Here is a 57,671-nt window from a genome sequence, read left to right on the forward strand (position 1 = left end):
GATAGAGGGTATCACTGAGACTGTAATTGGTAATCTCTTGCTCGATTGGAGGAAGCTCTTGCGTGACATCAATACGATTAAAAAAGCATGACATACGTCCGGTATGGCAGGCGACACCATTTTGTTTTACTTTTAACAACAGTGTATCACTATCGCAATCAAGATAGATCTCTTTGACTTCTTGCGTGTTGCCGCTTTGCTCACCCTTTTTCCAGAGTTTTTTTCGACTTCTAGAGTAATAGTGTGCGATTTTTGTCTGAAGAGTTAGTTCTAGGGCTTCTTTGTTTGTGTAGGCCAACATGAGCACCGTACCGTCTTGGTAATCTTGTGCGATGACTGGGATCAGCGCAAAGCGATCCCAGTCGATACTATTAATAAGCTCATAATTCACTATTATTTACCCATACTCGATACTTTTTGTTGATCTTTGGTATCAACCCAGATATTTGGTACCGCTCCTCCTGGAGTTAAGAAGATTTTTGCATCTTTGTTCACTTGAAGTGCTTCATTAAACTTACCTTGAACTTCTATTTGACGGAGTTTCAAGAGATTTGATGTAATACTTTTGGCAATCTCGATATTAGCATAAGCATTAGCGTCTGCTTCGATTTTGACAGCATCTGCTTGACCTTGTGCTCGTATCTTTCTTGCATTGGCTTTACCCATCGCTAAAGCCGCTTCTTTTTGTGCTTCTTGGTTGGCGGTTTCAACTTCATATTTTGTTTTTTCGACACGTTGTCTTGCGATTTGAACGATTTCGATTTGATCTTTAATCTTTTGTGGCAAGATGATACTTCTTAACTGGACGGTCAAGAGTTGTACTGGATGTCCCGGTTGTGCTTCAATCGCCTTTCGTATCTCTTGGTCAATTTTTGCTGCGATTTCATTTCGTTGTACTGGTAATTCCTCTGCTGGATATTGACCGACAACATTTCTAGCAACATCTCGAACAACAGGATTGATGATTTTATCTTCCCATGCCATACCCCATGTTGCGATGGTTTGCGGTGCTGTACTTGGCTCAAGTTTGTACTGAACAGTAAGATCAATAGAGACTGGCAAACCTCGTGCATCAAGAACGGAAATAGCATTTTTGTTTTTAATGCCCGATCCTCTTTGAATACTCTCTTGCTCTGAAAGGGAGGTATAATTAATCACACGTACCTTTGTATCAACGATAAAAATTTGTTGGATAAAAGGGATAAACAGGTGAAATCCCGGATTTAAAGGGGTAGTTTCAAATTTACCGGCTGTTGCTTTGATCCCCATTTCACCGGAATTGATAACAACAAACGGTTTGGATATGACTAACAACGCAATGACTGCGATGAGCACATACAAAAAGCCCGCCTTTTTACCAAAATTTTTAAATATTTCAGGCGGTTCAAAACCTTGACTTGGGCGACGATTATTATTGTCACCGCCATCATTGTTGTTTCCTCCGCTTCCATTCTTCTTTTTAAAGTAATCATTTAGATCTACTGGCATTCTATTCCTTTTTTAATTCAATTCTTTAGATAGTCTCTATTATAGCGTGACTTATTAAATATAAGTCAGCAAATGCTCATATTTTTTATTTTTGCCATAAACTACGTCAAAATAAGCGCCTTGAAGCTGCTTTGTCATGGCGCCTCGTTTTCCTTCACCTATGATGTACCCATCGATATCTTTGATAGGGGTCACTTCAGCAGCCGTTCCGGTAAAAAATGCTTCATCTGCGATATAAACTTCATCTCGAGTTACACGTCGTCTCTCGACAGGAATACCCGCATCTTTTGCCAGTTGGATCACCATCCCTTGTGTAATGCTTTCCAAAGAGGTGTCATTTGGAGGTGAGATTAATACACCATTTCTGACAATAAAAAAGCACTCGCCACTTCCTTCTGCGATAAATCCATCTTCATCGAGCAACAGTGCCTCTTCATATCCTGCTTCCATTGCTTCGTATTTAGCCATTTGTGAATTCAGATAATTGGCGGCTGCTTTGGCTTTTCCCATTGTAGAGCTGACAGGATTTCTTGCAAACGATGAGATTTTGACTCTAATCCCATTTTCCAATCCCTCATCTCCAAGATAGCTACCCCATTCCCATGCTGCAATGGCTGTTTTAACCGGAGCATGAACATGGTAAAGTCCCATCGTGCCGTATCCCAAATAGATGAGCGGTCTCACATAAACATTGGATTTGAAATTATTTTCTTTTAAAAGTTCAATTTGAGCCGTCTCTAGCTCCTCGAGTGTATAGGGTGGTTTGATTCTTGTTATTTTTGCAGAATTCAAAAGTCTTTTTGTGTGCTCTCGTAATCTAAAAATTGCAAGACCTTTGTCTGTCATATAGGCTCGTGTGCCTTCAAATACTCCATTGCCATAATGCAAGGTGTGAGTCAAGATATGAACATGTGCTTCATCCCATGGTGTGAGTGTTCCATCCATCCAAATATATTTTGCTGTTTCCATTATGATGCCTACCTGTATTTTAAAATAGACATAATGATATCCAAGTTTAGATTAAATATAGTTTTAGGGTTGATAAAAATGGTGGCACAAGGGTATTTTGAGCGTTGGTTTGGCTGAAGATTTTATACAAACTTTCTTACAAAATTCTCCAATGAAACCGGATCCATTGCCCCAGATATTCGCTCAACTTCTTGGCCATTTTTAAAGACAATGAGGGTGGGAATACTACGTATTTTGTAGCGACTTCCTAGAAATTGTTCGTTTTCTGTATTGACTTTTGCAAACAAGGCTTTGAGTGGAAATCCTAAGGCAACATCAGCAAAAACCGGTGCCATCATCTTACAAGGCCCACACCAGGGTGCCCAAAAATCTACAATTACCGGAATATCAGAATGTTCTAAAATACGCTCCATATTTGAACTAGTGAGTTCCAATGGTTTGACTTCTAAGAGGGATTGTTTGCATTTTCCGCAGTTTGCTTTTTTGTAATCATCTTTAAGTGGGACATTGTTGATTGCTTCACAATGTGGACAGATAACTTTCATATTTATAGCTCCTTATACGGTTATAATATAAAGCGCATTGTAACAATTTTATAAAAAAATTTTGATTAAAATAAGACGTGATTTGAGAGATTATTTATTTACTTTCACGCGTTATAATTCTTTAATAAAGGATATATCATGTTTAGTAAAGAAAAAATAGACGAGATTGTTACCGCAACACTCGTAGCAGATTCTTACAGTTTGGGAGCGCATTGGGTTTATGATGAGGCACAACTTCATGATTTAGCCCTCGATTGGGAAGCCCTAAATCCTCCTCAAGCACTCTGGCACAAAGGTAAAGTAGCCGGCGATCAGACGCATATTGGCGATCAGGCTTTTTTTCTCAAAGAATTTTTGCAAGATCAATCAGATTTTGATGCCGATGCTTATTTGACTTTTTGGGAAAAGAAGATGCGGGCATATCAAGGTTATATTGATGGTGCGACGCGAGAAACATTACAGAACCTTGAAGCAGGAAAACGAATCGGTTCTCATTCTGAAGATTTCTCCGTGATTGGAAGAATTGCCCCATTATTGTATGTTTCCAAAGATGAAGAAGCCTTTGTAGAAAATGTGAAAACCTTCGTCACCCTCTCACACAATGATGCCAAAGTTTCTGAAGCCGCAATCTTTTTTGCACGACTCTTGTTTGATGTTGCGCGTTTTAAAGACATCGCTATCGAAAAAACGATGTTAGATTTGAAAGATGAATTTAGTCTCTTTGTGCTCAAAAGCGTCGAAGATGGCATCGCATCCAAAGATAAGGATACCTTTGAAGTGATTCGTGAATTTGGACCTGCCTGTGGGATTGATGATGGATTTAGCGGTATTGTGCATCTATTGTGTCAGTATCCTGATGATCTTAAAAATCTTTTGATTCAAAATGCCAAGGCCGGAGGAGACAGTGCGTCGCGTGCGATGGTTGCTGTGATGATTATTGTCGCACACCGCTCTAGCGAAGGTATTCCAAAAGATTGGTTTAAAATAAATAAAATATAATGACACAAAAGTGCCAGATATCATGATGGTGCAAACTAGAAAATTAAAGGAAATAAAATGTTAGAAGTTGGCCAAGATGCCCCTGAGTTTTGCTTGCCTAATCAAGATGAGGTAGAGATTTGTTTTAGAGATTTGAAAGGCAAATGGATTGTATTGTATTTTTATCCTAAGGATAATACTCCAGGATGCACGACAGAAGCGTGTGAATTTACAGCGATGGAGCCTGATTTTAGTGAGCTTGATGCCATCATCGTCGGGGTGAGTCCTGATAGTCCTAAAAGCCATCGAAACTTTATTGCAAAAAAAGAACTTGATATCATGTTGCTCTCAGATATGGAAAAAGAAGTGGCCAAGGCTTATGGTGTTTGGCAATTAAAAAAACTTTACGGTAAAGAGTATATGGGAATTGTACGTTCTACCTTTTTGATTAGTCCCGAGGGTAAAATTGCAGCATTATGGACGAAAGTCAAAGTCAAAAACCATGTTGAAGCGGTGATGGAAACCCTAAGTAGTCTCAAAAGTATTTAGATGATGAGAGTCTCAGCATTATACTCCTGAGACTCTAGCTTTCTTCTATATCGAAATATCTACCTTCGTACTGACCCACATATCACGTTTTGCTTGTTGTAAGATAGCTGGCTTGATGATGATTCTCTCGGGTTTGATTTTGTATTTTGTTACAAGAATTTTTTTAATATTTTCTGCTCTCTGATTGGCTAATGTGACCAATTGGGCATGATCAATTTTGATTTTGGCGATCAATGCGGTTTGCATCGCGGCATTAAATTTTAAAATATCAAGGGTTGCTTTTTTGCCCTTTTTGCTTCTCCTGGTAGTATTGTCATCTGTTTTAGGTATGACCATAAAACTGGTTTTGAGTTCTTGATACTTTTTCTCACCGAAATCTTTGATAAACAGCTGTGTCAAAGCACGAGCGAAGAGATCCTCTTTGGCATGTTTTGAATCTTTTTTTAATGTTGCTATATGTTTTGTCATGATATGATCAAATGCCTCTTTTTGCAACGCTTTGAGATCGGCCTCTTCATCATAACCTCCACTCAGTTCGATACGAATATTGGGTCTTTTGTTGAGGATTTTATGAAGATTATCTAATTTTTCATATTCGGTGGAGATGATAATTGCAGAGCCTTGTTCAAAGTCAATCATCTTCAAATCATCTCCCTTGATACCAAGAAGGGAGCCTAGAAATCTAAACGGTGCTGTGACCAATCCCGTAATCATATTTCCAACAGCCCGCCAGACAATGCCCCCATAACTAAAATCAGGATTGTTCATATCCCCGCTAACCGGGAGATCGATGTCGATTTGTCCATTGGAGTCTTTGAGCAGGGCGATGGCTAAATTTAGTGGGAGGTTCACCGCATCTTTACTCTTGACAGGTTGCCCTAGATTGAGCGTATCGATATTGATTTTATTGGAGCCTATGAGTGAGGCATTATCGATTTTATAGTTAAGATTCATAGATAATTTACCACTCTTAATCTTATATCCCAAAAATTTTCCCGAATAAGGCGTGAGAGTCGTGAGATTGATATTTTTGAATAACACATCGATATTCGCACGTTTTTTAAATTGAAATGGCAAGATGACGCCTTTGATATTCGCATATCCGTATTTATCGATTTTACCATCGATATTGACTTTCGATGGCGTGGTCGCTCCAAAATCTAAGGTTGAGATGGAACCGTTGAGATTGTGGATATGGGTTTTAAATGGAAACGGCAAACTCGCATCACCAAAATCTGCCGTGGCATTGAGGATTTTAATCGGTCCGATTTTAAGTTGCAACGATGGGTCTGTTGCGGTTGTCGTGCTGGACTCTGATTGTGGCTGTGATTTGATGAGATTTGAAAAATTACTGGTGTGATTTTTGTAAATCTCTCCACTGATATAAGGCTCTAACAAACGCATATTTTTGATGGTCACAGAAAGAGGGTGATTGCTGTATTTTATGCCTTGTACTTGCAAATCATTCCATTTTAGAAGGTTTGCTCCCTTTGTGGTTTGTAGCAAAAGGTTATAGATTTTTGTGTTGGCAAGAAGATTGATGTTATTGTGTGAATCAAAGTCCGTTTTGAGTGTGGCGTTGACATCGACATCGGCATTTTTGATTTTAAAATTGATAAAAGGGTCAAGATAAGGATGAAAATCACTCAAACGAAAATGCGACAGTTGGATAGAAGACTGACTGCTCAGTGGGGTTTGAATCAGTGTTGATGTGGCGTTGATGTCTGTTTTTTGATTTAAGGTTGCCGATAATTTTATACCAATAGGGTCAGTTTTTTTGGAAGAGAAATTTTTGATAGTTACTTGGATATTGTGAAGTTGAGAACGCAGTGGTTTGTTCAATGTTTCATCAATAAAATTAACACTCAAATTATGCGTAGTGATAGCGTGAATCCCATATTCCCATGGCTTTGCAGGATGTGCCGGTTGGGGTTTCGGTGCTGTTTTGCTCGGTTCTTGAGATGCTAGGAGCGTCATGAAATTCAACTGAGCATTTTTTTGAAGTACGGGGTTGATATGGGTATCATTAAGATGGATTTGGTCGATGAAAAGGGATTGTTTTGGCCATTTTAGATTGACCCCTTTGACTTCAAGTTTCGGTGCATCGATGAGTGTTTTTTGGTTGTCTTTTTGTGTCATGATAAGTTGTGACAAGGTTGCATTTGCTTGGTCGATATTGACCTTCATTCCCTCATGAAATATAATTTGATAAGGCAACTTCAAATCTAAAGTTCCATGCGTTAGCGATGCTTTCATATCCGGAAGGGCATAGTGATATAGGGTGACGAGATTGAGGTCCTTGACCTGGATGACGCCATACACTTTGAAAGGATTGATTCCCATGCCCCCTTTCCACAGGATGGAGCCCTTGTTGTGTAGTGTGGTTTGAAAAGAATAAGAGTTAATACGATCTTTTTGAGTACTAATATCACGTGCGACAAAATGATAAGGTCCTAAGTGGTACTGAAAATTTTTGTGGTTGCGTTGGTCTTGATAGACAATACTTCCCTCGGTCATATTCAGAGCATTCAGCGTAATATTAGGTAGTGTACTTTCTGAAGTTTGAGTCTTTGGAGTGGTTGTTGGTGTGCTCTGGATTATATTGCTCAGATTTAAAATACCATCTTTTTGAAAGGTAACATACAATTTAGGTGCATTGAGTTCGATTTTGTTCACCAGCAAGGTCTTATTAAAGAGTCCCAGCAAGGTATAATTGGTATAGAATCTTTTGATAGAAAGAACAGGTTTGTTATGAAGATCATCCAAGACAACGTGGTGCAAGGTCAGTTCAAAACTATAAGGATTAAACTCCGCCTTTGCAATTTTAAGATTGATGCCAATTTTCTCTTTGAGTATTTGAGGTGCTTTGTTTACTAAAAACCAAGGTAAAAATAAAAAGCCTATGGCCGTATAGGTTACAACTAAAAACAAAATCCAAAATTTAAAACTTTTTACGTATTTCATAAACGATGCGCTCCATTTCTATTTATTTTAAAAAATTATACTATAATTTGAAAATTATATATCATCAAAAAAGGATAAAATGTGTTGATTCACATCTGTTGTTCGGTCGATAGTCATTTTTTTTTACAAAAACTTGCTGCTTTATACCCTGAGAAAAAATTAATCGGATATTTTTATGACCCCAATATTCACCCTTATAGCGAATACAAACTACGACTCATGGATGTTCAAAGAAGTTGTAAAAAACTCGGAATTAAGCTCTTAGAAGGGGCGTATGATTATGAAGGATGGGTGGATGCAGTGAGAGGCTTTGAAGGGGAGCCAGAAAAGGGCAAACGTTGCACGATTTGTTTTGATAACAGGTTAGCAAATACAGCTAAAAAAGCGCTGGAAATTGGGGAAAATGAAATAACGACAACATTACTAACAAGCCCCAAAAAATCCATGGAACAATTGCGTGAGAATGCTGAACATGTTGCGCATACGTTTGGGGTGAATGTCCTCACTCCAGATTTTCGTAAAAATGGAGGCACCAACGAACAATTTCTGTTGGCAAAATCGGCGATGTTATACCATCAAAATTATTGTGGTTGTTTGTATGCTTTAGAAGTACAAAGAGAGAATCAAGAACGCTTAAAAGATGAGCTGATGGTCCCGCTAACGGGGCAAATTTTACCCGCTTCTATTGAAGATAGAATCCAACTCTATGAGGCGGTGCAAGCTTGTGAAGACGCAGGAGAACACTTTGTGCTAAGACGTGAAAAATTTCTCAATTACAGAGTGTTGCGCGCGTATGTCAAAGAGCAAAAGGGCGCCATTATTCCGAGTCATTTTTTATTTTATTCAACATTGTCACGAGATTTTACAAAAGGAAAAATTGATACGATGGCTGAGGGTATTGGATATTTTAATCGAGAAGATATTCTATTTATTGCCATCGAAAAAGTCAATCAAATGTTAAAAAAATCCTACGATAGTGTCCAAGATTTGATGAAAAATCCTCTGAGTGTCGAAGAAGAGATTACGATTCGAAAAACTTTATCACACTCCTTCCTTCCGACGCTCAGTCCGATTATTGTGGTGGATAAAGTGTGTGAAAAAAAGTATGAGATTTACTTAAAATCTGAAACATACCCAGATATTAGAGAAAATTTAGTAAAACTTTGATAAAATTGTAAAATTTACAATAAGGTTATAAATGATAATAGATGTAGTAGAAATTCAAAAGATTTTACCTCACCGACATCCTTTTTTATTGGTCGATCGAATCACGGAATTGACACAAGGTGAGTTTGTAAAAGGGTATAAAAACGTAACGATAGGCGAGCCTATTTTTCAAGGTCACTTCCCGGGGCATCCGATATATCCAGGTGTCATGATAATAGAAGGGATGGCGCAAGCTGGCGGTATCTTGGCCTTTAAGAGCATGGATGAAGCGGGACAAGAAGAGACGAAAGATAAAGTCGTCTATTTTATGAGCATTGATAAAGCGAAATTTAGATCTCCCGTAAAACCTGGGGATACACTCGTTTATGAATTGCAAGTTTTAAAACATAAAGGCGCTGTTTGGGTGCTTGATGGTAAGGCTTTTGTAGATGGGAAATTGGTCGCACAAGCTGAACTCAAAGCGATGATAGTAGACAAGTAAATGGCACAAATTCATCCAAATGCTGTGGTTGAGGAAGGTGCAATCTTAGGGGAACATGCCAAGATAGGTGCGTTTGCATTTATTGGCTCACAAGTGGTACTCAAAGATCATGTCGAGATTATGCAAGGAGCCGGAATCTACGGCGATACGGTAATCGATGAAGGGACGAAGATTTATCCCTATGCTATCATTGGGATGCCTCCTCAAGATATCGGATACAAACCTGAAGACGATGTCAAAGTGCGCATCGGTAAAAACAATGTCATCCGAGAATTCGTGACGATTAATGCGGGTACACACCACGGTAATGGTACGACCCGAATCGGTAATGATTGTTTTATCATGATCTATTCTCATATCGCGCATGATTGTCAGATAGGCGACCATGTGATTATGGCGAATAATGCCACGCTTGCAGGGCACGTAGAAGTCGGTGCCTATACCGTGATTGGCGGGATGACTCCTATCCATCAGTTTGTCAAAATTGGTGAGGGATGTATGATAGCAGGCGCGAGTGCCATCAGTCAAGATATTCCTCCATTTTGCTTAGCAGAGGGCAATCGCGCCGTTGTGAAAGGGCTCAATGCTGTGGGTATCAAAAGACGATTTGAAACCGCTGATATTAGAGCATTGCAGCACGCTTATCGACATCTCTTTAGAGGCACGGGTGCTATCAAAGAGGCCGCAGAGACATTAATGCAAAATGAAAAGAATGAAAAAGTACAACAGATGTGCCGTTTTATACTGGAGACCAAACGAGGTATTCCTTTTGAGAGGATAACAAAATAAAATTTTAAAACGTGCTAGCGATATCATGATGTCGCTGCACAAAAGAGTTAGGAATGTATCGCACGCAGTGTCTTGCGATGAGGAGAAATAATATGAAAAAAGAGTGTAGTTTTTGTGGCGCTAAAGAAAGCAATGACACCAGGTTAATCGCAGGTGAAGATGTATTTATTTGTGAACATTGTGTGATTTCTGCTTATAAAATTTTCTTTGGTGAAGATGATGAAGAGGTCACAGATGAAAAAAAATTGGATTATGAATTACTGACACCAAAAGAGTTAACTACCGTTTTAGATGAATTTGTCATTGGTCAAAATAGAGCCAAAAAAGTTTTTTCTGTGGGTGTTTATAATCACTACAAACGGATCTTCAAAAATCATGCCATCGAAGATGATACAGAGATTTCAAAATCAAATATTTTATTGATTGGTCCAACCGGAAGCGGTAAAACATTGATGGCACAAACCCTCTCGAAATTTCTTGACGTCCCTCTTGCTATCGCCGATGCAACGAGTTTGACTGAGGCTGGATATGTGGGAGAAGATGTTGAAAATATTTTAACCAAATTATTGCAAGCAGCCGATGGTGATGTTAAAAGAGCCGAAAAAGGGATTGTTTTTATTGATGAAATTGATAAGATTGCTAGGATGAGCGAGAATCGCTCGATTACGCGAGATGTCAGCGGTGAAGGGGTGCAACAAGCATTACTGAAAATCATAGAAGGTAGTATTGTCAATATCCCACCAAAGGGTGGCAGGAAACATCCAAATCAAGATTTTATTCAAATTGATACATCGGGCATCTTGTTTGTTTGTGGTGGAGCTTTTGATGGTTTGGAAGAGATTATTAAAAGACGTGTTGGGAAAAATGTACTAGGTTTTGGACAAGAAAAAAGAGTCAAAAGCGATGATTGGAAGCTCCTTGATATGGTGGAGCCAGATGACTTAGTGCATTATGGATTGATTCCTGAGCTCATCGGTAGATTGCATGTTTTAGCCACCTTGAATGAAATCACACAAGACGATATGGTGAAGATTTTGAGTGAGCCAAAAAATGCTATCTTAAAACAGTACAAAAAACTCTTTGCGATTGATAATGCGGAGTTAGTATTTGAAGATGATGCTTTGAGTGAGATTGCGAAGTTGGCGATAAAACGCAAAACAGGAGCGAGAGGATTGAGAACGATTATGGAAGAAGTGATGATTGATATCATGTATGACCTTCCTGAGCTTGGCGGTTATGAAATCGTCATTACAAAAGATGTGATAACAGACGGTGCAAAACCGGTATTTATAAAGAAAAATAAAAAAAGTGCATAACACATCGTTGTGGTGCTTTTTGTGAATATGACAATAAAATACAAAGGTAAAATGAATGATTTTTGATCAAGTAGTAGGATTCTTTTCAAGTGATATGGGTATCGATTTGGGTACAGCAAACACCTTGGTATTGGTAAAAGGAAAAGGTATTATTATAAATGAACCATCCGTCGTTGCCATACAGACAGATAAAAGTGGCAAGCAGGTGATTTTAGCTGTAGGAACCGATGCAAAGAATATGTTAGGTAAAACTCCAGGAAATATTGTTGCCATTCGTCCGATGCGAGATGGTGTGATTGCTGATTTTGATATTACTGAAAAGATGATTCGTTATTTTATTGAAAAAGCACACAAACGAAAAAGTTTTTTACGACCGCGTATTATTATCTGTGTTCCATACGGATTGACACAAGTAGAACGCAAGGCCGTACGTGAGTCGGCGTTGAGCGCGGGTGCTCGCGAAGTATTTTTGATAGAAGAGCCGATGGCCGCTGCGATTGGTGCTGATTTACCAGTACGTGAGCCAGAAGGGAGTTTGGTCGTAGATATCGGAGGCGGTACGACTGAGATTGGTGTGGTCTCATTAGGGGGACTTGTGATTAGCAAATCAATTCGAACCGCCGGTGATAAAATTGACGCTTCGATTGTTGATTATGTGAAAAAGAAATACAATCTTTTGATTGGCGAGCGAACGGCTGAAGAGATTAAGATTGAAATTGGATCAGCGATTCCAATAGAAGAGCCATTGGTTTCTATTGTCAAAGGAAGAGACCAAGTGAGTGGATTGTTGAGTCGTATTGAATTAAGCAGTGAAGATGTCAGAGATGCTATGAAAGAGCCTTTGAAAGAGGTCGCAGATGCACTTAAAGATGTCTTAGAGGTGATGCCTCCGGATTTAGCAGGCGATATCGTAGAAAACGGTATTGTGTTGACCGGTGGTGGTGCTTTGATACGTGGATTAGATAAATATCTTTCTGATATTGTCAAATTGCCTGTGTTTATAGCAGATGAACCTCTTTTGGCTGTTGCAAAAGGAACCGGTAGAGCATTGGATGAGATAGAGTTATTACAACATTTGGCAAATGAATAGATTAAAATTTCTTCTTGTTTTAGCACTGCTGATTTACGGGTCGGCAAATTATACCGATACGGGACGACGTTATGCCATCAATCTGAGCCATTTTGTTTTGACTTCCTATCTCAATGCCAAAGAGAAGGTTCTTAACAAGATTGATGAGCATTTTTCACAGCAAGAAGAGATTAAGACATTGCGAGCAAAAAATAAAAAATTAGAGAAATCTGCTCTTTTGTCTATCGCCTTTGCCGCCAAACTAAATGCGATTATGGCGGATAATAATTTATCGCGATACCAACCGAATGTGAAGATGATTCAAGCTTTATCCTATGCCAATCTCAATGATTATAATAGGGTCTGGCTGGATTTTCAAGATTTTAATCAAAGCAAGATTTATGGCCTGCTTTATCAAGGTTATGCCGCGGGAATTGCAGTAGCCAAAAATACAAAAGCATTGGGACTGTTGCTCGGAGATCCTCAATGTATCTTTTCAGTCTATGTTGGAGATCAAAAGATTCCCGGAGTGTTGCAGGGAAACAAAAAAGATATCTTAGTAAAATATATCCCTCTATGGATGAATCCAAAAATTGGTGATGAAGTCATTACGAGTGGAATGGATGATATATTTTTCCAAGGAGTCAGGGTGGGGAAAGTGATTCGTGTAGCAGAAGAAGAATCATCAAAAACTGTTACGGTAAGACCGTATGTGAATATGAATATACCGACATTTTTACATATCATAACAAAAAATTAAGGAAGAAGATGCCAAAGCGAGATGATGTCAAAACGATACTACTGATAGGTTCAGGACCAATAGTCATAGGTCAGGCTTGTGAATTTGATTATTCCGGTACGCAAGCTGCCAAAACACTGAAAGAATTGGGTTATAAAGTTGTCTTAATCAACTCTAATCCTGCGACGATTATGACCGATCCAGAGTTTGCAGATCGAACGTATGTTGAGCCTATTGATGAAGAAGTGATTGCAAAAATTATAGAAAAAGAATCCGTCGACGCAATTCTACCGACGATGGGAGGTCAAACTGCACTCAATGTGGCGATGAAGATGCACGATAAAGGATTGCTTGATAATGTCAAATTTTTAGGCGCTGATCCTGCGGCGATTAAAAAAGGCGAAGATCGTCAAGCCTTTAAAGAAGCCATGATTAAAATCGGTATGGACCTTCCAAAGAGCCGGTATGCTTATAATATCGACGAAGCGGTCGAGGCGTCAATAGAGATTGGATTTCCTCTGATTATCCGTGCCTCTTATACTCTAGCCGGTGGTGGTAGTGGGGTTGCATATAATATTGATGAGTTTAAAGACCTCGCTACACGAGGACTAGAAGCGAGCCCCATCAATGAAATTTTGATTGAAGAGTCTCTATTAGGCTGGAAAGAGTACGAGATGGAAGTCATCCGAGATCACGCGGATAATTGCATCATCGTATGTTCCATCGAAAACTTTGACCCGATGGGCGTGCACACCGGAGACAGTATCACGATTGCTCCGGCACTGACACTCACCGATAAAGAGTATCAAGCCATGCGGAATGCCTCTTTTGCCATTTTACGTGAGATTGGTGTGGATACTGGTGGGAGTAATGTTCAATTTGCCGTCAACCCAAAAGATGGCCGCATGACGGTGATTGAGATGAATCCACGTGTGAGCCGAAGTAGCGCGCTGGCATCAAAAGCGACAGGATATCCTATTGCCAAAGTGGCGACACTATTAGCTGTGGGATTCACACTTGATGAAATTACCAATGATATTACCGGTACTGCGGCGAGTTTTGAGCCCGTGATTGATTATATCGTGACAAAAATTCCACGTTTTACTTTTGAAAAATTCCCTTTTGCTGATTCTACGTTGACGACATCTATGAAAAGTGTCGGTGAAGTGATGGCTATTGGGAGAACCTTTAAAGAATCATTTCAAAAAGCACTCTGTTCACTCGAAACAGGCTTGAGTGGTTTTGATGAGATTAAATATGATGATGAAAAATTGCGCAAAGAGATTCGAAGACCTAACAGCGAACGCATGCTGTGTGTGATGGAAGCACTCGGTCGTGGATTTAGCGTGGAAGAAGTCCATGAACTCAGTCAGATTGACCCGTGGTTTTTGCATCAATTTAAAGACCTCGTAGAATTTGAAAAAAATCTTGACATGTTTGCACTCAACAATGAAGAGATTCTGCGAAGGGCAAAAAGTTATGGATTTTCTGATAAAAAAATTGCTTGGCTTATCAATAAATATGATAATTTAGAATTGACACAAAATGATATCTATTTTGCACGAGAAAAATTGGGAATCAATTTAGAATACAATAAAGTGGACACGTGTGCGGCCGAATTCAAAGCGCTGACACCGTACCTTTACTCAACCACAAATATCACAAAGCTACCGAGTAAAAAAGCAGAAAAAAGCCGCAAGAAAAAGGTTATGATAATCGGAGGTGGCCCTAATCGTATCGGACAGGGTATTGAATTTGATTATTGCTGTGTGCATGCGGCTTATGCGCTCAAAGACATGGATGTCATGACGATTATGTACAACTGTAATCCAGAGACGGTCTCAACCGATTATGATACCAGTGATATTCTCTATTTTGAACCTATCGATTTTGAGCATGTCAGAAGTGTGGTAGAGGCTGAGAATCCAGATGGTATTATCGTGCATTTTGGTGGACAAACCCCTCTAAAAATAGCCAAACGATTGACCGTTATTGGCGCGAAGATTATCGGGACGAGTGCGCGGGTGATTGATATGGCAGAAGATAGAAAAAAATTCTCAAACTTTATCAAAGAAAATCATCTGTTACAACCGCAAAATGATACCGCCATTAGCAAAGAAGAAGCGATTGATAAAGCCAAAAATATCGGCTATCCGGTTTTGGTGCGCCCGAGTTATGTTCTAGGCGGTCGTGCGATGCGTATTGTTTATAATGAAACAGAACTCAGAGAATACATGGATGAAGCGGTGAGTGTGAGCCACAGTTCTCCCGTACTGATTGATCAATTCTTGGACAATGCAATCGAGCTTGATGTTGATGCTGTGTGTGATGGTAAAGATGTCTATATCGGTAGCATTATGCAACATATCGAAGAGGCGGGAATCCACAGTGGTGATAGTGCCTGCTCTTTACCTGCGATTAGTGTCTCTAAAAAACTCTTGAAAAAAATCGAAGACCAAACGAAAACCATCGCGCTCAATTTGGGCGTTGTGGGCTTGATGAATATTCAATTTGCTATCTATCATGATGATGTTTACATGATAGAGGTCAACCCACGTGCCAGCCGTACGGTACCTTTTGTCTCCAAAGCGACCGGGGTCCCATTGGCCAAAGTGGCAACTCGTGTGATGTTCCAAGGAGATTTGAGAGAGGCATTGGCCTATTATGATACTTTTAAAGTGGTTTATGAAGAAAATGGTATCTTAAAACCAAAAATCAAAGGACATGTTGCGGTCAAAGAAGCCGTATTCCCATTCAATAAACTCTCTGGAGCTGATTTGATTTTGGGACCAGAGATGAAATCAACCGGAGAAGTGATGGGAATCAGCAAAAATTTTGCCACATCATTTGCAAAATCACAAATTGCTTCTAATAATATTCTTCCAAAATCTGGGACCGTATTCATCTCACTAACCGATGCAGATAAAGCACTGGCAAAAAAAATAGGTAAAAAATTTAATGATTTAGGTTTTCATATTTTGGCAACAGAAGGCACTCACAAAGTATTACAAGAAGAGGGCATTGTGAGTGAGTTTGTCTATAAAATCAGCGAAGGACGTCCTAATATAGAAGATAAACTCAAAAATGGCAATGTTGCCCTTGTGATTAATACGAGTGATAATAAATCCAGTAAAGATGATGCAAAAAAAATCCGCCAATCCGTATTGCGATTTAATATTCCATACTTTACGACTATTGCAGCAGCGACTGTGGCAGCTGAAAGCTTGGCATCTATCCAAAATGATACGGTTTTGGAGCCAAAAGCTTTGCAAGATTATTTGAAATAATATCATGAACCCGACGCAAGTCTATCTCACACAGACGGATACGACCGTCGGGTTTTTATCCCAAAACAGTACCCAATTAGCACAGATTAAACAACGAGACAAGAAGAAACCCTTTTTGATGAGTGTGGATTCCTTGCGCACGCTCAAAACCTTAACACGCGTGCGAAACATTCACAAAAAGATGATACGAAGAGCCACCAAGACGACTTTTGTATTTTCAAATACCCTCGCCATTCGCGTCGTAAAAGACCCCACGCATCTGAGATTTCTCAAAAAAATTAAATGGGCCTATTCTACCTCTTCAAATGCATCAGGACAAGCCTTTGATTTGCCGTTTGCCCTCCGGCATGCTGATGTTATTTTGTACACTAAATCAGGCTTTGAAGAGAAAGAAGCCTCATGTATTATTAAATGTGGTAGAATATCAAAAAGGAGGCTGAGATGATTTATCGTATTGTCAATAGTTTTTTTATGGGATTGGCTTTTGTTTCTCTGCTGGATTTTTTGTATTTTATTGGGATAAAATTAAATTATTTCAACGTGTATGGCATCAATGAATATTTCAATATTTTATTTATAGACAATCAAAACTTTTATATGCTCATAATCGCGGCATTTGTTGTCGGTTATCTTCTTCTTTACAGCGGCTTTTCTAAAATTTTTATGCGACTTTATTTGCTTTGTATCGTGGTGAGTGCCTTATCACTCTATGAACCGGTGGGAAAATACTTTGCACAAAAAGAGTTCATGTTGGAAAATCAGAGTTTTCAAGTAGGGCACAAAAAATTCCAAGGCGACCTTTTGTACCAAGGGCGTGATTTTACCTATATCTATCGCAAAGACCTTGCCAAAACCGTAAAAATCTCTAATCATGATGTCATCAATACGACACCGTGATACTTAAAGATTAAGCGATAATTTTTTTGATAGCAAGACTTGCCAAGGTCAATCCAAAACTTCCCGTAACGCCTACAAAACTCCCTAAATCAGTGCAATGAGGTGCCTCATCTGAAAAGACGACATCAAAATCATGATGAAATCCACTCTTTTTTAGTTCATAGCGAAATTTCTTAGCCAATCCATCGCTGTACGTTTTCCAAATCGAGGTGATTTGAATACGGGTGGGATCGAGCTTTTTGGCTCCTCCTGTAGAGGAGATGAGTTTATCATGACACCGATGTGCGATGGCAACTTTTGCTGGCATATCATCGATGGCATCAATGACCAAATCAAAAGGAGTAAAATCAAAATCCGCTACCCACGCTTTGGTAATTTTCAAATTGAGTGCTTTGATACCGTCGTATCTGTTTTTCATGACATCTACTTTGATTTGCCCGATGGCTTCGCTTCCAATTTGTCGGTTTTGATTGGTGATGTCAAAAGTATCAAAATCAACAATCGTAATATCTTTGATTCCTGCTCGATACAAGGCATCCAGACAAAATCCTCCCACGCCTCCCACGCCAAGCAAGAGGACTTTGGCTTGATGTAATTTTTCAAAATTCTCTTGAAATAAGATTCTGCTACGGGTATATCTATCCTCCATTGTTAATCCAATGGTTGAGGGTATTGATATCTTCATGTGAGGTCATATCGAGGTGAATCGGGGTGATAGAAACATAGCCATCAGATAGCGCGCTGAGGTCGCAATCTTTGGCTTTGTTCTCTTTGTGGATAAAGTTGTGTGTACCAAGCCAATAGTACTCTTCACCACGAGGGTTGCGATGCAGATGGGCATCATTACCATAGATGCGATACCCCGCACGTGTGATTTTATAGCCTTTGCATGTGTTGCCAGCAGGAATATTGATATTCAAAAATTTACGCGCTCCGAGTGGATAGTCCTCTTCGAGAATTTTTTTGACAATATCATGACTGACTTTTTGGGCCAATTGATAACTCTCTTTTGTCAAACTCATAGGTGAATCTTGATAAGCTTGAGAGATGGCTACTGCGGGTATATCATGCAATACCGCTTCCATTGCCGCACTAGCAGTGCCACTATAGGTGATATCCTCTCCTAAATTTGCTCCCTTATTGATGCCACTGACTACGATATCTGGCATATTGTCATCTTGAAAGAGTGCATGCACGGAGAGATAGATACAATCACTGGGCGTGCCATCATCGAGTTTGAAAAAATCATCGGCAATTTGTATAAAACGAAGGGGTCGTGTGAGGGTGAGAGAGTGTCCACAAGCTGATTTTTCAGTCGTTGGCGCCACTATTGTGATGTGTCCTAGGGGTCTGAGTGCTTCTGCGAGTGCGATTAAGCCTTCTGATTCAAATCCATCATCATTAGTAATCAAAATTTTTTTCATTTTTCTCTTTCATTTTTTTGTACAATTATACTGTAAAATTATTTGATTAAAATAACAAAAAATAATCGAATGAAAAAATAAGTTTGCTGCGTAGATTATAGGGTATGGTGTGGTAATGTAAAATCGGTTTTTAATTTTTCTTCGACATACGCTTTGAGAATACGTGCATGCGTGTATTGGGTGTCTTTGGCTCCATACACAAAGGTTACCACTTCTTTGTGCTGCAAATGATAGATGAAAGCGCTCACAGCCGTGGGGTTTTGATCCAATTCTTTTTGGTAACGCGCTTTAAATTCTAGCCATTTATTTTTATCATGAGCAAACCATTTCCGAAGTGGGGTACTCGGGGTGATTTCTTTGTCCCAAAGATCTATCGCTGCGTCCTCTTTAGAGACACCTCGAGGCCAGAGTCGATCTACAAGTACACGAAAGCCATCTTCTGGCTTTGGGGATTCATACGCACGTTTGAGCAATATAATCATATAAAATCCTCTGGGTCTATTTTTTTAGAACCACTTTATTGTCGATAACATCTTGAATCTCGACCCTATCACCTTCTTGATAATCGCTCAAATCATCGAGTGTTTTCCAGTAGGTTCCATCAAATTTGATTAATCCATCTTCCACAAATCCTACTCCTTTAGTATGGGCACGCTCTTCTGGCTTAGTGCTTGATTTTGAGAGTTTGCTCATGAGGGTTTTCCTGAGACTAAAGGCTAAGATGAGCGCCAAAATAAAGGCGAGGGCAATCTGTATGGCGCCATTATCAAAGAGATAAAAAAATGAAAGAAGCGCAACAATAGCAAAACCCAACCCGATAAAAACCAGCACAAAAGAGAAGGTCAACACTTCAATACCGATGAGTAAAATCCCAAAGGCCAAAAGATAGGCTGCGGATATGGTATCTATCATGTTAGGCCTTTTTTGAGCCTAAAAACTCTTTGAGTACCGAGAGCGAACCGATGAGTTCGGTAACTTCAAAGGGTACGACAATTTTATCTTTGGATGGATTTTTGGCTAATTCTGTAAATGCGACAATACGATCTTTTGCCAAAAGAAACTCAGCCGCTTTGATGTTATTACTCATGGCGGTGTTGATCATGACCATGGCGTTTTGTTGCCCTTGGGCTGTTTTTTCCTGTTCATATTTTTTGGCATCGGCCATCCGCTCAATCGCATCCGCTTCTAGAAATGTTTTTTGTTTTTCACCTTCTGCCTCACGAATTACCGCCTCTTTATTGGCTTGGGCTTTGAGCTCAATCGCTCTTTTTTCACGCTCTGCTTTCATTTGCATATTCATAGCCTCTTCGATCTCAATGGGCACGGAAATATCTCTGAGTTCCACTCGCATGGTTTTGACGCCCCATTTTGATGACGCATCATCAATGGCTTGTAAGATTTTACGATTGAGTGTATCGCGAGAAGAGAGGGTTTCATCAAGCGCGAGTTGTCCGATTTCAGCCCGTAACGTTGTGGTGGAGAGATTGGAGAGTGCAAATTTAAAATCAACAACACCATACGTTGCTTTTTTGGCATCTTCGACTTGAATAAACACGATTCCATCAACACTAATATTGACATTATCTTTAGTGATGACATTTTGTTGTGGAATATTGATAATTTGCTCTTGTTTGGTGAGTTTAGAACTAATGTTGTCCAAAAGCGGGATAATGATATGCAAACCCCCTTCAAGCGTACGGTTGTATTTTCCAAGTCTTTCGATGACATAAGCATGTGTTTGTGGCACGATTACCACACCTTTGATAATGATAATAGCAATTGCTACGATGATAGCAAGACTGATGATGGTTGCGGGTTCATATTGCATAGTGATTCCTTTTTTGATAACCTATTGTATCACAGTTTTTTATATAATGGAAACAATTTATGATACCTTGCATAGAAAATCATTGTTCTTTTACAAAGAGCAATCCTACCCCCATCGTCATAAAGACCAAACCGGTGAGTTTGAAAAATATTTTTAATTTATTTTTATTGACAAACAGTGCTTTGGCCGCTGTTGAGAGATAACCATAAAAGCACAATGCGCCAAATGACATCAGCATAAAGGTTCCTGTCATGACAAAAAATTGTAAGGTAACATTGCCATTTTGATTTAAAAACAGTGGAAACAGTGCGGTAAAAAACAAGATAGGTTTGGGATTGGTAGCTGCGACCAAAAATCCTTTTTGAAAAACTTTCCAGTTATTATAATGATGATGTACCCGTCCATCTTCTAGTATAAAATTTTGATGTTTGGCTCTGAATTGTTTGATACCCAGATAGATAAGATAACACGAGCCTACTATTTTGAGGATGGTAAAAAAGACAACGGATGTTTTTAAAATCACTCCGACGCCAAACATTGCAATAACAGATAAACCAAAAAGAGCGATAATATTGGCAAAACTTGACAAAATGATGGCTTTCAAATCATAAGCGAGTCCATTACTGATAGCCAATAAAACAGCCGGTCCAGGACTCATGACCGTGAAAAATGAGATGCCAATAAAGGCGAGATAAAGATGCGTATCCATAGATTCCTTCTTATTTATAATCAGCGAGATTTTAACGCTTCTTTTCTAAATATTAGATAACAAAGAACCGTTTGGCAAATTTTCTAAACTCCAAAAAGAGCTTACTTTGATATTTCTTTTTATGATAAATCAGATAAAAACTACGCTCAATAGAAATATTTTTGAGTTTGACTTCAAAAAGCTCGCCTCTTTTTAACTCTTTTTCGATGGCATATTGCGAAAGACAGGTGATGGTTTGAGGATTTTTCAAAAGAATAGTCTTGGCCTCGGCAAATTCTGAGAATTCCATCAAAATTTTAATCTCTTTTGAAATATCTCCAATAGCCTCCAAAAATATCTCTCTTGTCCCTGAGCCTTTTTCTCTTAAAATCCATTGGCGATCAAACAATTCATCGATATAGCAAGTGGCTCCTTTGAGTCTCTTATCACTGGTGACAACCAGCATGCGATCGCGCCCTATAATTTCTTTTTCAATCTCTTCATCATCACAATTAGACTCGATAAAACCCATATCAATAGTGGCGTCTTTGACAAGATTCACGATGTGTTGTGAATTGTGGATATCTTTTTTGACAACCGCATTGGGATGTTGCTCTAAAAAATCATAAACCGTTTGAGGCGTGATAAAAGCGCCGATGGTACGACTTGAGGCGATGTTTAGGATACCAGAGACTTTACTCTCTTTGAAAAAATTCTCCGCATCACTCAGGGCGATATAGTGTGAATAGGTCTTTTCTTTAAAAAGGCGGCCAATTTCATTAAGAATCAGTTTTTTACCAATTCTATCAAATAAAGGCTCTCCAATTTGACGTTCTAATGATTTGATGGAGAGTGATATCGCAGATTGTGTGATACCGATGCGCTGTGCAAGGCGTGAGATATGAGTATCTTCACACAGTTCATAAAAGATGTGTAACTCTTTGAGTGTCATGATAGCCCCTTATGAGAAATATTTATTATTATATCAAATTTAATTTATTTTACTTATAAAGAATATATGACTATAATTCTGAAAATTTAAAAAAGGATCAACATGTTTGAAAAAGAAAACAGAGGTAATACCATCAGTGGTATTTTATTTGTCTCTTTGTTTGCGATGAGTGCAACGTACTTATCTGATTTTGCTGTTTTTAAGCATCTAGGAATCAGTCCGTTGATTATCGGTATTGTCTTGGGTATGGTGTATGCGAACACCTTAAGAAATAAATTGCCAGAAGAGTGGGTTCCGGGTATCATATTTTCAACAAAAACGCTCCTAAGAGCGGGAATCATCCTATATGGTTTTAGATTGACGTTTCAAAATATAGAAGCGGTAGGTTTAGCAGGTATTGTGACCAGTGTTTGTGTTGTGGGCTCAACTTTTATTATCGGCTATATTGTCGGTACGAAAGTCTTGAAACTTGACAGAGACACGACGATTCTCACAACAGCAGGGAGTTCTATCTGTGGTGCCGCTGCTGTTTTAGCAACCGAACCAGTGGTCAATGGTGAACCGTATAAAAGTGCGATTGCTGTTTCTACTGTGATTATTTTTGGAACTACCGCGATGTTTTTGTATCCATTTTTATACAAAGCGGGATTAATTCCACTAAGCCCTCAAGATATGGGGATTTATATCGGTGGTACTATTCATGAAGTCGCTCACGTAGTGGCTGCGGGTAATGCGGTGGGTCCAGAGACAGCCAAGACTGCGGTTATTGTGAAGATGATTCGTGTGATGTTATTGGCACCGTTTTTGTTGATTTTGGGATTTTGGTTAGCAAAAAGCGTCCACAGTGTCGGGACGAAACAAAAAACAAAAATCACTATACCTTGGTTTGCAGTATTTTTTATCTTGGTAGCGGGATTTAACTCTTTTAACTTCGTTCCAATGCAATTGGTTAGCGATATTAATGCAATCGATACGTTTTTACTCACTATGGCAATGACTGCCCTAGGGATGGAAACCAGTAAAGATAAATTTAAAAATGTCGGGATGAAACCAATCTACTTAGCTGCTATACTATTCTTGTGGCTGATCTTTGGCGGATTTTACATCGTGAAATTTGCTACAGCCTTATAAACTATCAGGATGCAGATTTAAGATTTATACTTGAATTTGCATCCCCTCCTTCTTCCTTCGTAAACTCCTCTAGCACATTTTATGTAAAATAAGTTTTTTTTATTTTAATTTTCTCATGATAAAGGTACAAAACCTTAAAAATGTATAAATATGTACAATTAATGTCATTTTATTTAAAAGTATTACAATTTTATGGAAAGTTTAAGTATTCTTGTAATAGTATTTTTAAAATACGGGTGAATTTATTCATCTTATTATAAAGGAAACTAATATGAAAAAGATCTTTAAAGTCGTTTTGGGATTGTTGGTCTTAGGATTTACCTATGGTGCGAATGCCGCTGATACTATCAAAATCGGTGCCTTAGTGGCAGCAACGGGTCCGGCCTCTTTTCTTGGAGATCCTGAGCTTAAAACCTTGGAATTGTATGTTGATAAAATCAATAAAGAAGGCGGTGTTTTGGGCAAAAAATTGGAATTAGTTGCCTATGATACGGGGGCGAGTCCTAAAAAAGCGACGACGTTTGTGAAGCGACTCATTAGCCAGGACAAAGTCGTTGCGATTCTTGGCGGATCTGCTTCTGGTGAGACGATGGCGATTATTCCATTTATTCAAAGAGCCAAAGTTCCTTTGGTGTCGATGGCCGGTTCGATTAAAATCGTACAACCAGTAAAGTCGTATGTTTTTAAAACCCCAGCCACAGATAGGATGGCATGTCAAAAGATATTTGAATATCTAAAATCAAAAGATAAAACTCACATTGCGTTGATATCAGGCAATGGTGGTTTTGGTAAATCAATGCGCAAGCAATGTAAAGATGTGGCACCCAATTATGGTATCAAAATATTAGCAGATGAGACGTATGGTCCAAAAGATACTGATATGACAGCGCAATTAACCAAAATCAAAAATACAGCCAATGTGCAAGCGGTTGTGAATCCAGGTTTTGGACAAGGACCGGCGATTGTGACGAAAAACTTCAAACAATTGGGAATGACACAAATGTTGGTACAATCACACGGTGTGGCCTCTAAGAAATTTATCGAACTCTCCGGCGATGCCAGTGAGGGCGTCATCGTAGCATCTCCTCCGGTAGTGGTCGCATCTCTTTTGGCAGACTCTAATCCCATCAAAAAAGTCTCTTTAGACTATATCAAAGCGTATGAAGACAAATACCATGCCCCGACATCTACCTTTGGTGGTTATGCGTATGATGCCCTTTATTTAGTCGTTGATGCGATGAAAAGTGCCAAATCAAGTAATCCAAAAGCGATACGCGATGCTTTGGAAAATACGAAAGATTATGTGGGATTAAATGGTATTTATAACATGAGTAAAAAAGATCATTTAGGACTGGATTTAAATTCTGGTATTCAAATGTTAGTGATCAAAAATAATGATTGGGCATTAGCAAAATAATTTATTACATATTTTATTTGTAATATAGATTTTAATGTAGTAGATGTAAGCGTTCATCGCTTACATCTACGCTACTTCTACTCATACTTGGTTTTAAAGTGCATCTGACATCGAATCGCATCGCGCTCTTCATTTGTTTGTGATAATGGATCACATTTTTCAAGATTATCGATACAATCGTAAGCCAAATCAGTATACGCTTTGGTTCCTTTTGTTTTCCAATCAATCTCTTCACGTCTCAGTTCACGTCTGACCTTGATAGGATTACCAAAGGCTAGATGATTATCAGGAATAATAGTTTTAGAAGGAATCAATGATGATGCTCCTATGATGGCGTTTTCGCCCACAACCGCTTCATCCATGACGACACTTCCCATGCCGACCATCGCATTGTATTTCACCACGCATCCATGCAAGATGACCGTGTGTCCAATGTGACCGTTTTCTTCGACGACGACATCAAGATGAGGAAATGAGTGAATGACACAACAATCTTGGATATTTGCATTTTTTTGGATGATAATACGACCAAAATCACCGCGGATTGAGCAAAGAGGGCCGATATAAACCCCCTCATCTATAAAGACATCACCGATAATCACCGCACTCTCATGAACAAAAGCTTTCGGGCTGATAACCGGTACCATCCCATCAATTTTATAAATTTGCATCATGCATCCCTTTTAATGGTGACAACAGAATATCTCCCTGAGACAAAATTTTCGTTAGTAAGTGCACAATTGGCCGCTTTATTATCTCCGGTGGCATGAAAATCGGTAAAGGCCATAGAGTGATTGATAATCACACCGCCAATTAAATTGACAGAGAGATTGACCTTTTCATCAATAGCAATGGCTTCTACCTTTTCTATAAAGTCTTCATCTGAACTGTACACTCCTGCGGTAATGGCGCCATGATGTTTGATGGTATCTTGCCAAACGTTTAGGGAATCTTCTCGTGAATCGGTTTCGATGAGTAAAATCACTGGCCCAAAATGCTCAGATTGATAGCGCTCTTTATCTTTGGCAGAGACTTTCACCACAGCCGGTGTCTTGATGGTCGCATTGTCAAACAGCGGATGTTTGATGTCACGCGATGGAAGTAACATGGTGCCGAGAGTATCGGCCTCTTTCACCCTTTGGCAGATGCCATCATTTTGGATTGCTCCCAAGATCTCAACCGCACGCTCATCCACGGAGAGAAGTTTTTCGATACTGCCGGTGATGATAGCAGCGACGTCATCAAAGGAGATTTTCTCTCCATTAGAGATAATCCCATCTTTTGGAATAAAGATATTTTGTGGAGCCGTACACATTTGTGATGAATACAAGCTAAGGGCCAAGGAGAGGTTTCTTCCCATGGCTTTGAGGTCATTAAAGTGATCGACGATGACACAATTGACACCGGCTTTTTCGGTATAAACATTGGCTTGAGGCGCATTTTTTTCCAGCCAATCACCAAATCCAGTGCTTCCGGTGAAGTCGATTAATTTCACATGCTCATCTTTGACGAGTTTTTGAGTTTCAGCGCGATCTTCACTAATAATCATGGAGATAACATTGGGATTGATTCCATTTTCTGCCAATACGTCACGTGCAATCTTAACACTGAGGGCAATTGGCAAAATGACATTACTATGGGGTTTATAGATGACAGAATTGCACGCTAGTAATGAGGAAAAGAGTGCCGAATAAGAATTCCATGTTGGAAATGTGGAGCATGTGATGATGACAGAAATCCCTTTGGGTACGACCACAAATTTACGGTTTGTAACAATGGGTGGATTTTTGCCCATTGGTTTTTCAAAACGAGATGTTGTAGGAATGTTTTTTAATTGTCGATAGGTATAAGCCAAAGCTTCAAGTCCACGATCTTGTGCATGAGGACCTCCGGCTTGAAAAGACATCACATAAGGTTGTCCGGTTGTATGCATCACGGCATTGGCCATTTCAAAACTGTGTTGGTTCAAACGATCAAGTATCTCAAGACAGATACCCGCGCGCGTATCAAGGGGAATCTTTTTCCACTCTTGCATGGCACAAAGCGCGTCCTTGATTAAAGTATCTGCATCGATGGCAGGATATTTGATATTGAGGTCAAACCCATAAGGTGACACTTCAGAGCCAAGATAAGTGTTACTTTTTAACCCATCTATTTCAAAATGTTTTCCACATTGTGATTGAAAAGATTCTGTTGCTTTTTCTTTTGCTCCCTCTCCATAAACTTTTGAACTTGGCATTTCAAAGTAGGGTGACCAAAAACCTCTATTGCTGATTTCCTCGAGTGCTCGCTTCAGTGTTTTGTTATGCTTCTCAAAAAGACTCATTTTAATCCTTTAGTGTATTATGTTTATAGAAATATTATTATATATTTTATTAATAATATATTAAATTCCTAAAAAATCGCATTTTTTTTAAGCTTTTATAAATATTACATTTGTTAAACTTTTTGCAGAAAACTTGAAATACATTTTTTTCATAAAGGGTAAAAATGAGTTTTGAAGATATAAAAATCGAGCTTCATGAAGATGACATTCTTCTCATTACTTTGAATCGTAATGAAGTATATAATGCACTCAGAACTCAAACACTACAAGAGATAAGTGCCGCATTATTACATTATAAAGAGACGATTAAATGTGTAGTTTTGACCGGGGGAGAAAAAGTATTTGCTGCTGGTGCTGATATTGATGAATTGGCGACAAAAGGGACTTTAGAATCGCTTCATGATACACGCACCTCTTATTGGGAGTCAATCAAAAATTACAAACACCCAATAATCGCCGCAGTCAATGGCTTTTGCTTGGGTGGTGGCTGTGAATTGGCGATGCATTGTGACATTATTATTGCAGGTGAAAAGGCAAAATTTGGGCAACCAGAAATCAATCTTGGCATCATGCCAGGAGCGGGGGGTACCCAACGCAGTGTGAGAGCGATGGGTAAATCCAATGCGATGTTACTGTTACTATGTGGAACATTTATCGATGCAAAAAGGGCACAAGAGATGCATCTTGTTTCCGAAGTGGTTGCCACCGATGAGACTATCAATCGGGCATTGGAGCTTGCCAGTGTCATTGCATCAAAATCTCCACTCGCCATTAGTGCGATAAAAAGTGCAGTTTTAGAATCATTTGAAGGGGGGCTTAATGCCTCGTTAAAGTATGAAAAAATGCTCTTTTCCGGACTTCTCTCTAGTGAAGATAAAACAGAGGGAATAAACGCATTTAAAGAAAAACGAAAACCAAATTTTAAGGGAAAATAATGTCATATACTACTATCAAATTGGAGTTGTCTCAAAGTATCGCACAATTGACACTCAATCGACCCGAAGTTTTTAATTCACTGAATGAAACCATGCACGAAGAGCTCAAAGATGCACTGATGCGAATCAAAAGTGATACAACAATTCGCGTGTTGGTCATCACAGGAGAAGGACGCGCCTTTTGTGCTGGACAAGATCTCAATGATCGTTCTGTCAATAATCAAGATGAGAAGATTGACCTTGGTGCTTCTATTGAAAAGAAATACAATCCCCTTATCACATCAATTTATAATTTAGAAATTCCAGTAATCGCCAAGATTAATGGAGTGGCAGCCGGAGCAGGAGTGGGGATTGCACTCGCATGTGATTTTGTCATCGCCTCAGAGCGCGCCTCTTTTATCCAAGCGTTTTGTAAAATCGGTTTGGTACCTGATAGCGGTATTAGCTATTTCTTGCCGCGACTTATCGGGATGGCACGAGCTAAAGCCTTGTGTATGCTAGGGGATAAATTAGAGGCAAGCGTGGCATTAGAATATGGATTGATTACGAAAGTGTGTCCAAAAGAAACACTCGATGAATCCGTGTCACAATTGGCAACACAACTCTCAAAAGCACCGACTTATGGACTCTCTTTAATCAAAAAAGAGCTCAATGCTTCGATGGAAAACTCCCTTGATGCACAGTTGGAATTAGAAAAAAATCTCCAACGACGTGCTGGATATTCTAACGATTACAAAGAAGGGGTGAATGCATTTTTACAAAAGCGTGCCCCTGAATTTAAAGGAAACTAAGATGAAACTGGATCAAAATGCACGTATTGGTATCGTAGGGGCCGGTATCATGGGGCGAGGTATTGCTCAAGTTGTTGCCAAGTCAAATCACTCTGTCGTTTTGTATGACAATTGGGATGGGGCTGTTGATAATGCGATGAAAATCAATGAACAAGAATTATCAAAATTGGTACAAAGAGGCAAGCTTACCCAAGAGAAAAAGGACAAGACGCTGGCATTGATAACCCCTAGCATGAAAATCGAAGATCTCGCAGATTGTGATTTGATCATCGAGGCCATTATTGAAAATTTGGAGATTAAACAAAAAGTATTCAAAGAATTAGAAACAATCTGTGGCGATGTCGTGATTGCCTCAAATACTTCATCGATTTCGATCTCTGCTTTGGCTAATGGGATGCAAAGACCCCAAAATATCATCGGATTGCACTTTTTTAATCCCGCACCTATCATGAAACTTGTTGAAGTGATATCGGGATTGCAAAGTGATCAAAATATCATTCAAGATGTTTATGCCCTCGCCAATTCTTGGGGTAAAAAAGCGGTATTGGTGAAATCCAGTCCCGGATTTATCGTCAATCGTATCGCCAGACCTTTTTATGCGGAAGCTTTGCGGGTTTATGAAGAGGGAGTTTCAGATTTTGCGACGATTGATGCGGTTGTGAAAAGTCATGGAGCCTTTCGCATGGGACCGTTTGAATTGATGGATTTGATTGGCAATGATACCAATTATGCTGTGACACAATCTACTTTTGATTCTTATTACCAAGACCCCAGGTTCAAACCTTCACTGACCCAGCAAGAGTATGCCCAAGCGGGTTTGCTAGGACGCAAATCAAATCAAGGATTTTATACCTATCATGATGGAAAGCCAGTAGAAGAGCCCAAGCTAAATATTGCAACCATCAAACCCACGCCAATTGAGGAGATTTTCGTACACGGAGACCTTGGAATGGCCAACAGTCTCATTGCAATGTTTGAGCAGGCTGGAATTCGTGTCAACAAAAAAGAAGGAACGGGATTTTTAGAGTGCCATGGCGTTATCCTCTATCTTGCCAATGGGAAAATGGCCACAGAAGTATCAAAAGAGCTCGATTATAATGAAGTCGCACAGTTTGATATCTGTATGGACTATGAAAAGAGTGAATTCATCGCCGTAGCCCGTTCACTTTTAGCCTCTGATGACACACTCAATACCCTAGCGGCACTCTTTGATAAGATTGGCAAAAAGACTCTCATCGTGAAAGACTCCCCCGCGCTTATCATGATGCGTACTATTAGTATGCTAGTCAATGAAGCCTCATCTGCTGTGACGCACCGTGTGTGTGATGTCAAAAGTGCTGATATCGCGATGGAAAATGGTGTGAATTATCCGATTGGGCCTTTTAAATGGGCTGACAAATTAGGAATTGATTGCATCGTAAGTGCCTTGGATCGATTGGAAGCATTTTATAAGGATACAAGATACCGAACAGATCGAGGTTTGATCGAAAAAAATTTAACAGGAAGTAAATACTATGAATGAAAAACAATTAGCAGAAGCATGTGTCAAAGCTTTGAATGAAAAAGCGATGTTTGAAAATCATCTTGGAGCCAAAATTGTTGCTGTCGATGCGGGTTATGCCAAACTGGTCATGCCGGTACAAGAATTTATGCTAAACGGACACCGAACGTGCCAAGGGGGTGCTATCTTTTCATTTGCAGATGCCGCCTTTGCGTATGCGTGTAACGGTCGTAATGTCCCTACTGTGGCTTTTGCTTGTGATATTACCTTTGTCAAGCCTGCTTTTGAGGGTGATGTCTTGACGGCTGAGGGTGTGGAGAAATATTTATCTGGCAGAAATGGTATTTATGATATTAAAGTGAGCAATCAAAAAGGAGAAACCATCGCCTTATTTGTCGGAAAATCGCGTGCGGTGGCCGGTAGTATTTTAGATGAGAAACAATTAAAGGAGATACAGTGAGTGATGCATACATCGTAGATTATATACGAACACCGGTAGGATCATACGGTGGCGCTTTATCGTCTGTGAGACCTGATGATTTGAGTGCTATCACGATCAAATACCTTATGGAACACAATCCCTCTATCAATTTTGAAGAGGTTGATGATGTGATTATGGGCTGTGCAAACCAAGCAGGTGAGGATAACAGAAATGTGGCACGGATGGCCTCTTTGTTAGCAGGACTTCCTTATCAAAGTGGCGGTACCACCATCAACAGACTTTGTGGCTCTGGTATGGATGCTATTTCGATGGCGGCACGCAGTATCAAAACCGGTGAATGTGATCTCATCATCGCAGGCGGTGTCGAGTCAATGTCACGTGCTCCTTTTGTGATGCCCAAGGCAGAACAAGCCTTTACCCGCTCTAACGCGGTCTATGATACGACTATTGGATGGCGATTTGTCAATCCAGTCTTAAAAGAACTCTATGGCGTGGATTCGATGCCCGAAACCGCAGAAAACGTTGCGCAAGAATTTGGCATTACAAGAGAAGACCAAGACCGTTTTGCTTATCATTCTCAAATGAAGTGCAAAGCCGCAACACAAAGAGGTTTTTTCAAAAAAGAGATTGTTCCGGTGCGTGTTAAAAGAAGAAAACAAGAGGATTTGATTGTAGATTGTGATGAATTTCCAAAACCCAATACTACGATGGAAGTATTAGCCACTTTGCGTGCTCCTTTTGCTAAAGTTAATGGAAGTGTTACCGCGGGTAATGCCTCTGGTGTAAATGATGGGGCAGGGGCGTTTATCATCGCATCGAGTGCGGCACTAAAAAGATATAATTTAAAACCAAGAGCGAAAATTATCATCGGTGCGGTCGCTGGAGTACCGCCACGAATTATGGGAATGGGACCGCTATACTCCACTCAAAAAATCTTGAAAAAGAGTGGCTTGAGTTTAGATGATATGGATGTGTTTGAACTCAACGAAGCATTTGCATCGCAGTCTTTGGCTACATTACGAGGTTTGGGACTCAAAGATGACGAGGCAAAAGTCAATCCAAACGGTGGAGCGATTTCAATCGGACACCCTCTTGGAATGAGCGGTGCGAGACTTGTGATGACCGCGTTGAATCAACTCGAACAGACCAATGGTAAATACGGTCTATGTTCGATGTGTATTGGTGTGGGACAAGGGATTTCGATAATCATAGAAAACTTAAATTCAAGCAAGGAGTAGAGATGGAAAAGAGTAAAAGAACGGTAAGTTATGAACCAAAAGAGCTTATCTCAAAGGATGAATTGACGGCGCTTCAAACCAGAAGAATGAAAAATACATTGCTTCGAGCCTATTCATTTGTGCCCTACTATAAGAAAAAGTGGGACGAACACGGAGTGCATCCTGATGATTTTACTTTTTTGGAAGATATTAAAAAATTTCCTTTTACCACAAAAGAAGATTTGAGATTAAACTATCCATTTGGACTCTTTGCGACACCGATGAGTGATATCGTGAGACTTCATGCATCAAGTGGAACAACCGGCAAGCCAACAGTCGTAGGATATACGCAAAATGATATTAATATGTGGGCTGATTTGGTGGCACGCTCCATCCGACTTGCCGGTGGACATCGTGGCGATATCTTACATGTCTCTTATGGATATGGGCTTTTTACCGGAGGATTGGGTGCGCATTATGGTGCGGAGCGACTTGGTTGTACGGTCGTACCAGCATCTGGTGGATTTACCGATAAGCAAGTGACCCTGTTAAATGATTTTAATGCCAATATTATCATGGTGACCCCTTCGTACATGCTCAATATCATAGAAGAGTTAGAAAACAGAGGAATTGACCCCCGAGATACTGCATTAGAGATTGGTATTTTTGGTGCGGAGCCTTGGTCTGTTGAGATGAAAAATAAGATTGAAGAAAAAGTGGGGATTTCCGCCATTGATATCTACGGACTCTCTGAAATGATGGGACCGGGTGTGGCATGTGAATCTTTTGAAGATCGCGGTGATTTGTATGTTTGGGAAGATAGTTTTTATCCAGAAATCGTTGATCGTGATACGTTTGAACCCATTGAAGATGGCCAAGAGGGTGAGTTGGTATTTACTACATTGACACGCGAAGCCCTACCGATTATTAGATACCGAACCAAAGATCTCTCCACCCTTTACCAGGGCGATTTACTCAATATGCGAAAGATGAAGCGTATTACAGGACGTACTGATGATATGATGATTATTCGCGGGGTGAATGTATTCCCATCACAAATCGAGGAAATCTTGCTCAAAATCAAAGCACTGTGCCCATGTTATCAGTTGGTTATCACGCGAGAACACAATATGGATGACCTCTCCATCGATATCGAGCCAAATCCAAATGTGAATGAAACCGAGATTAATAGTGCGGTGAAGACGTTGAAACACAAAATCAAATCAGGAATCGGGATTTCTGTAAAAGTTAATGTCAAGCCAATCGGTGGTATTCCAAGAAGTCAAGGAAAAGCTCAAAGAGTTGTGGATAAAAGAAAGAAATAAAAGATGCATTATTTAGAAGTAAAACTCGAGAAGCCATCGAAAACAGTTGATACATCGAGTTTTGTTTCTGAGATTATTAGAGCTCAAGATGATGTTATTTTGCGCTCTAATCATGCATTTTATGCCAAACGTTTGTTGGAATTGGGATTTTTATTTAATCCGACGACTCAAGGCTATGCGATGACCCAAACCCTTGATTTTGATACGCTTTTTTTTCTTGCCAAAGAGATTGAGCTGCTCAAATATCATAAATTAATGCACGGATTTGTTCAATTGAAAATCCATCATGATAGATTATATTTTTGGGATACGGCCTTGATTTATGAGGGGATGGATTCTTTTGAATATTGTCTCAAATATCACAATATATTCCCACTGGAATCTGGCTATGTTCTCACCAAATCGGATGCAATACATACCGATATCTTAGAATTTGCAAATTGTATTAGAAGATATCAGGAACCAACACTAGCTTTTATCACCAAAGGGCTACTATGGGACGCGAAAGAGGGGGTAATCATCGAGAATACCCCTAGTGTGAATCGGAGAGAATATATTTCAAAAAATGATGCAAAAATATTTGATTTGTATTCTTTTCCTCAAAAGTAGGCAGCTATTTAGAATTCTTTTGTGAAAACTTTGATAAAATACATCAAATTAAATAGCAATAGGAATGAACAGTGAAAAACAATCAAAATACGAATGAAGTCGATGAGTATTTAGAAGCACTACTCAAAGAGATTTCCCCCAAAGCAAAATCATTAATTATTACCTTTTTTGGGGATACCGTTTTCCCTTATGGTGGTACCATTTGGTTGGGCTCATTAGTGAAATTTATGGAAGAGTTTGATATTAGCGAAAAACTGACACGTACCTCGATATTTAGACTCACAAAAGAGGGCTGGTTGAGCTCAAAAAAGTTTGGTAGAGAGAGTTATTATTCACTGAGTGATTATGCCATCGACCGATTTGTCAAAGCGCATTATAGTGTTTATGCCTATGATGAACAAGATGAGGATCATAACTGGATTGTTTTATTTACCAATGCTCTAAAACCGGCAAAAGAGTTTGAATTGTCCAAGATTTTGAAAAAAGAGGGCTTTGCATCGCAATCAAAATTTACCTATTTACATCCCAATTATAAGATGGAATATATGCAAGATATTTTGATTAAATATGAATTGCAAAATGATGTTTTACTCATCAATGGCACAGCAGATATGCCGATGAACAAAGAGATGCTAAAAGATATGGTCAATGTCTTTTGGGATTTAAAAGATGTTGAAGAACGCTATCAGAGTTTTATCACCAAATTTAGGAAAATTTTCACACTGAAAACACCGATTGATGAATTTAGCACAAAACAGTGTTTTATTCTGAGAATTTTATTGATTCATGAGTATCGAAGGGCTCTTTTATTTGACCCAAAATTAGGAAATGAATTGGTTTCGGTAGATTGGTTAGGAAAGGCTGCTGCTTCTTTAGTGGACTCTCTTTATAGCTCCATTCACAATCAAGCCAATGAATATATCAGAGAAAACCTCCTCACAGTAGGGGGCAATAACCCCAAACTTCAAAAGTCCTATTTTAGTAGATTTGGCGGATTGAAATAATCCGCTACCCTACTTGTTGGGCGAAATACTCTTCCATGTGGATTAAATCTTCTTCCGCTCCAAGTGCTTCGACGGTTTTTTTACAAGATTCGACAAAGGGAACGCTTCCTGCAATATAAATAGAATAATTTGCAAGATTTGGCAGTAAATCCGGTAAAATAGCATCGATTCGACCTTCTAATCCTCCATCTTTGTTGCTTTCTTGTGTGAGGGTGTATTTGTATTTAAAATTGACATATTTGGATTCTAAATATTTCATCTCACCAAAGTGCAAGAGGTCTTTTTTGGTTTTTGCTGAAAATAGCAACGTAACGGGATTTTTGTGACCGCGGCTGAGGTAAGCATTCAAAAGGGATAAAATCGGTGCCAAACCGCTTCCTGATGCCAAACAGAGAATCGGAGTATCGACACTAGGGTCTCCCAAAAATGTGCCATAAGGCGCATTGACTTTGATATTATCGCCGATATTTGTATCATGATGAATCCAAGGACTTGTTTTGCCCTCCGCTTCTTTAGTGATAAAAAAGCTCAATTCCCCGTTTTGTTTTGGTGCATTTGCGATAGAATAAGGACGCAGAGGATGCTCATCAGTTCCCTCGCCAATCATCGCATATTGCCCAGGCCAAAATTTGATTGCTTTGCCTAGTGGCAAGAGTTTGAGTTCCATAATTTTATCGGTTCGCTGTATTTTATCAGTGATGATGTGCCAAGAATTTTCAACCGGAGGAAAGAGTTTCGGTTGGGCATCTTGAGTTCCAAATTCAATTTCTAGCACATCAGAAGTTGGTTTTGCCATGCACATTAAACCATATCCTGCGGCTCTGTCTGCTTGAGATAGTGCCATGTCCATGACAAACCCTTGGTCAAAGGTACCACTTAAAACTTTGATCTTGCACTCTCCACAAGCACCAGCTCGGCAATTGTTAGGTAGGGCGTATCCTTGTTTTTCTAAGACGGAAAGTACGGATTCCCCATCGGGGCAATCGATAGATTTGCCCGATGGTTGGATGATTATTTTTTTCATGATCTTTGACCTATATTAAATTTTTTAGAATACTGGGATGATGTCTTCCATATCGATATCATTGACTTCTTTGCCTGTGATACCTACTTCTGGAATCGCTGGGAATTCTGTATCGTATTTATCTAAAACCCCTTTGAGGTTCAACATGGCATTTTTCCAATTCTCTTTTTTCGCTTCATATTCAGGGATGTGAAAACCAGCTTCCCTAGCAAAAGCTTCCCCTTCTCTTTGATTGTCGATAAAGTCTGATGGAATATCCCAAAAATCAAGAGGTGGCTCAAATAAGACTGCGGAGAGGAACAGATAACCGGCTCTGATTTGTTTGGTAATCGTCGCTTTATCTTCATCATTGAGTTTTGGATAATCGCGCTCCATCAATGTCAAGATGATGGCCATATGACGCCCTTCATCCATACCGATTTTCTTAAAGCCCTCTTTAAATACAAGCTCACTACATCCTGCTGACATTTGATGAAAGATAGTAGCTGCTGCGATTTCACCCATCAAAAATGATGAGAAAAGGACCGCTAGAGAGTATTTTGGCACGGCATGTTTGTAACCATCCCAATATCGTCCCCCATTGTAATACAACCATTTCGCATTTTTTTGGAGTCTACGACCGATGTCGGTTTTGGGTGTATAGGTGATTGGGTCTGGATGTTCTAATAATTTTGTGATAGCCATACCACACATTTGTTCGTGATTTTGTTCATCTCTTGTAACAGAAAAGAAACATCTTCGTACTAAATCCTCTTCATGCAATTCATAAGTCTTAATCAGTGCAGATGCAAATACCGGTGGCGCAGAAGCATCAAATACAGAGAGGATGGTCCACCAATAAGCGATAGACTCTCTTTGTTCCCATGTGTATTTTGAAACATCAAAAGTATCCCAAGGCAGTTTTGCAGGGTCCCAATACTCTCTTTGAGAGGCATCCCAGATTTCTTGTAACTTCATGGTTTCATTAACCCAACTTAGTGGATAAACATTTGGCTGTTCTGTTGGTGGTGGTAATTCCATTGTGCCGGCAAGTTTTTCTCTGCTTGACATTTTTGCTCCTTATAAAGTTTTATATAAATATAATTCAAAAATTTATCTATAACTAAAATTATTGTATCATATATATTTTAATAAATGCTTAAATTCTTACTTTTTTGGAACAAATAGTGCAAATTATGACCAGAAAGAAACAGCTAAACTATAAGTATTTAAGGGATTTTATCAATATTTTGAGTTAATGAGATGTTTTTGAAATATAACTATACTAAAAAAATAGTATAGTTATATTTTTTGTATTATTTTGAATCTATAGTGGATTAATTTTTAAAGTTTGGTGGGCGCTTTTGGATGAAGGCTTCCATCCCCTCGATTCTATCTTCCAGTGCCAATGTGGTATAAAAAGATTGACGCTCAGCGGCGAGTCCTGCTTGTAGGTTGGATTCGTAGGCATTATTGATGGACTCTTTAATCAATCTCACCACGGGTTTGGACATTTTGGCGATTTTCTGAGCGATTTTAATGGCTTCACTTTTGACATCATGATCTACAATTTGTGAGACTAATTTAAAAGATGCGGCCTCTTCGGCGTCAATGATATCACCGGTCAAACACAGATGCATCGCTTTGGATTTTCCGATTGCTTTGGTGAGTCTTTGTGTGCCTCCCGCTCCTGGCATGGTACCGATTTTGACCTCAGGTTGTCCAAACTTTGCACTTTTATCACAGATGGCAATATCGCATAAGAGCGCCATCTCACAACCGCCTCCTAGTGCATATCCACTGATGGCCGCGATGATGGGTTTGATGTGATGCTCTAGGGCATACCACTCTTTTTTGATAAATTCATTCTGATAAGCGCTGGCAAAATCTAACTCTGCCAACTCTTTGATATCTGCTCCCGCTGCAAACACTTTTTCCCCACCGGTTAATACCACCGCTGCTATATCAGGATTGGCATCAAAATCTTTGATAGCATTAGAAACCTCTGCCAGCAAAGCGTTATTGATGGCATTGTAAGCTTCGGGTCGGTTGAGTGTGATGATGCCCACACCATTATCTAATTCTTCCACAATAATATTTTTATAATTCATTTACATTCCTAAATAAGCTTCTTTGACACGTTTGTCTTTGATTAAATCTTCTGAATTGCCACTGAGTACAATCTCTCCGTTTTCAAGAACATAAGCATGATTGGAGATACTCAGCGCAAAATAAGAATTTTGCTCAACCAAAAAGACGGTCATGTGAATTTTTTTTAACTCTTCGATAAAGGCAAAAATCTCCTCGACAATCACCGGAGCCAATCCCATCGACGGCTCATCCATCAATAAGAGATCAGGCTTTGACATCAAGGCCCTGCCGATGGCGAGCATTTGCTGTTGTCCGCCGGAGAGATTGCCAGAGATGATCTCCTTTTTCTCAAAAAGAATTGGAAATTTTTCATATACAAAATCCAAATCATCCTGAATATCATTTTTGTTGCTTCTGGTATAAGAGCCCAACATAAGGTTGTCATACACGCTCATGGATTTGAAGAGTTCGCGTCCCTCAGGCACTTGAGCGATGCCAAGTTTGACTCTTTTCTCCGGCAATGATTTTGTGATATCAATATTGTCTTTGTAGATGATATCCCCACGATCTTGTATTTTAAGCCCGGAGATGGTTTTCATCAACGTCGTTTTTCCTGCGCCATTGGCACCGATGAGCGCGACGATTTCGCCTTTTTTGATTTCTATATTGATATTTTGCAACACATGAATGTGTCCATAATGACAATCTAAATCACTGATTTTCAGTAGCGTATCAGACTTATGCATGTAAGGATCCTTCCCCTAAATAGGCTTTGATGACTTCGGGATTTGATGCAATCTCTTTAGGCGTACCCTCGGCTAATTTTTTCCCAAAATTCACCACAGTGATAAAATCTGAAATATTCATAATCATCTTCATATCATGTTCAATCAACAAAATAGTAACGCCCTCAGCGGCAATTTCACGAATAATCTCAGCAATCTCAGCCGTCTCCGTACCATTGAGCCCGGCGACAGGTTCATCAAGCAGCAACAATTTTGGATTGTTGGCTAGGGCTCTGACAATCTCGACTTTTTTGAGCACCCCATAAGAGAGCGCGGAGCATTTTTTATACGCCACACTTTCCAGTCCGATGCGTTTGAGGTGGGAGAGGGCGATGTGTTTGAATTTTTCTTCATCATCAATGATGGATTCAAACTGAAATGAGCATTTAAGCAGGCTTTTGTTCATATTGATGTTAAATCCCAAAAGCACATTTTCCATCACGGTCATGTTTTCGCAAATCTCTAGATTTTGGAAGGTTCTTACGATATGTTGGTTCACCAGTTTGTGTGTTGGCGTATTGGTAATCTCTTTGTCATTAAAAAAGATTTGTCCCTCCTCGATTGAATAGATACCAGAAATCATATTTACCAGTGTGGTTTTACCTGCACCATTGGGGCCGATGAGGGCGTGAATCGTGCCCTCTTTTACTTCAAATGAGATATCATCGAGTGCTTTTAATCCTCCAAAGCTTTTCGAGAGATTGGAGATTTTTAGTAAACTCATATTTCCTCCTTTCTAAACCGATCAAAAATGGAGACGATTCCTTTTGGCATAAAAATCATGACAAAGATGATAATAGCCCCAAAAACCATCTGTTCATAATCGTGCAGTGATGTCAAAAGCTGTGGTAGTGCGGTGATGATGACCGCTCCAAAAACCGCGCCATAGATGCGTCCTAATCCTCCAAAAACAATCATAACCACCAATTGGATAGAGCGGGTAAAACTGGAATCTGCTGGAGAGATAAATCCTGAATAATACGTATAAAGACTCCCTGCAATCGTTGCGATGACAACGGAGAGTACAAAGACATAGGTCTTATAATAAGGAACATCTGCACCGATGGATTTGGCCGCAGTCTCTGAGTCTCGAATACAGCGAAGAATCCTTCCAAAAGGTGAATGAATCACATTTTGAAGGGCCCAAATCGAAAAGACCAAAAGAAATGCTGAGATGACATACCATTGCATATCATTTTCAAATACATAGCCAAAAATACTAAATTGTGATACGCCCATACCATCAGGACCGCCTGTGAGATCGGATTGATTGGTGAGGACCAATGAGATGATGATACCGATGGCCAAAGTGCCCATCGCAAGATAATGTCCTTCGAGTTTGAGGATGGGTTTGGATACCAAAAAGGCCAAAGCAGCCAAGACGATGCAGGATATCATGATACTCAAAACCGGATCAAATTCAAATGTTGTTGATAAAATCACCGCCACATAAGCACCAAGTCCGGCAAAAGCCCCATGCCCTAGGGAGATTTGTCCCGCATAACCGACTAACATATTAAGACCAATACAGATGACGGCATTGAGCATGCTCGTAATGGCAATTTCATAATGGAAACTATTTTGCAATAACATAGGCAAAATACACAATATCACAATCATCAAAACGATGCCCTTGTCTAAAAATAAACCTTTATTTCTCATCTTACACTCTCGCAAATTTTTTAGACCCAAACAGACCGCCTGGGAAGAAGAATAGAATCAATAGCAATACGATAAAGGCGACGGCATCTTTGTATTCGCTACTCAAATAACCTGCGACAAAAGATTCCAAAATACCAAGGAGTACGCCACCAAACACTGCGCCAAAGGGATTACCGATACCTCCGATGATCGCGGCACAAAAGCCTTTGAGCCCGAGCATGACCCCAATTTCATAGTTCGTGGAGATGATGGGTGTCAGTACAATGCCCCCGATAGAAGCAATTCCTGCTGAAATCATAAAATTCCAAATCAAAATCTTGCGTACGGAGATACCTACTAATTTGGCGGCGTTTTTGTTATCAGCGGTTGCTAGCATTGCTTTTCCGATTTTTGTTTTGTTAAAAAGTACGTATAAGCCCAAAACGATTACCAAAGAGACAAGAATGACCAAGATGGCTTGTGGCGTAATCGTGGCGCCATAGATAGTGATTGGGGTATTGCTGATGAATGGAGGCAAGGTGTGCATTTGTTTATCAAACACAACCTGTGCGGCACCTCTTATGAAAATCGAATAGCCCAAGGTTAAAATGATGAGCGATGTCGTAGATGAATTTTTTGATATGGAGACCAGCTTAAATAATATATAGCCCAGCAATGATGAGAAAAATATCGCAATGGGAAAAGCCAATACAAAAGGAAAATGAGCATAAGATAAAAAGACCGCAGACATGCCTCCTATCATGACAAACTCCCCTTGTGAAAAGTTGATAATCTTGCTGGAGTTATAAATGACGGTAAATCCTAATCCAACGAGGGCATAAATAAAGCCAACCGTGAGACCCCCAAAGGTAAATTGTAATAATTCACTCATGAGAAGGGTCTTTAAAAACAACAAATTTATGTATGATCTCTTTCATATTAAGTCCTTTGATTTTGATATGTAAGGGGTCTCTTCAAAAAGTCTATTACAATAATACTTAAACTTTACATAAATATGTAGTACATTATTTTTTTTATTTTTTTTTATTACTTTTTTACATTTTATTAAGTTTTCTTATATGTAAGGCGTAAATGAGTTTTTTCATAAAAAGTGCAATTTTTCCACTGAGATTGATAGAAAAAAGCTTACCGATGGCACAATTGGTTCCTCCTAAATCGATAAAAATTCCTTTATTGGAGATATTATTTTTGGTGCCCGTTTTGTGCTCGAGACGCTTGAGGATATTTTTTGATACCAATAAGGCTTGCATTCTCGCAGCTTGTGCTGTGGGTGCTTGGAAATTATTGGTTTTGACATCACGTGCTTGCACGACATCTCCGATGGCATAAGCATTGGGATAGGAAGGAATCTGATAATACTCATCAACGATGTATTGATTTCGTGGATTTGGGGTGATGCCATCGCTAGTTTTCTCTATCGCATTGCCTATGACTCCGATGACAAAGATCAGAAGATCATAATCAATAGCACTCCCATCAGATAGGATGATTTTGTTTTCATCTAACTCAGAAGCAAACCGTTTGGTGATGATTTTGATGCCTAATTGCTCGCATCTAAGGCGTGATTTTTCGATCAAAAAAGGATCCATATTGGGCAAAATCGTATCGAGGCCTTCTACTAATGTAACATCAATATTTTGGGGCGTTAAATCATGAGATTGGATGGTGTGTGCATATTCACAAGCGATTTGCAATCCCGAAACACCTCCTCCCACAACGACAATATGACGATTTTTGGGCTCTGAATGCAAGAGGTCTAAAAAGGCTTTTCGATAAAAATCAAGATGCTCAATCGCTTTGATATCTTTGGTAAATTGGGTTACATTTTTGATTTGAGAAGGAAAAAACGAGCAAGAACCGGTCGCGATTACAACGACGTCATAGTCGTATCTTTGGGAGTTTTTTGTTTGGATGAATTGTTCGTTGAATGCTATATGTGTCACTTCATCTTGGATAAATTCGATACCGTTTTTTTCACAATAAGTACGATAATCATACAAAAGCTCGGACCGATTATAATATCCTGATAAGTATTTATGGATGTGTGTTTGCATCAAATGATGCGGGGCTTTGTCGATGAGGGTAAGCGTGAGATTATTGTGTCCTTTTAATTCGTGCAAAAGCGAAATACCAGCATAACCGCCACCTATGACTATGATCTTTTTTTTGTTGTTTTGATTCATTCATAATCCTATATAAATTTACAGATAATAAATAATACACTTATAACTGATTTAATTATTTTTTTGTAGTATAACATAAAACACTTGATAAAATATTAGATAAATATCCCTATAACTGAAGATTAAGTAGTTTTTGTATAAAATTAATAATTCTAAATTGAAAGGATTCGATGAAAAGTTGTACTTTTGAACTGATCGTCAACATTTTGACCTACGCCATAAAAAATCAAGGCACGGCTTTCTCGCAAAAAGATTTTAAAAATGTTGTTTATACCAAAGAGTTTCACAACCTCGATATCAACGCTAAGATTGCAGATGGATGTGAATACCTACTAAAGAGAGGATTTTTGCAAATCCAAAATACTAATTTGATGTATTATGAAAAGTATAAATTGCCAGATACTATCAGCATCAACACCGAAAACTATACGAAAGTATTCAAAGAGTTGTCAAAACGGATTATTTTGATGCATGAGGGCAAAGAGATGATCAATGACACTTATGAAGTCAAAGATGATTATGCCGATATCATCGATGCGGTGGACATGACCAATTCTGATTTTTTCTCTCAAGAAGATGCCAAAGAGATGCGAGTGACCATCTCAAAAATTCTCGTCTCTTTAAATGTTGAAACCAAAGCCCACTATTCTTTACTCACCATTCTTCAATTGCTGGAATTAAAATCTGCGATGAAGGTCAAAATAAAAACAAAAGAGTGCGAATTTGCAGCCACTAATGTCAAGTTTAATAAACTACAATTTAATGATGCTAGCATTGTATTGCATTTTGATAAATGTTCATTTGAGATTGATGGTATCGAAGATATTTTATATATTGATTCTATCGATACTCTGCCATTGCAAGAACACATTAAAAAATCCAAAAATATTCTCAAATCCTATCCTGAAGATGCAACGAGAGAGTTTATTGCATTTTTAGATAAATATGCATCTTAGATTTCACAAAAAGGGGAGTTGATTTATGAAACAAATTCTTATGGGGAATGAAGCCATTGCTTTGGGCTTGATTCATGCAGGTGTTGATATGATTTCTGGATATCCCGGAACACCATCAAGTGAAATCCTAGGGAGCTTTCAAAAGTATCAAAAACATTTTGACCTCCAAGCGTATGCACAGTGGGCGACGAATGAAAAAGTTGGATTTGAAGTGGCGTATGCTGGAGCAATTGCTGGTAAAAAAACCTGTGCTACGATGAAACAAGTGGGATTAAATGTCGCTAGTGATGCATTGATGAGCGCGGCTTATATCGGGCTTAAAGGGGCGATGTTGCTGGTGAGTGCCGATGATCCGGGATTTTATTCTTCTCAAACCGAACAAGACAGTCGCAGTTTTGCAAAATTTGCCAAAATCCCTGTCTTAGACCCTGCAACTCCACAAGAAGCTTATGATATGGTCAAACTCGGACTTGAAATCTCACATCAGTTTGAAAGCGTTGTGATGTTGCGCCCGGTCATGAGGGTGAGTCATGCCAGAGAGATTTGTGATGTGGATGATGCACTCAATTTTGAGCCTAATGAGGGGAAATTCATCAGAGATATTCCTAGATGGGCAGGTGTGCCACCGACGGGTAGGTTTCGTCAAGGTTTGGAATTAATCGAGAAAATCGAGAGTATCAAAGCATTTAATTGGAACAATTTAATAGAACCCAAAACCAAAAATCTCACCGGCAAAAAAGTTCTCTGTCTCACCAGTGGTACGGGTGATGGTTATGTGAAAGAGGCCATAGAAGAGATGAAAATTGAAGCTGATGTACTCAAATTTGATATGCCTTATCCTTTGCCAAAAGAGCAAATCGAAGCACTGTTTGAAGACTATGAGAGAGTCATCGTCTTTGAAGAGAGTTATCCTTGTATCGAAGAGCAGCTCAGCTCCCCAAAACTTCATGGTAAACTCACCCATGATTTACACGTGATTGATGAATTTACTAAAGATAAAGTGCTCGCGGCCTTCTCCAATGTTGGCATCATTCAAAAAAGTGATTTTTACAAAAATGAAAAATACGAAAATGAGCTACAAAATCGTCCACCAAACCTCTGCCCGGGTTGTCCGCACCGTGATGTATTCTTCTCGATGATGAAGGTTTTTAAGAAAAACAAATCCATCTATGCTTCTGACATCGGATGTTATACATTGGGATTGAATCAAGGAGCGATTGATGCGTTTTTATGTATGGGAGCTTCCATCTCACTGGCGAGCGGTTTCTCACTTGCTGATACCAATAAAACAGTTGTTGCTACCATCGGAGATAGTACCTTTTTACACTCAGGTGTTGCGCCACTTATCAATGCGGTGAGTCAAAACCATCGCTTTGTCTTGTTGATTTTAGATAATTCAACCACCGCGATGACCGGACGACAAGTCACGCCAGAACGCGCTAATCCACAGCATATTGACATCAAAAAAATAGTCCAAGGTTGTGGTGTGGAGTGTTTGGAATACGAATACGTCCCTGAGATTGATAAAACCATTGATTTTATGAAAAGTCTAAAAGAGCGCTATCAAGCATCGCTTGGGCCAGTCGTGGCGGTCATTCGAGAATTTTGTGTCTTGGATAAAGAGATTTCATATGAAAAACTCCCCGGGACTTATGCACAAGTGGATCAAGACAAATGTGTGGCGTGTGATATCTGCACGACGGCGTATAAGTGTCCTCCGATGGCTTATAATGAAGACCATAAGATTGAAATCGATCCTTTTTTATGTATCGGATGTTCTGCCTGTTTGGATGATGTGTGTCCAACGGGTGCTTTTGAGGAGGTACAACGATGAGATATCAAGTCGTCATAGCTGGTATTGGTGGACAGGGTGCTGTTTTCTTGGTCAAAGTGTTAAGTATCGCCGCTGCTCTTCTTGATGAGGAGTGTATCGGGACGGAGAATCACGGGATGAGCCAACGTGGGGGTTCGGTGTCGTGTTATGTCAAAGTAGGGGATTTTTACTCTCCGGCAATCGATCAGGGACAAGCTGATCTTTTACTGGCTCTTGATGGTGATGAAGGATTGCGAAATATCCAATACCTCAATAAAACAAAGGGCACCCTGCTTGTTAATGCTGGTGAAAATTTCCCCGAGCTTGAGTATGAAACAGTAAAAATCGATGCCTATCAAAAAGCAAAAGCGAAAGAATTTGACATCCAAGCACTCAATGTTTACATGCTCGGGATAACGTTAGCAAAAGATCCAAATTTCCCTTTTTCGCAAGCAGAAATTGAGAAGGCCATCACACAGATGAATGCAACAGTAGCAGATAAGAATATTAAAGTGTTGCATCAAGCGATGAAGGATGCCCAAGCATCACGCTAAGGCAATCTGGTCTCTTTATGTTTTTAGAAGAGCACTTTGGTACGTTCCGGTTTGGATTTTTTTTCTGATTTCCCATTGTACTAAATTGATAACAAACTGTTTGTTACCGCCTTTGATGCTCGCCATAATCTGTGAATCACAATGTTCGCAAATAAAATCGGTTTTCGTTAAATCCGAGATTGCGTTATGGTTTGTATCATCATATACCAAGGCTTGATGGCACTTAGGACAATAGCACCATAGATTACAGATGGTGTTTTTCTTCCAATTCCAACGCCATGGGAGGTCATAAATCACATCTGCTTTATAGGCGAAATATTTTGCTCTTGTTAGTCTCTTGATGAGAAAAAAGATACCAATAATCACCATAAGAGCCAAACCAAAAGCTAAAAAGATAGGGCGCTCATGCAACAGATATTGTATCACGGGAGTATCTATAATAGTGTTAATATAAGCGGGTACTGTTATCATGATACACGACAAGTAGAGGGTAATTGAAAGTAACTGTCTCAGATTTGATAGAAAACTCCTTAGCCTTTAAAATATTACATTGTAACGTTATTTTATTAAATTATTTATTTATGAAACGTTTTGCTTTGGGTTAAAAAAAGAGTTCATAATTGATATTAGGTCTTTTAATGAGCTCAGTGCCTTGGTGCATACTGAGACCCTTTTTCTCTGAAAGAGTACTCTTGACGATGGCTTTGTTATAGGGGAGTACATCCTCACGGTTGAGGTATTCATCGATATTCATCCATCTGGCTTCTAGTATCTCATGATTATCTTGGATGTCGATGTGGGTGGATAAGGGTGTGGCGATAGCGATGACATAAAGATTGGATTCTCCAAATTGAGCAGGTAAAAAATGTCCGAGACTGGTGATTGCCTCAAAAGTGACATCGATACCGGTTTCTTCAAAAACTTCTCGCACGACTGCTTGGGAGATATTTTCACCATCATCGATAAATCCACCAGGGAGTTTGTACGTCTGCCAAATGCGATCTTTGATGACCAAGAGATCATCGTCATGACGCACGACGACCCCCACGCCTAGCGTGTGATTGACAGCGGTGGGTATGATGGGATTTTTGATGAGTTTTTTAACAAGCGTAATATCGCGTTCATTACAATGATGAAAGAGAAATCCATGCTGGGTCAAAATAGGAATAAATTTAGAGTGTTCAATAGAGAGTGTGATCCACAGGAGTTTTTTTGTTGTGAGATTTTTCAAGATGACTTGAATTTCTTTTTCAAACTCTAACAGGGAGTGTTGGATATTAAGGCAGGTGATACTGATGCCATCATAGCGATCTTCTTTCAACTCAAAAGAGGTAAAATCATAGTGTGCTTTCAAAAAATTTCCTTCATCAAATAACTGGGCACATATTAGCAACTTTTTGATAAGATTTCAACTGCAACCAAACTCCAAGAAAAATTTTGCTAAAATCCCCTCATGATAAATACAGAAGTAGCAGAAATTTTAACAGATAAGTCAAAGCTCCTTACCGCAGCATATTTTGATATTCAAAAACTGTTTGAACAAAAATATGGCAAAGATGTCGTGGTATTGATGGAAGTAGGCACATTTTTTGAGACTTATGAAGTGAACAATGAAAAGCTCAAAATCGGCAAAGCCAAAGAGATTGCGGAGCTTTTAAATATCCAACTCACTAGAAAAAATAAATCAATTATTGAAAATTCAAAAGAAAACCCCCTCATGGCAGGTGTCCCTGCGGTGTCATTTGAAAAACACTTAGCCCGTATTATCGCAGAACAACGCTATACGGTTGTCATCATCCGCCAACGGGGTGTCCCACCCAAAGTAAGCCGTTATCTTGATGCCATTATCAGTCCGGGTACCAATTTTGATTTTGTCGTCGATCAAGACGAAAACAATATCACCTCCCTTGTCATTGATAAATATCAAGACAATAATTACCATATCGGATACAGTGCGATTGACGTGACCACGGGCAAATGCTATTATAATGAAGTCTATGGTACCAAAGAAGATGGCAGTTTTGCACTTGATGAGATTTTTAACTACATGCACATGCACAAAACATCCGAAGTCGTGGTTACATTTGCGGATAAATCAATCCAACAACAAGAGATTATTGAGTATTTAGAACTCAGCTCCAAAACCTTTCATATCGGCACGTTTCATCCGAAGATTTCCTATCAAAATGAACTCTTTAAAAGTGTTTTTCGGATTGAGACACTACTCTCACCCATCGAGCATCTTGATATGGAACTCAGCCCACTGGCGAGTGAATCATTGGCGATTTTAATCGATTTTGTCATTGGTCATGATCCCCATATCATCCAAAAGCTCTCCCATCCCAATCGCCTTGATACCAGTCGTTTTGTCTATCTAGGCAATAATGCCCTAGAACAGCTCAATATCATCGAAACACCACACAACCCTTCTGTATTTAAGCTAATCAATGCGACATCTACGGCGATGGGAAAGCGATTGTTAAAAGAGCGCCTTACCCATCCAATCAAAGATGCCAAAGAGATTAATCGTCGCTATAAACTCTCAGATGAATTATTTGATTATCATGGGGCTATTGAGAGTGAATTGGGAAATATCTATGATATCGAGCGCCTAACGCGTCGTATCAAACTCACGCGATTGCACCCGTATGAACTAAATTATCTCTATGACTCCTTAGTCTCAATCAGAGAAGTGGTACGATTTATGGAAAATTACCGTTTTTTCACGCCACCGTGTAGTTCGGAAGAATTGGGCTTATTTATCAAAGCGATTGATGCCACCTTTGATTTGAATGTTTGTGGTAGATACATGCTCAAAGATGTCGATGAAAATATGGTACAAGAGGGTGTAGATCCCAAAATCGACGCCCTTTTGGCTGAGAACCGGGCACTTAAAGAGAAGGTCAATATTTTTCGTAAGCATATTTTGGACATTCTGGGACAATCCAATGAAAACTTTGTGACGATTAACCGCTTGGATAAAGAGGGCTTTTATATTGGTCTGACTAAAAGCAGATTTATGAGTATCAAAGAGGCGTTGCTCCAATCCCATTTGATTGTTGATGATACGCTCTATCTTTTCAAAGATTTTTCAATCAAAGTTCAGACGACCAACGTCAAAATCACCAATACACTTATCAATGAGATTTCCGACAAATACGTACACAATGCTAAAAAGATTGTAGAATTAAACAAAGCACTGTTTAAAGAGATGGTGATGGAATTTGAGAAAAAATTTGCCACGCTGTTAGAGGACTTAGTACTATTTATCTCCGAAATCGATGTGGCGGTTTCCAATATCAAAACATCAAAAAAATACGGTTATGTTAAGCCACAGATTATCCAAAAAGAGTCTAATGATACCAACTTTATCGAATTGTGCGATGTGCGCCATCCCATCATCGAGGCCAATGAAGGGCGTGGCGTGTATGTGCCTAATGATATTATTTTGGGTGATTTGAGCTGTGCCAAAGAGATTGATGCTGAGAATGTTATCTTGAAAGCGGCCAAAGCAGAATCATTGTTTCTTAAAAAAACGCACGGGATTTTACTCTATGGTATCAACAGCTCCGGCAAAAGCTCCCTTATGAAAGCCATAGGTATTTGTGTGATTTTGGCGCAAGCAGGATTTTTTGTGCCGGCTCGGTCGATGCGATTGATGCTCTTTGATAATATCTTTACACGGATTTCTGCGGCTGATAATATCGCCAAAGGGCTCTCCTCGTTTGCAGTGGAGATGATGGAGCTCAAAAATATCTTTAATCGTGCCAACAAAAAATCCCTCATCTTAGGTGATGAGATTAGTCACTCAACCGAAACACAAAGTGGTGTCAGTATTGTAGCAAGCGCTATTTTAAAGCTGGCGAAGTTGGAATCTCTCTTTTTGTTTGCCACCCACTTGCATCAATTGCCTCTGCTCAAAGAGATTGCCGCACTCAAAAACGTCCTCTCTTTGCACTTGAGCGTGATGTATAATCATGATGAAGACAAGCTGATTTTTGATAGAAAACTCAAATTTGGAAGTGGGAGTTCACAGTATGGTTTAGAATTTGCCAAATCACTTCATATGGATGCAGAGTTCTTAAAAACCGCCAATGCCATACGAAAACGCATCAGTGATGAGTATGCGCCGCTTGAGCGATTGTCGCAGAAGAAAACGAGTACCTACAACAAAGAGCTTTATCTCTCCACTTGTGCGATTTGTGGTAAAAAAGCAGACGATGTCCATCATATCAAAGCACAAAAAGAGGCCGATGATACAGGGCGGATTGACCATATCAACCAAAATCACCGCTACAATCTTATCCCTCTTTGCAAACATCACCACAAAATGGTACATGAGGGCAAAATCATCATCGAGGGTTTTGTTGCTACGTCAAAAGGCTTAGAGCTTATCATCAAGTGATAGTTGTTTGAGTCTCATGATAGATAGTTCCCGTGATAAAATCTTCGGATGTGCGATCTTTGAGCTGGACTCCTGAGAGCTGTAATCTTCTAGACTCCCTCAGCAAATAAAGCGCCTTTTGCGCTGCTTTTTCAGGGCTCAATCCCTCTGTGCGAATATTGGAGATACAGTTTCTATCCACATCCGTAGTCCCGATTTTTGGATGCCATGTGAGATAAAGCCCTAGGCTATCAGGGGAACTAAGACCGGGACGTTCCCCAATCAAGATAAGTGTCATTTTTGCGTTTAAAATCTCACCAACCTCATCGCCGATTGCCACACGTCCTTGTTGCACAAGAACAAGAGGTGCGAGATTCCACGTTTGAGCATCCCTATCCAGCGCATGTCGTAGCTGTACTAAAAAGGGGATGGCATGATTGTTGATGGCTTGAGAAGAGAGTCCATCGGCGATGATAATCGAAAGATCATACACCCCTTTTTCAGACTGTAATGTTTCACAAGAGGGGGAATCTAGCCTGCGACCCAAATCAGGACGCTGGAGGTATGTGTCTCTATTCTTGGCTTGAGAGTGCACACAAATGAGGGCTTTAAAATCGTTTTGTTTTAACTCGGCTGTGAATTTTGGTATATCAAGCGGTTCATGGACGGCATCTTGTGCCTTAGCATGAGCAAGCTCAAATGCTAACATATGAGAAGTTGGAATACTGATTCCCGCACGTCCGAGACCAATCCTCGCATCGGTATAGTGACGGAGTTGTTGCCAAGGATTTTCTGTGTGCGTGGATGGTATATTATCATTGTCGTGTTGCATCGTCTCTCCACTGCATTTCGTTTTTATTATTTTACCTTACAATTTCTTTGATGTCTCATGCGAGTTGCTTCATTTGTAGATAATGGGGGCAGAATCAGTAAAATTATCTCTTATTTTTGGCATAATAGCATCATAATAAAAAGGCTTGTGAGAATGATAACATTAAAAAAATTGGAAAATGGTTTTGAGTATATTGAAGTTGAAAACCAAAGTGCCCACGCAAAAATTGCGCTACAAGGAGCTCATATCTTTCATTTTGCGCGCCATCATGAGAGACCTATTTTATGGTTGAGTCAGAAGAGTGATTTCAAAAAGGGTGTAGCAATCCGCGGTGGCGTGCCGATTTGTTGGCCCGCATTTGCCAAAAGCAATCCCGATCTTCCTCAACATGGCTTTGCAAGGACTGCGATGTGGACATTGGGTGAATGCCAAGAGATTGACGCGCATACGACAGAGATAACCCTCATCTTGCGCCACAATCAAGAGCGCTTAAAACTGTGGCATTATAAATTTGAACTCTGCTTGAGTATCACAATCTCAGATCAATTGACCATGGCGCTAAAAACAACCAATTTAGATACGCGCGCTATGAAACTCACTCAAGCATTGCACTCTTATTTTGATGTGGGAGCAATTTCTGATGTGAGGATAAAGGGCTTGGATCAAAAACCTTATCATGATTCACTCAAAGACCAAGAAAAAGTTCAAGAAGGAGACCTTTTTATAACAAAAGAAGTGGATGTTATCTATCAAAAAGTGGATAAAAGGATACAACTCATAACCAAAGATAGTATTCTAAATATCGATAACAGCGGTTCTAGCTCGCTTGTTGTGTGGAACCCTTGGCGCGAGAAATGCAAGCATACCAGCGGGATGAGTGAGGGGGACTACTTGCAATTTGTCTGTATTGAATCTGCCAATGCTCGTGAAGATTTCAGAATCATTCCTCCCGGAGGTACTCATATTTTGAGTGCTACTATTTCAAAGCACAGGATAATATAGAGTAGAAGATTACTTTATATTTTAAAATAAAGACTTAAGAGCTGCTTTTTGATATTGAGTTGATACGTTTGTATGTCGAGTTTCCTAATCTCCATAGAATTTTTCAGCATTTGTACATCATCGATTGTTTTATATCCTGCCTCATACTCTTCTTGTGTTGTTTTCAAAAGTGCTTGATATAAGTTGATATCTTCTTGTGCTAAGCGGATTCTCTCATGATAATTTTTTATATTCAAGATAACACTATCATAATCAATGATAGCATTTCTCTTTTCTTCGTTGAGCTTTTGTTGGCTGATGAGGTATTCTAATCTAGAGTGTTGGATATCATTTGAAGCACTATAACTGAGGGGAAGGTTTAAAGATAATCCATAATAGTGATACGCATCACCCTCACTATAGCCCATCTTCGCATCAACACTGAGACGTGGCATATAATCACTTTTTTTGATTTTGTATAAGGCGTCATTGACTTTTGTAGTGGCTTTGGCATATTGAATGGACAAGGCTTGTTTGAGATAGAATGCTTTACTAATCAATTTAATATCAGGGATTGAGAGCGCCTCAATAGACTTGGTAGTATATTTTTTGATGGTATTGATATTGGTTAATCTTGTGAGTTTTAGCCCTTTTGCTGCATCTTTATACTCATTTTTAGCCATAATAGCATTATTTAAATCACTAATATCTAGTTGTCCTTGTTTGTATTCAGAGGTCTTATGTTTGACTTCAATCATACTACTTTTGAGATTTAAAAGATTTTGTTTTAAGCTGATATCATTGAGTTTGATATCGATTAAGGTACTAAAAAGGGTATTAAGATCCTCTTTTGTGTTGACATCGATATCTAAGAGTTCCATCTTTTTGAGCTCTTTTGCATATTGTATTTGAGAGCGAATGCCACCAAATTTAAAAATATCTTGGGAAATAGTGAGAGAATAATCATCGGTCGTGTTATTATTTTGATCTTTTATAACGCTAGTATTGAGAGTAATATCACTAAGCCAATCGTATTGATTGACGCGTTCTTTTTCGCTACTTTGTTGCTTCTCAAGTTCAATAATATTTTGTTTTATAGGAGAAAGCACGTCGATATCGCTCGCATTGAGGCTTACGATTATGAATACAATAAAAAAGAGAGGTTTCATTATTGAAACTCCACTTTTACGATGTTACCGAAGTTGTCATCTTTCAATACTACGGTGACTTTATATGCGGAGACAAAACTCTCATCGATGGTTTTATCGATTTTTTCTATTTTTGCATCGGTTTCATTTCCATTGATAAGCACTTTTTTATTTTGAATATTTTTCATATCTTCTTTGCTCACATATACAATGAGTTTTGATTTTGATATATCATAAGCTGTGGCGAGTTTACTCCCGATTGCAACATAATCTCCCACATTGACATTGATATTTTTTATGTATTTATTGTTGACATATAGGGACTTTTTCTTGATAGTATCTTGGGTGCTACTGATGGAGAGTTTGATATTTGAAATGGTGACTTTTAAATCTAAGACATCATAATATTTTTGATCTTTATCATACTGACTTTTTCCACTAATTTTGAGAAATTTTTGATAGTTTTTCTCAAATAGTTTTAATTTTTCATTATAAAAAGCCAACTGTTCTTTATAAAGTTTCAGATTAGCACGTTCTAGTGAATCATCGAGTTTTATTAAAAGCTTACTGACCACTTTGGTCTCATCATTTTTATCAGCATAGCTGATGGTCCCGGAGGTTTGTGCATATAAAGTATAGGCCTCGTAAGGCTCAATCTTTGCCATATAACTTTGAGCTGACAAGACCAAAGGAAACAGTAAGCAGAGTATCATTTTTTTCATTTTTAATCCTTTATCTTAAAAAAAGTTGCGTAGAGGGCAGGCACATAAAAAAGGTTTAATATCGTTCCCCATGCAATCCCAAAGCCCAAAGAGATGGCGATGGGTTGGAGCATGACAGATTGTCCTGTTGGGAAAAATATCAAGGTTAACAGCCCTAAAATCGTGGTAATTGATGTGATGAGGATCGGGCGGACTCTCTGTTTTGCTCTTTGGAAAAATTCTGCTTTATTGGTCGTACCGTGAAGAAAATCGAGCATGATAATCCCATCATTGATGACGACACCCGCAAGCCCCATCATTCCTATGAGAGATTGTGAGTTGAGGTTGATTCCCATGATAAAGTGCCCTACGATAGCGCCAACTGCGGTAAAAGGGATAACCGAGAGGATGATAAAAGCACTTTTGAATGAGGGAAAATTTACCAGCAATGTGATAAAAATCAAAAAGAGTGCGACGATTAAAGCTTTGAGCATGTCACTTTGCATCTGTTGGCTTTTTTCTCTTTCACCTCCGAAACTGACTTGTATTCCCTGTTTTCGAAGTGATTGCAAAACGGGCTCAATCTTTTTGAGCACTTCATTGGCGGTTATGTTACGTTTTTTTACATTGGCATAAACATTTTTTTGAATGACGCCATTTTCTTTTTCGATTTTTTCAAAGTTTCGCTCTATCGTAAAAGAAACCAAATCTTGGAGTTCTATTTTTTTGGAATCTATCGTAATCAAAAAGTGTTTTAAAGCCTCTAAATTATCTTTATTTACAGATTCAGTGATAATCTTGATAATACCATCATTATTGTAAGTATTGGCTTGTTCTTTTTCTGTAAAATAATTTTTCACCTGATTGGCGATTTCACTATCACTTAAGCCTAAGGAATGTGCATAAGAATTGAGTGTGAACTTGTACTCTTTTTCACCGAGGTTTGTATTGTCAGTGATATCAACCACCCCTTTAATCTGTGCCAGAGCTTTTTTCAGCGTCGTGATTCCCTTGAGCAAAAGCGTTTTATTTTCATTGCTTAATTTTAATTCAATATCCGTTCTAACAATGCCAATCCTGCTCGATACGACATTAAATTCTACCACCTTATCTTGCTTGGCTAAAGGTTCAACCAAAGCACGGATTTTTGCTTTGACTTCGGATACATCGAGCGTTCTTTTTTTATCGACTTGTGCAAAATCAAAACTAAGATTGAGGATTGGATTGACATATTTTTCTAAAAAGTTATCCGCCACTTTATCATAGAGTTCAAGTGTCAAGGTGAAGCTATTTTCAGCCGTTTCCCCACCTCCAATCAAACTTGTAAATCTTCCCACCGTGGTATCAACATTTTCAATAAAAAGTTTTTCTTTATTTTTTAAGAGTATTTTTTCATATTTTTTGACAATGGCATCACTCTCTTGCAGTGATTTTGAATCGTCAAGTTTGAAGGAGAGCGTGACATTTCTTGAATCCATATCTGGCATCATTTGAAACCGACTTTGTGAAATAAAAAAGAACGTTATGAGTGGGATACTCACAAAAAATAGAAACAAAAAACTTTTTTTATAGTGAATAATCTTGTGCAAGAGTCTTTCATAAAAATTATAAAGAGGGCTCCAGTCAAACATTTTATCTTTGCGTTTTAAAATATGTTTTGCATGTAATGGCAAAAATAAGAAAGATTCTATCAAAGAAGAGGCAATCATGACCGTCACGACAATGGGTACGAGTTTCATCAAAATTCCCATCTCTCCACTGATTAACAACATCGGCAAAAACGCAAATATTGTCGTAAAAGAGGCGATGAGTACGGGAGCTAGCATCTCTTTGGTTCCCTTGATGACCGCTTGATTGACCTCTTCGCCTTCATCTAGGTGTCGTTGTATATTCTCACTCACCACAATCGCATCATCGACAACAATACCCAGACATATGAGCATGGCCATCATGGAAATCATATTGAGACTATAACCGGTCTGTTCGATGAGTAGAAGAGAGAGTATAAAAGAAAAGGGAATTCCCATCACGATGACTAAAGAGAGCCTTGTACTGATGAGCAAGTGGATACAAAGCCCCACTAAAATCAGCCCTAATGTGATATTGGCGATGATGGTTTTGATTCTATCTGTGAGAGGTCGTGAACTGTCTCTTGTGATGGAAAAAATCAAATCAGGATTGGAGTTTTGGATCTGATTGATGCGTGCTTTAATCGCATCTGAAATAGCGATAGAATCACCATCGGTACTACTATAAACACGCAGTGAAATTGTGGTATTTCCATTGAGCCTTGAGATAGTATCATCGATAGGATAGTCAATACTCACCGTGGCGATATCTTTGAGATAGACTTTTTTATCATTGACTTTTATGATGGTATTACGCCATGCTTGTTTATTAAATTTGTCATTATTGGCACTCAAATAGACATGATTGCCCTTTTGGTCAATCTCTCCAACAGGGTAAATATAAGAAAAATTCTTTATGGCATTGGCCACTAAATCACTGTCGAGTCCATAGGTATTTATTTTTTTCTCATCCAATGTTATTTTGATTTGTAAATCGCTATCGCCATAAACATTGACTTCACTAACATTGGCGATTTGTAGCAGTTTTGTTTTAATAGAATCTGCGATATTTAGAAGTTCTTTTTTTGTTTTTGTGGCAGAAGATAACGAGATATTTAAAAGAGACATTTGTCTTTGACTTTTGGTGACAGTTGGCGTGGTCATATCACTAGGGAAGTATTTTTGTGCTGAACTCACAGCATCTTCTACTTCATCTTTTACCGTTTGTGGGTCGGTGCCATCTTGCAATTCAATAGTAATAGAAAAGCTGCCATTGCTTACTGTTGTGGTGACATCGGCAATACCGGAAATGGTGTCGATTTGATTTTCTATCTCGGTTACCGCGAAGTTATTAAGACTATCAGCACTCGCCCCACTATAATTGCCACTGACAGTAATAGAATCAAGAGAGACAACAGGGAACATCTCTTTTGGTATTTTTACATAGGCAAAAACTCCCATGACCAATATAAAAACAAGCAAGGTGTGATTGAGCCTTGAATTTTTCAAAAAGTATTCTATTATTTTGTTCATTACTAGTATCTTCTTTATAAATTTATGGGGAATAATATCGCACGTATGTTAATGAAGTCTAATCAGTTTGTTACTGATATGTATCTGCACAGAGGCTTACTAGTAGATTTTATCTCTTATTGCAAAGAACCCTTAGGAAGTTTTTTGAGTCTTGAATGATACAATGAAAACACTGATGCGGCGACTAGACATAGGGCCGAAAATCCAAAAATCACACCATAATTTCCGGTCAAATCGGTCACAATTCCTGCGATAAGGGGTCCGATGATTTGTCCCACACCGAAGAAAAGTGTGAGAAAACTGAGAATGCGTGCGGTATGTGAGGGACCAAAAAGTTCAGCACTCAATGTAGCCATAATCGAAGGAACAGCCCAGGTAGAAAACCCAAAGAGACTCGCTGAAATCAGTAGGTAAAAAGAAGGAATCGAAAAAGCCAAAAGTGCATGGGATAGGGCTTGAAACCCAAAGAGAATCCCCAGCGTCTTGCTTCTTCCAATGCGATCACTGACAATCCCAAATAGCGGACCAGAAAAAAGACTTGAGATACCAAGAACAGCCCAAAAGGTTCCCGATATATCCGTACTGACATGCCATTTTGTCACAGCAGCAGCCACGAAAAACGTCATATACATGATGGCCGTCATCCCAA

The 57,671-nt window shown here is 39.1% G+C and carries 55 protein-coding genes (2 of these 55 cut by a window edge); 26 read left to right on the forward strand and 29 right to left on the reverse strand.

Annotation, left to right across the window (positions count from 1 at the left end):
* From hisIE to trxC, 4 genes are all read right to left on the reverse strand, one after another.
* On the reverse strand, positions 1–391 hold the 5' portion of the coding sequence (hisIE, locus tag SFB89_RS01480) for a bifunctional phosphoribosyl-AMP cyclohydrolase/phosphoribosyl-ATP diphosphatase HisIE (RefSeq protein WP_331775182.1). Its footprint begins 293 nt before the window's first position; the window shows 391 of its 684 coding nt (coding positions 1–391); the start codon lies at positions 389–391; the stop codon falls past the left edge of the window.
* Between the two features lie 2 nt (positions 392–393).
* A complete protein-coding gene (locus SFB89_RS01485; RefSeq protein ID WP_331775183.1) occupies positions 394–1,488 on the reverse strand; it encodes a prohibitin family protein in 1,095 nt (364 codons plus the stop codon).
* Positions 1,489–1,542: 54 nt separating this feature from the next.
* The gene (locus SFB89_RS01490; protein ID WP_331775184.1) at positions 1,543–2,457 is read right to left on the reverse strand and encodes a branched-chain amino acid transaminase; all 915 of its coding nucleotides are present in this window, start codon (positions 2,455–2,457) and stop codon (positions 1,543–1,545) included.
* A 122-nt stretch (positions 2,458–2,579) separates the two neighbouring features.
* The gene (gene trxC, locus SFB89_RS01495) at positions 2,580–3,002 is read right to left on the reverse strand and encodes a thioredoxin TrxC (RefSeq protein ID WP_331775185.1); all 423 of its coding nucleotides are present in this window, start codon (positions 3,000–3,002) and stop codon (positions 2,580–2,582) included.
* 138 nt (positions 3,003–3,140) lie between these two features.
* On the opposite strand from trxC, the gene SFB89_RS01500 reads away from it, so the two are divergent.
* Complete coding sequence (locus SFB89_RS01500; protein ID WP_331775186.1) at positions 3,141–4,001, forward strand: ADP-ribosylglycohydrolase family protein; 861 nt, start codon at positions 3,141–3,143, stop codon at positions 3,999–4,001.
* 57 nt (positions 4,002–4,058) lie between these two features.
* Positions 4,059–4,529: a thioredoxin-dependent thiol peroxidase gene (gene bcp / locus SFB89_RS01505; RefSeq protein ID WP_331775187.1), complete on the forward strand. Its 471-nt coding sequence runs from the start codon at positions 4,059–4,061 to the stop codon at positions 4,527–4,529.
* Between the two features lie 45 nt (positions 4,530–4,574).
* Here bcp and SFB89_RS01510 read toward each other — a convergent pair whose 3' ends face one another.
* Entirely contained in the window at positions 4,575–7,493 is a 2,919-nt protein-coding gene (locus SFB89_RS01510) for a DUF748 domain-containing protein (RefSeq protein ID WP_331775188.1), read from the reverse strand.
* Positions 7,494–7,574: 81 nt separating this feature from the next.
* Here SFB89_RS01510 and SFB89_RS01515 point away from each other — a divergent pair, with 81 nt between their 5' ends.
* From SFB89_RS01515 to SFB89_RS01555, 9 genes are all read left to right on the forward strand, one after another.
* Entirely contained in the window at positions 7,575–8,660 is a 1,086-nt protein-coding gene (locus tag SFB89_RS01515) for an epoxyqueuosine reductase QueH (protein ID WP_331775189.1), read from the forward strand.
* A 34-nt stretch (positions 8,661–8,694) separates the two neighbouring features.
* Positions 8,695–9,141 carry a 3-hydroxyacyl-ACP dehydratase FabZ gene (gene fabZ, locus SFB89_RS01520; protein WP_331776034.1) on the forward strand — a complete coding sequence of 149 codons (447 nt, stop codon included), beginning with the start codon at positions 8,695–8,697 and terminating at the stop codon, positions 9,139–9,141.
* A complete protein-coding gene (gene lpxA, locus SFB89_RS01525) occupies positions 9,142–9,930 on the forward strand; it encodes an acyl-ACP--UDP-N-acetylglucosamine O-acyltransferase (RefSeq protein ID WP_331775190.1) in 789 nt (262 codons plus the stop codon). It abuts the gene before it with no gap.
* Between the two features lie 92 nt (positions 9,931–10,022).
* Positions 10,023–11,246 (forward strand): ATP-dependent Clp protease ATP-binding subunit ClpX, encoded by a 1,224-nt coding sequence (clpX, locus tag SFB89_RS01530; RefSeq protein WP_331775191.1) that lies wholly within the window; start codon positions 10,023–10,025, stop codon positions 11,244–11,246.
* A gap of 55 nt (positions 11,247–11,301) precedes the next feature.
* Positions 11,302–12,336: a rod shape-determining protein gene (locus SFB89_RS01535; RefSeq protein ID WP_331775192.1), complete on the forward strand. Its 1,035-nt coding sequence runs from the start codon at positions 11,302–11,304 to the stop codon at positions 12,334–12,336.
* On the forward strand, positions 12,329–13,075 hold the full coding sequence (gene mreC, locus SFB89_RS01540; RefSeq protein WP_331775193.1) for a rod shape-determining protein MreC: 747 nt from the start codon (positions 12,329–12,331) through the stop codon (positions 13,073–13,075). Before SFB89_RS01535 ends, mreC begins: the two co-directional genes overlap by 8 nt.
* 8 nt (positions 13,076–13,083) lie before the next feature.
* Positions 13,084–16,341 carry a carbamoyl-phosphate synthase large subunit gene (gene carB, locus SFB89_RS01545; RefSeq protein ID WP_331775194.1) on the forward strand — a complete coding sequence of 1,086 codons (3,258 nt, stop codon included), beginning with the start codon at positions 13,084–13,086 and terminating at the stop codon, positions 16,339–16,341.
* A gap of 4 nt (positions 16,342–16,345) precedes the next feature.
* Positions 16,346–16,786, forward strand: a complete 441-nt coding sequence (locus SFB89_RS01550; RefSeq protein WP_331775195.1) for a Sua5/YciO/YrdC/YwlC family protein — start codon at positions 16,346–16,348, stop codon at positions 16,784–16,786.
* The gene (locus SFB89_RS01555; protein ID WP_331775196.1) at positions 16,783–17,238 is read left to right on the forward strand and encodes an isoleucyl-tRNA synthetase; all 456 of its coding nucleotides are present in this window, start codon (positions 16,783–16,785) and stop codon (positions 17,236–17,238) included. Before SFB89_RS01550 ends, SFB89_RS01555 begins: the two co-directional genes overlap by 4 nt.
* A 10-nt stretch (positions 17,239–17,248) precedes the next feature.
* On the opposite strand, the gene SFB89_RS01560 is transcribed toward SFB89_RS01555, so the two are convergent.
* From SFB89_RS01560 to SFB89_RS01590, 7 genes are all read right to left on the reverse strand, one after another.
* Positions 17,249–17,887: a tRNA threonylcarbamoyladenosine dehydratase gene (locus SFB89_RS01560; protein ID WP_331775197.1), complete on the reverse strand. Its 639-nt coding sequence runs from the start codon at positions 17,885–17,887 to the stop codon at positions 17,249–17,251.
* Positions 17,877–18,662, reverse strand: a complete 786-nt coding sequence (gene surE, locus SFB89_RS01565) for a 5'/3'-nucleotidase SurE (RefSeq protein ID WP_331775198.1) — start codon at positions 18,660–18,662, stop codon at positions 17,877–17,879. The genes SFB89_RS01560 and surE overlap by 11 nt, the downstream gene beginning before the upstream one ends.
* A gap of 95 nt (positions 18,663–18,757) precedes the next feature.
* Positions 18,758–19,144 carry a DUF488 domain-containing protein gene (locus SFB89_RS01570; protein ID WP_331775199.1) on the reverse strand — a complete coding sequence of 129 codons (387 nt, stop codon included), beginning with the start codon at positions 19,142–19,144 and terminating at the stop codon, positions 18,758–18,760.
* Positions 19,145–19,160: 16 nt separating this feature from the next.
* Positions 19,161–19,574 carry an NfeD family protein gene (locus SFB89_RS01575; RefSeq protein ID WP_331775200.1) on the reverse strand — a complete coding sequence of 138 codons (414 nt, stop codon included), beginning with the start codon at positions 19,572–19,574 and terminating at the stop codon, positions 19,161–19,163.
* 1 nt (position 19,575) lies between these two features.
* Entirely contained in the window at positions 19,576–20,490 is a 915-nt protein-coding gene (locus SFB89_RS01580; protein WP_331775201.1) for an SPFH domain-containing protein, read from the reverse strand.
* A gap of 79 nt (positions 20,491–20,569) precedes the next feature.
* The gene (locus tag SFB89_RS01585; RefSeq protein WP_331775202.1) at positions 20,570–21,199 is read right to left on the reverse strand and encodes a LysE family translocator; all 630 of its coding nucleotides are present in this window, start codon (positions 21,197–21,199) and stop codon (positions 20,570–20,572) included.
* A gap of 52 nt (positions 21,200–21,251) precedes the next feature.
* Positions 21,252–22,130: a LysR family transcriptional regulator gene (locus SFB89_RS01590; protein WP_331775203.1), complete on the reverse strand. Its 879-nt coding sequence runs from the start codon at positions 22,128–22,130 to the stop codon at positions 21,252–21,254.
* A gap of 102 nt (positions 22,131–22,232) precedes the next feature.
* Between SFB89_RS01590 and SFB89_RS01595 the strand changes: the two genes are divergently transcribed.
* The gene (locus tag SFB89_RS01595) at positions 22,233–23,261 is read left to right on the forward strand and encodes a YeiH family protein (protein ID WP_331775204.1); all 1,029 of its coding nucleotides are present in this window, start codon (positions 22,233–22,235) and stop codon (positions 23,259–23,261) included.
* A 271-nt stretch (positions 23,262–23,532) separates the two neighbouring features.
* Positions 23,533–24,678 carry an ABC transporter substrate-binding protein gene (locus SFB89_RS01600; protein WP_331775205.1) on the forward strand — a complete coding sequence of 382 codons (1,146 nt, stop codon included), beginning with the start codon at positions 23,533–23,535 and terminating at the stop codon, positions 24,676–24,678.
* Between the two features lie 77 nt (positions 24,679–24,755).
* On the opposite strand, the gene SFB89_RS01605 is transcribed toward SFB89_RS01600, so the two are convergent.
* Both SFB89_RS01605 and paaN read right to left on the reverse strand, forming a co-directional pair.
* Positions 24,756–25,349 carry a hypothetical protein gene (locus SFB89_RS01605; protein ID WP_331775206.1) on the reverse strand — a complete coding sequence of 198 codons (594 nt, stop codon included), beginning with the start codon at positions 25,347–25,349 and terminating at the stop codon, positions 24,756–24,758.
* Complete coding sequence (gene paaN, locus SFB89_RS01610) at positions 25,349–27,004, reverse strand: phenylacetic acid degradation protein PaaN (RefSeq protein WP_331775207.1); 1,656 nt, start codon at positions 27,002–27,004, stop codon at positions 25,349–25,351. Before paaN ends, SFB89_RS01605 begins: the two co-directional genes overlap by 1 nt.
* A 164-nt stretch (positions 27,005–27,168) precedes the next feature.
* Here paaN and SFB89_RS01615 point away from each other — a divergent pair, with 164 nt between their 5' ends.
* The 8 genes from SFB89_RS01615 (at position 27,169) to SFB89_RS01650 (ending at position 34,828) form a co-directional block, all read left to right on the forward strand.
* On the forward strand, positions 27,169–27,939 hold the full coding sequence (locus SFB89_RS01615; protein WP_331775208.1) for an enoyl-CoA hydratase-related protein: 771 nt from the start codon (positions 27,169–27,171) through the stop codon (positions 27,937–27,939).
* Positions 27,939–28,730, forward strand: coding sequence for a 2-(1,2-epoxy-1,2-dihydrophenyl)acetyl-CoA isomerase PaaG (paaG, locus tag SFB89_RS01620; RefSeq protein WP_331775209.1), 792 nt, complete (start codon positions 27,939–27,941; stop codon positions 28,728–28,730). The genes SFB89_RS01615 and paaG overlap by 1 nt, the downstream gene beginning before the upstream one ends.
* A 1-nt stretch (position 28,731) precedes the next feature.
* Positions 28,732–30,252 carry a 3-hydroxyacyl-CoA dehydrogenase gene (locus SFB89_RS01625; protein WP_331775210.1) on the forward strand — a complete coding sequence of 507 codons (1,521 nt, stop codon included), beginning with the start codon at positions 28,732–28,734 and terminating at the stop codon, positions 30,250–30,252.
* Positions 30,245–30,691: a hydroxyphenylacetyl-CoA thioesterase PaaI gene (gene paaI, locus SFB89_RS01630; protein WP_331775211.1), complete on the forward strand. Its 447-nt coding sequence runs from the start codon at positions 30,245–30,247 to the stop codon at positions 30,689–30,691. The genes SFB89_RS01625 and paaI overlap by 8 nt, the downstream gene beginning before the upstream one ends.
* On the forward strand, positions 30,688–31,911 hold the full coding sequence (gene pcaF, locus SFB89_RS01635; protein WP_331775212.1) for a 3-oxoadipyl-CoA thiolase: 1,224 nt from the start codon (positions 30,688–30,690) through the stop codon (positions 31,909–31,911). The genes paaI and pcaF overlap by 4 nt, the downstream gene beginning before the upstream one ends.
* Positions 31,912–31,913: 2 nt before the next feature.
* Complete coding sequence (locus SFB89_RS01640; RefSeq protein WP_331775213.1) at positions 31,914–33,215, forward strand: phenylacetate--CoA ligase family protein; 1,302 nt, start codon at positions 31,914–31,916, stop codon at positions 33,213–33,215.
* A gap of 3 nt (positions 33,216–33,218) precedes the next feature.
* Positions 33,219–33,824 (forward strand): hypothetical protein, encoded by a 606-nt coding sequence (locus SFB89_RS01645; RefSeq protein ID WP_331775214.1) that lies wholly within the window; start codon positions 33,219–33,221, stop codon positions 33,822–33,824.
* A gap of 71 nt (positions 33,825–33,895) precedes the next feature.
* Entirely contained in the window at positions 33,896–34,828 is a 933-nt protein-coding gene (locus tag SFB89_RS01650; protein ID WP_331775215.1) for a PaaX family transcriptional regulator, read from the forward strand.
* 4 nt (positions 34,829–34,832) lie between these two features.
* Here SFB89_RS01650 and SFB89_RS01655 read toward each other — a convergent pair whose 3' ends face one another.
* From SFB89_RS01655 to SFB89_RS01690, 8 genes are all read right to left on the reverse strand, one after another.
* Positions 34,833–35,852, reverse strand: a complete 1,020-nt coding sequence (locus SFB89_RS01655) for a 2Fe-2S iron-sulfur cluster-binding protein (protein WP_331775216.1) — start codon at positions 35,850–35,852, stop codon at positions 34,833–34,835.
* A 24-nt stretch (positions 35,853–35,876) separates the two neighbouring features.
* The gene (locus tag SFB89_RS01660; RefSeq protein WP_331775217.1) at positions 35,877–36,902 is read right to left on the reverse strand and encodes a hypothetical protein; all 1,026 of its coding nucleotides are present in this window, start codon (positions 36,900–36,902) and stop codon (positions 35,877–35,879) included.
* 266 nt (positions 36,903–37,168) lie between these two features.
* Positions 37,169–37,942 carry an enoyl-CoA hydratase-related protein gene (locus SFB89_RS01665; RefSeq protein WP_331775218.1) on the reverse strand — a complete coding sequence of 258 codons (774 nt, stop codon included), beginning with the start codon at positions 37,940–37,942 and terminating at the stop codon, positions 37,169–37,171.
* On the reverse strand, positions 37,943–38,668 hold the full coding sequence (locus SFB89_RS01670; protein ID WP_331775219.1) for an ABC transporter ATP-binding protein: 726 nt from the start codon (positions 38,666–38,668) through the stop codon (positions 37,943–37,945).
* Entirely contained in the window at positions 38,661–39,431 is a 771-nt protein-coding gene (locus SFB89_RS01675; RefSeq protein WP_331775220.1) for an ABC transporter ATP-binding protein, read from the reverse strand. Before SFB89_RS01675 ends, SFB89_RS01670 begins: the two co-directional genes overlap by 8 nt.
* Complete coding sequence (locus SFB89_RS01680) at positions 39,428–40,369, reverse strand: branched-chain amino acid ABC transporter permease (RefSeq protein WP_331775221.1); 942 nt, start codon at positions 40,367–40,369, stop codon at positions 39,428–39,430. The genes SFB89_RS01675 and SFB89_RS01680 overlap by 4 nt, the downstream gene beginning before the upstream one ends.
* 1 nt (position 40,370) lies before the next feature.
* On the reverse strand, positions 40,371–41,240 hold the full coding sequence (locus tag SFB89_RS01685; protein ID WP_331775222.1) for a branched-chain amino acid ABC transporter permease: 870 nt from the start codon (positions 41,238–41,240) through the stop codon (positions 40,371–40,373).
* 163 nt (positions 41,241–41,403) lie between these two features.
* Positions 41,404–42,552: an NAD(P)/FAD-dependent oxidoreductase gene (locus tag SFB89_RS01690; protein WP_331775223.1), complete on the reverse strand. Its 1,149-nt coding sequence runs from the start codon at positions 42,550–42,552 to the stop codon at positions 41,404–41,406.
* Between the two features lie 170 nt (positions 42,553–42,722).
* Between SFB89_RS01690 and SFB89_RS01695 the strand changes: the two genes are divergently transcribed.
* Genes SFB89_RS01695 through SFB89_RS01705 form a run of 3 tightly spaced genes read left to right on the forward strand, consistent with a single transcriptional unit; the run spans position 42,723 to position 45,875 of the window.
* The gene (locus SFB89_RS01695) at positions 42,723–43,508 is read left to right on the forward strand and encodes a hypothetical protein (protein ID WP_331775224.1); all 786 of its coding nucleotides are present in this window, start codon (positions 42,723–42,725) and stop codon (positions 43,506–43,508) included.
* Between the two features lie 25 nt (positions 43,509–43,533).
* The gene (locus tag SFB89_RS01700) at positions 43,534–45,342 is read left to right on the forward strand and encodes a thiamine pyrophosphate-dependent enzyme (protein WP_331775225.1); all 1,809 of its coding nucleotides are present in this window, start codon (positions 43,534–43,536) and stop codon (positions 45,340–45,342) included.
* Positions 45,339–45,875: a 2-oxoacid:acceptor oxidoreductase family protein gene (locus tag SFB89_RS01705; protein WP_331775226.1), complete on the forward strand. Its 537-nt coding sequence runs from the start codon at positions 45,339–45,341 to the stop codon at positions 45,873–45,875. Before SFB89_RS01700 ends, SFB89_RS01705 begins: the two co-directional genes overlap by 4 nt.
* Before the next feature lie 15 nt (positions 45,876–45,890).
* On the opposite strand, the gene SFB89_RS01710 is transcribed toward SFB89_RS01705, so the two are convergent.
* Together SFB89_RS01710 and SFB89_RS01715 are read right to left on the reverse strand one after the other, a co-directional pair.
* On the reverse strand, positions 45,891–46,346 hold the full coding sequence (locus SFB89_RS01710; RefSeq protein WP_331775227.1) for a hypothetical protein: 456 nt from the start codon (positions 46,344–46,346) through the stop codon (positions 45,891–45,893).
* Positions 46,347–46,476: 130 nt separating this feature from the next.
* Positions 46,477–47,229: an NUDIX hydrolase gene (locus SFB89_RS01715; protein WP_331775228.1), complete on the reverse strand. Its 753-nt coding sequence runs from the start codon at positions 47,227–47,229 to the stop codon at positions 46,477–46,479.
* 99 nt (positions 47,230–47,328) lie between these two features.
* Here SFB89_RS01715 and SFB89_RS01720 point away from each other — a divergent pair, with 99 nt between their 5' ends.
* Positions 47,329–50,280: a MutS-related protein gene (locus SFB89_RS01720; protein WP_331775229.1), complete on the forward strand. Its 2,952-nt coding sequence runs from the start codon at positions 47,329–47,331 to the stop codon at positions 50,278–50,280.
* Here the strand turns inward: SFB89_RS01720 and eutC are convergent.
* A complete protein-coding gene (gene eutC / locus SFB89_RS01725) occupies positions 50,273–51,091 on the reverse strand; it encodes an ethanolamine ammonia-lyase subunit EutC (protein ID WP_331775230.1) in 819 nt (272 codons plus the stop codon). The two genes, SFB89_RS01720 and eutC, sit on opposite strands and share 8 nt — an antisense overlap.
* A gap of 153 nt (positions 51,092–51,244) precedes the next feature.
* Here eutC and SFB89_RS01730 point away from each other — a divergent pair, with 153 nt between their 5' ends.
* Positions 51,245–52,093 carry a D-hexose-6-phosphate mutarotase gene (locus SFB89_RS01730; protein ID WP_331775231.1) on the forward strand — a complete coding sequence of 283 codons (849 nt, stop codon included), beginning with the start codon at positions 51,245–51,247 and terminating at the stop codon, positions 52,091–52,093.
* A 14-nt stretch (positions 52,094–52,107) separates the two neighbouring features.
* Here SFB89_RS01730 and SFB89_RS01735 read toward each other — a convergent pair whose 3' ends face one another.
* The 4 genes from SFB89_RS01735 to SFB89_RS01750 form a co-directional block, all read right to left on the reverse strand.
* Positions 52,108–53,241, reverse strand: a complete 1,134-nt coding sequence (locus SFB89_RS01735) for a TolC family protein (RefSeq protein ID WP_331775232.1) — start codon at positions 53,239–53,241, stop codon at positions 52,108–52,110.
* On the reverse strand, positions 53,241–53,942 hold the full coding sequence (locus SFB89_RS01740) for an HlyD family efflux transporter periplasmic adaptor subunit (protein WP_331775233.1): 702 nt from the start codon (positions 53,940–53,942) through the stop codon (positions 53,241–53,243). Before SFB89_RS01740 ends, SFB89_RS01735 begins: the two co-directional genes overlap by 1 nt.
* Before the next feature lie 2 nt (positions 53,943–53,944).
* The gene (locus SFB89_RS01745) at positions 53,945–57,022 is read right to left on the reverse strand and encodes an efflux RND transporter permease subunit (RefSeq protein WP_331775234.1); all 3,078 of its coding nucleotides are present in this window, start codon (positions 57,020–57,022) and stop codon (positions 53,945–53,947) included.
* Between the two features lie 116 nt (positions 57,023–57,138).
* Positions 57,139–57,671 carry the 3' portion of a YbfB/YjiJ family MFS transporter gene (locus tag SFB89_RS01750; RefSeq protein WP_331775235.1) on the reverse strand. Its footprint extends 667 nt past the window's final position, so only the last 533 of its 1,200 coding nucleotides appear in the window; its start codon lies off the right edge, out of view; the stop codon is at positions 57,139–57,141.

The sequence above is a fragment of the Sulfurospirillum sp. 1612 genome (assembly GCF_036556685.1).
Classification (GTDB): domain Bacteria; phylum Campylobacterota; class Campylobacteria; order Campylobacterales; family Sulfurospirillaceae; genus JAADIZ01.

What these genes read in the sequence shown, in the direction of transcription:
- SFB89_RS01685 (WP_331775222.1), bottom strand. Translation starts at nt 41,240, where the DNA reads ATGAGTGAATTATTACAATTTACCTTTGGGGGTCTCACGGTTGGCTTT.
- clpX (WP_331775191.1), top strand. Translation starts at nt 10,023, where the DNA reads ATGAAAAAAGAGTGTAGTTTTTGTGGCGCTAAAGAAAGCAATGACACC.
- SFB89_RS01680 (WP_331775221.1), bottom strand. Translation starts at nt 40,369, where the DNA reads ATGAGAAATAAAGGTTTATTTTTAGACAAGGGCATCGTTTTGATGATT.
- SFB89_RS01740 (WP_331775233.1), bottom strand. Translation starts at nt 53,942, where the DNA reads ATGAAAAAAATGATACTCTGCTTACTGTTTCCTTTGGTCTTGTCAGCT.
- SFB89_RS01655 (WP_331775216.1), bottom strand. Translation starts at nt 35,852, where the DNA reads ATGAAAAAAATAATCATCCAACCATCGGGCAAATCTATCGATTGCCCC.
- SFB89_RS01615 (WP_331775208.1), top strand. Translation starts at nt 27,169, where the DNA reads ATGAGTTTTGAAGATATAAAAATCGAGCTTCATGAAGATGACATTCTT.
- SFB89_RS01485 (WP_331775183.1), bottom strand. Translation starts at nt 1,488, where the DNA reads ATGCCAGTAGATCTAAATGATTACTTTAAAAAGAAGAATGGAAGCGGA.
- SFB89_RS01585 (WP_331775202.1), bottom strand. Translation starts at nt 21,199, where the DNA reads ATGGATACGCATCTTTATCTCGCCTTTATTGGCATCTCATTTTTCACG.
- surE (WP_331775198.1), bottom strand. Translation starts at nt 18,662, where the DNA reads ATGAAAAAAATTTTGATTACTAATGATGATGGATTTGAATCAGAAGGC.
- SFB89_RS01500 (WP_331775186.1), top strand. Translation starts at nt 3,141, where the DNA reads ATGTTTAGTAAAGAAAAAATAGACGAGATTGTTACCGCAACACTCGTA.
- SFB89_RS01695 (WP_331775224.1), top strand. Translation starts at nt 42,723, where the DNA reads ATGAAAAGTTGTACTTTTGAACTGATCGTCAACATTTTGACCTACGCC.
- carB (WP_331775194.1), top strand. Translation starts at nt 13,084, where the DNA reads ATGCCAAAGCGAGATGATGTCAAAACGATACTACTGATAGGTTCAGGA.
- SFB89_RS01560 (WP_331775197.1), bottom strand. Translation starts at nt 17,887, where the DNA reads ATGGAGGATAGATATACCCGTAGCAGAATCTTATTTCAAGAGAATTTT.
- SFB89_RS01580 (WP_331775201.1), bottom strand. Translation starts at nt 20,490, where the DNA reads ATGCAATATGAACCCGCAACCATCATCAGTCTTGCTATCATCGTAGCA.
- eutC (WP_331775230.1), bottom strand. Translation starts at nt 51,091, where the DNA reads ATGCAACACGACAATGATAATATACCATCCACGCACACAGAAAATCCT.
- bcp (WP_331775187.1), top strand. Translation starts at nt 4,059, where the DNA reads ATGTTAGAAGTTGGCCAAGATGCCCCTGAGTTTTGCTTGCCTAATCAA.
- SFB89_RS01730 (WP_331775231.1), top strand. Translation starts at nt 51,245, where the DNA reads ATGATAACATTAAAAAAATTGGAAAATGGTTTTGAGTATATTGAAGTT.
- SFB89_RS01575 (WP_331775200.1), bottom strand. Translation starts at nt 19,574, where the DNA reads ATGATAGATACCATATCCGCAGCCTATCTTTTGGCCTTTGGGATTTTA.
- paaG (WP_331775209.1), top strand. Translation starts at nt 27,939, where the DNA reads ATGTCATATACTACTATCAAATTGGAGTTGTCTCAAAGTATCGCACAA.
- SFB89_RS01640 (WP_331775213.1), top strand. Translation starts at nt 31,914, where the DNA reads ATGGAAAAGAGTAAAAGAACGGTAAGTTATGAACCAAAAGAGCTTATC.
- SFB89_RS01600 (WP_331775205.1), top strand. Translation starts at nt 23,533, where the DNA reads ATGAAAAAGATCTTTAAAGTCGTTTTGGGATTGTTGGTCTTAGGATTT.
- SFB89_RS01510 (WP_331775188.1), bottom strand. Translation starts at nt 7,493, where the DNA reads ATGAAATACGTAAAAAGTTTTAAATTTTGGATTTTGTTTTTAGTTGTA.
- SFB89_RS01710 (WP_331775227.1), bottom strand. Translation starts at nt 46,346, where the DNA reads ATGATAACAGTACCCGCTTATATTAACACTATTATAGATACTCCCGTG.
- mreC (WP_331775193.1), top strand. Translation starts at nt 12,329, where the DNA reads ATGAATAGATTAAAATTTCTTCTTGTTTTAGCACTGCTGATTTACGGG.
- SFB89_RS01720 (WP_331775229.1), top strand. Translation starts at nt 47,329, where the DNA reads ATGATAAATACAGAAGTAGCAGAAATTTTAACAGATAAGTCAAAGCTC.
- SFB89_RS01690 (WP_331775223.1), bottom strand. Translation starts at nt 42,552, where the DNA reads ATGAATCAAAACAACAAAAAAAAGATCATAGTCATAGGTGGCGGTTAT.
- SFB89_RS01735 (WP_331775232.1), bottom strand. Translation starts at nt 53,241, where the DNA reads ATGAAACCTCTCTTTTTTATTGTATTCATAATCGTAAGCCTCAATGCG.
- paaI (WP_331775211.1), top strand. Translation starts at nt 30,245, where the DNA reads ATGAATGAAAAACAATTAGCAGAAGCATGTGTCAAAGCTTTGAATGAA.
- SFB89_RS01645 (WP_331775214.1), top strand. Translation starts at nt 33,219, where the DNA reads ATGCATTATTTAGAAGTAAAACTCGAGAAGCCATCGAAAACAGTTGAT.
- SFB89_RS01595 (WP_331775204.1), top strand. Translation starts at nt 22,233, where the DNA reads ATGTTTGAAAAAGAAAACAGAGGTAATACCATCAGTGGTATTTTATTT.
- SFB89_RS01570 (WP_331775199.1), bottom strand. Translation starts at nt 19,144, where the DNA reads ATGATTATATTGCTCAAACGTGCGTATGAATCCCCAAAGCCAGAAGAT.
- lpxA (WP_331775190.1), top strand. Translation starts at nt 9,142, where the DNA reads ATGGCACAAATTCATCCAAATGCTGTGGTTGAGGAAGGTGCAATCTTA.
- SFB89_RS01665 (WP_331775218.1), bottom strand. Translation starts at nt 37,942, where the DNA reads ATGAATTATAAAAATATTATTGTGGAAGAATTAGATAATGGTGTGGGC.
- SFB89_RS01490 (WP_331775184.1), bottom strand. Translation starts at nt 2,457, where the DNA reads ATGGAAACAGCAAAATATATTTGGATGGATGGAACACTCACACCATGG.
- SFB89_RS01555 (WP_331775196.1), top strand. Translation starts at nt 16,783, where the DNA reads ATGATTTATCGTATTGTCAATAGTTTTTTTATGGGATTGGCTTTTGTT.
- SFB89_RS01550 (WP_331775195.1), top strand. Translation starts at nt 16,346, where the DNA reads ATGAACCCGACGCAAGTCTATCTCACACAGACGGATACGACCGTCGGG.
- SFB89_RS01535 (WP_331775192.1), top strand. Translation starts at nt 11,302, where the DNA reads ATGATTTTTGATCAAGTAGTAGGATTCTTTTCAAGTGATATGGGTATC.
- SFB89_RS01625 (WP_331775210.1), top strand. Translation starts at nt 28,732, where the DNA reads ATGAAACTGGATCAAAATGCACGTATTGGTATCGTAGGGGCCGGTATC.
- trxC (WP_331775185.1), bottom strand. Translation starts at nt 3,002, where the DNA reads ATGAAAGTTATCTGTCCACATTGTGAAGCAATCAACAATGTCCCACTT.
- SFB89_RS01745 (WP_331775234.1), bottom strand. Translation starts at nt 57,022, where the DNA reads ATGAACAAAATAATAGAATACTTTTTGAAAAATTCAAGGCTCAATCAC.
- SFB89_RS01605 (WP_331775206.1), bottom strand. Translation starts at nt 25,349, where the DNA reads ATGCAAATTTATAAAATTGATGGGATGGTACCGGTTATCAGCCCGAAA.
- SFB89_RS01675 (WP_331775220.1), bottom strand. Translation starts at nt 39,431, where the DNA reads ATGAGTTTACTAAAAATCTCCAATCTCTCGAAAAGCTTTGGAGGATTA.
- SFB89_RS01670 (WP_331775219.1), bottom strand. Translation starts at nt 38,668, where the DNA reads ATGCATAAGTCTGATACGCTACTGAAAATCAGTGATTTAGATTGTCAT.
- paaN (WP_331775207.1), bottom strand. Translation starts at nt 27,004, where the DNA reads ATGAGTCTTTTTGAGAAGCATAACAAAACACTGAAGCGAGCACTCGAG.
- SFB89_RS01590 (WP_331775203.1), bottom strand. Translation starts at nt 22,130, where the DNA reads ATGACACTCAAAGAGTTACACATCTTTTATGAACTGTGTGAAGATACT.
- SFB89_RS01700 (WP_331775225.1), top strand. Translation starts at nt 43,534, where the DNA reads ATGAAACAAATTCTTATGGGGAATGAAGCCATTGCTTTGGGCTTGATT.
- SFB89_RS01705 (WP_331775226.1), top strand. Translation starts at nt 45,339, where the DNA reads ATGAGATATCAAGTCGTCATAGCTGGTATTGGTGGACAGGGTGCTGTT.
- SFB89_RS01660 (WP_331775217.1), bottom strand. Translation starts at nt 36,902, where the DNA reads ATGTCAAGCAGAGAAAAACTTGCCGGCACAATGGAATTACCACCACCA.